Here is a 51,727-nt window from a genome sequence, read left to right as displayed (position 1 = left end):
CACAGGAATTGCATTCCAATTTAAGACCTCGCGGTGCCCGTCAGCACCTACAGGTTCAGTGTTTTCAAGCCTGAATATCGCCCTGCATTTCATCGAGCAGATCCTGAATGGCATCCAGGCGATCTTCAGGGTCATCGATATTGATCCAGAATGAAAGCACGCCCGGTAGGAGCGAACTTGTTCGCGAGACGATAGACCTGCGTACACAGATATGACGCCTCGCCAACAAGTTGGCTCCTACCACTTCTGCGTCGTTTCAACGAGCAGATCCTGAATGGCGTCCAGGCGATCTTCAGGGTCGTCGATATTGATCCAGAATGAAATCACGCCCGGTAGGAGCGAACTTGTTCGCGAGACGATAGACCTGCGTACACAGGTATGACGCCTCGCCAACAAGTTGGCTCCTACCACTTCTGCGTTGTTTCAAGGAGCAGGATCAAGCCTGAATATCGCCCTGCATTTCATCGAGCAGATCCTGAATGGCGTCCAGGCGATCTTCAGGGTCATCGATTTCCAGCAGCTCGATCTTGTCCTCTTCGGTAAACGGCAGCAGGTAGGCCAACTGGTTGGCTAACGACCACTGACCATTGGCCTTGAGCCCCATGTTCAGGGCCTCTACCATCGGGTGTTCAGCCAGGGCTGCCAGCAGCGCCACGAGATCAGCGTCTTCCTCCTGAAGTGGACGCTCCTGAGGCTCATCCAGCCATTGCACCTGAGCGATCAGCAACTGATCGCGCTGGGTTTCAGTGCTCAACACGCGAAAACGCCGTCCGCCTTCGACGCGAATCCCCAGCAGGCCGTTTTCCTGCGTCTGGAAATCACGCACCAGTGCTTCACAGCCAATCAGGGAATATCCGCTGGGAGCATCGCCAACTTCACTGCCCTGGGTGATGCACACCACACCGAACCCCTCGCCCTGCTTCATGCAGCGCCCGATCATGTCCAGGTAGCGCGCCTCGAACAATTGCAAATCGAGAATGCAGCCCGGAAACAGCACAGCGTTTAGTGGAAACAGCGGCAATGTCATACATGCACCTTTAAACAACCAGAGATACCGCCAGCGGCAGAAACAACGCCGTCGCGACCCCCATCAGACTCATCCCCAGTGCAGCGAAAGCACCGCACTCCTCGCCTTCCTGCAACGCGATTGAAGTTCCGACAGCATGCGCCGTCAGGCCCAGCGCCATGCCCCGCGCAGCAGGATTATCGACACGCGCCAGCGTCAGCAAGCCTGGCCCGAATATAGCGCCAAGCACGCCAGTGATCAGCACAAACACCGCAGCCAGCGCCGCAACGCCGCCGATCTGCTCAGCCACCAGCATGGCAATCGGTGACGTGACTGACTTCGGTGCCATGGTCATCAAAATCATGTGATCGGCGCCGAACCACACGCCCAGCAGCAGGCACAACCCGGTGGCGAATACGCCGCCCACTACCAGCGTAGTTAAGGTCGGCCACAACAACTGACGAATTCGACGCAAATTCAAATAAAGGGGCACGGCCAGAGCAACGGTCGCCGGACCCAGCAGCACGCTGAGGATTTCCGTACTCTTTCGGTACTCCGTATAACCCACGCCACAGGCGGTCAGCACGCCAATCAACACCAGCATGGAGATCAACACCGGCTGCAGAAACACCAGGCGAGTCTTCTCATAAGCGGCCAGCGCCAGCTGATAAGCGCCCAAAGTGATTGCGATACCAAACAATGGATGATGGATCACCGACATCCCGGCACCCTGCCAATCAAACGTCATGATTCCTCCCGGCACGGGCCTGTCGCTCGATCAGTTTCTGCATCAGCCATCCGGCAAAAGTCAGGGAAATCAGCAGCGACAGCACCAGCGCACCGACAATCGCCCAGAAGTCTTCGGCAATCGCCGCCGCGTAGACCATCACGCCCACTGCAGGTGGCACCAATAGAAGTGGCAGGTAACGCAGCAGACTGCTGGCAGCCAGACTGATGGGCTCACTGACTTCGCCGCGCACCATGAGGAATGCCAGCAACAGCACCAGGCCAATGATTGGCCCCGGCAATATGGACAAGAACAAATGATTCAGCGCAGTGCCGAGTAATTGAAACAGCACCAGCCAGGTCAGGCCCCTTAACAACATAGAACGCTCCAGCAGATTCGCGGGGCCATTATAAGCACCTTGTACAGCTATGGACGGGCATTCGCGACGTTAGGCTTCCTTGACCAATCCCACTCTCTCTGCTGATCTTGGTGTCGCAAGCGCAGGCAAAATCCTACGCAATAAAACGTAAAAAGCGACAACAACGTCAGTAGAAACAAGGAGAGTGGACATGCCTTTCGTACCTGTTGCAGAACTTAAGGACTACATTGGCAAGGAATTGGGACATTCCGATTGGCTGACCATCGATCAGGAACGCATTAATTTATTCGCTGAAGCCACGGGCGATTTCCAGTTTATTCACGTCGACCCGGTCAAGGCTGCGCAGACGCCATTTGGCGGGACCATCGCCCATGGCTTCCTGTCGTTATCGTTGATCCCAAAACTAATGGAGGACCTGCTGGTGCTGCCTGAAGGTTTGAAAATGGTGGTCAACTATGGGCTGGACAGCGTTCGCTTCATCCAGCCAGTCAAAGTCGATTCACGCGTTCGTCTAAAAGTCGCGCTGACAGAAGTCACCGAGAAAAAACCCGGTCAATGGCTGCTCAAAGCCACGGCCACACTGGAAATCGAAGGACAGGAAAAGCCTGCATTCATCGCCGAACCTTTGTCGTTGTGCTTCGTGTAACACAACCAAAACATGAAACAGTCGTAACAGACTGTTTCATCGCTAATACTCGCTGCGGCATACTCCCTGCGGCTGTGCACATAACGCCCCTGATCGTCACCTGCACGCCTGAAATCATCTTGCTCGGGATTGACCATGCGCGCGCTTGCTCCTTTGGCTCTGACTTTTCTTCTCGCTGCTTGCGGAGAGGGCGAACCGCTGTCCCCGCCTGATGCGCGCCTGCCCGACGGCGGCCGCTATCGCGGCGACGTAGTCAATGGCTTGCTGCAGGGCCAGGGTCGTATCGACTACCCCAACGGGAGTTGGTATGCCGGGGAGTTTCACGACGGTCTGTGGCAGGGCCATGGCGAATGGCACGCGAGCAATGGCGACACTTATAAGGGCGGCTTCGCCAACGGCCTGTTCGAGGGTCAAGGCACACTGATCACTCACAGCGGCGTTTACGTCGGCGGTTTCAAACAGGGGCGCCGCGACGGCGAAGGCACACTCAAAGAGAAGGGCCTGACTTATCGCGGCGCCTTCAAGGCCGACCAGTACGAAGGGCTGGGCCGTATCGAACTCGAAGACGGTAGCCAGTACCAAGGCATGTTTGCCCGCGGCAAGCCCAACGGCGAAGGCCTGCGCAGCGACGCCAGCGGTAACCAGTTCAGCGGCAAATTCGTCAACGGCAAGCTGGAAGGCAACGGCAGCTTTACCAGTGCCGAAGGCGATCAATACGTCGGGGGCTTTCGCAACAACCAGCTGGATGGTCGCGGCCGCTATGAAAACAGCGATGGCGACGTGTGGGTCGGTCAGTTCAGAGCAGGCGCACTCAATGGCAAAGGCGAACTGATCGGTGCCGATGGCAGCCGCTACCAAGGGGAATTCACCAACTGGCGCTTTACCGGCCAGGGCCGCTTGAGGCTGGTGGACGGCACGACTTACGTTGGGCAATTCGCCGATGACGTCTATCAGGGCCAAGGCGTGCTGACTCCGATTCAGGGCAGCGTCCAAAGCGGCACGTGGGCCAACGGCCAATTGATCCGCGACGCCAAGGGCAAGTTGCTGCCCGACGCACTGGAAGCTGGCTTGCTGGCGCAGGGCCCACTGCTGGAAAAATCATTGTCGGCAGTCCCTGCTTCCACGCCATCGGTGGAGTTGTTCAGCCTGGTGGTGGGCGGTGATGGCAAACAAAGCGTGTTCTTGCGAGAAGCCGACTACGTCAACAATTTGCTGGCCTCACGCTTTGGTGCTTTTGGGCAGATTACGCTGGTCAACCATCGCGACCACATGATTGATCGTCCCCTGGCCACCCGGGAAAGCATCAGCCGTGCGGTGAAAACCCTCGCACAACGCAGCGGTCCGGAAGATCTGGTGTTCATTTACCTGACCAGCCACGGCACTGCCGAGCATGAACTTGTGCTGGATCAGCCACGCCTGGAGCTGGCCGACCTGCCCGCCGACGAACTGGCTGAAGCGCTGGCACCGCTGAAGAATCGCGACAAAGTTATCGTTATCTCGGCATGCTATTCCGGGGGGTTCATCCCGGCGTTGAAAGACGACCGCACGCTGATCATGACCGCCTCCCGTGCTGACCGGGTTTCCTTTGGCTGCTCGGAAGAAGCGGACTTCACTTATTTTGGCGATGCACTATTTGCCAAGGCGCTGGTCGAAACCGATGACCTGCAACAAGCTTTCAGCGACGCAAAAACGTTCGTCGCAGAGCGCGAGGTTGCAGATAATTACGAAGCGTCTGAGCCGCAGATCTGGGCACCCAAGGGCGTGATTTCCCGCTGGCAATTGCTGCGCAAGAACCAGGCGGAACGCGCCCTGAACACCGCGATGATCCGCAAGGAAGCGAAGACTGCTGCAAGCCACTAAGCTGTCGGTATCAAGGGAGAATGTTATGTACTTGACGCCTCAACACATCCTGCTTGCGGGAGCTACTGGTCTCACTGGCGAACACTTGCTGGATCGCCTGCTCAATGAACCCACCATCAGCCGCGTGCTGGCACCGACACGTCGGCCAGTGCCTGAGCATTCACACCTGGAAAACCCGGTTGGCGACCTGAGCGGGCTGCTGCCCGGCTTGAGTGGCCAGGTCGATATCGCGTTTTGCTGCCTGGGTACGACGATCAAACAGGCCGGTTCGCAAGAGGCATTCAAAGCGGTTGATCTGGATCTGGTCGTGGCCTTTGCCAAACGCGCCCGGGAGCTGGGCGCAAGGCACTTGCTGGTGATCAGTGCCATCAATGCCGATCCGAAATCCAGCGTTTTCTATACCCGTATCAAAGGCGAGATGGAACAGGCACTCATTGCCCAGGACTGGCCGCAACTGACCATCGCCCGACCTTCCCTGCTGGTAGGCAACCGCAGCGAACAGCGTCTGGCGGAACAGCTTGCAGCGCCGCTGGCCAAATTGATCCCCGGCAAATACGGCGCGATTGAAGCGTGCACACTGGGCAGAGCGCTGTGGCGGCTGGCGCTTGAAGAGCAATCAGGGGTGCGGATTGTGGAGTCGGATGAATTGCGGCGGTTGGGGAAGTAAACACGAGCTAGTAAGGATTAGATTTTGTGGGAGCGGTGCTTGGTCTGGGCGGCATTCCGACGATAAGGCTGGACGCGATCTAAAGTGAACCGCGTACAGCCTTATCGCGGGCAAGCACCGCTCCCACACAGGAATCTGCGACTTAACCAATCCACTACAACCCGCCACTCGCCTGAAAACCCACGCCTGCCGCGGTCAATAGAGACAGCGGCAGCAACAGGGTATCGAGCAGCGCGCTGGCCGGCAGGTCCAGGCCTGGATAGCTCGGCGCATGCGCACCGAATCGGTCCATTGCACAGCAACCACCCTGCATCGCATACAAATCCAGCCGCGTGCCGGCATAGACCACCGGCGCACCCGGCTGTGCGGCATTGAGCGTGCGGGCGGTGGCGCAGCCCGTCAGGCTCAACGCCAGCGCAATCAGCAGCAGCTTATTCATCGCCGCCCATGTGGTGCTCGCCCCAGCGCGGCAGCATGTCTTGCGGAATATTAAGCAGGTTGAGAATCCGCGCGACAACGAAATCCACCAGATCATCAATGGTCTGTGGCTGGTGATAGAAGCCAGGCGAAGCAGGCAGGATCACCGCGCCCATGTTCGACAGCTTGAGCATGTTCTCCAGATGAATGCTGGAAAACGGCGCTTCACGCGGGACCAGAATCAACTGTCGACGCTCCTTGAGGGTTACGTCAGCTGCGCGCTCGATCAGGTTGTTGCAGGCGCCGGTCGCAATGGCTGACAACGAACCCGTGGAACACGGCACCACCACCATCGCGGCAGGCGAGCCAGAGCCCGAGGCCACCGGCGACATCCAGTCTTCCTTGCCATACACCCGAATCTGCCCTGCGGCAGCGCCGGTGTATTCGGTCAGGAACGCCTGCATCATCGCCGACTTGGGTGGCAGCGAAACGTCGGTCTCAGTCGCCATCACCAGTTGCGCGGCCTTGGAGATCAAAAAGTGCACTTCTCGATCTTCACGCACCAGACAATCCAGCAGGCGCAAGCCGTACTGCGCGCCGGACGCACCGGTCATCGCCAGGGTAATACGCTCCGGGCCACTCATTGCAGCGCCTCGGCGAGTTTGCCGTGCAGGCCGCCGAAGCCGCCGTTGCTCATGATCACCACGTGAGTGCCGGGCTGAGCCTGGCTTTTTACGCGAGCGATGATGCCTTCCAGAGAATCACAGACCACCGCCGGTACCGAACACTGCGCAGCGGTGGCGCCCAGGTCCCAACCCAGATTGGCCGGCGCATACCAGACCACCTGATCAGCCTGTTGCACGCTTTCCGGCAAGCCATCGCGGTGAGCGCCGAGCTTCATGGAGTTGGAGCGCGGCTCAATGATCGCGATCAAGGGAGCATCACCGACTTTCTTGCGCAAGCCATCCAGCGTGGTGGCAATGGCGGTCGGGTGGTGAGCGAAATCGTCGTAAATAGTGATGCCGCGCACTTCCGCGACTTTTTCCATGCGACGTTTGACGCTTTTGAACGCGCTCAAGGCTTCGACGCCCAGCGCCGGTACCACGCCAACATGGCGAGCAGCTGCAAGCGTAGCCAAGGCATTTGCAACGTTGTGCTGACCGGTCATGTCCCAGTCAACCGTCCCCTGTACTTCGCCTTCGAAGATCACTTCGAACTGCGAACCGTCTTCGCGCAACAGACGTGCCTGCCACTGACCGCCTTGACCGGTGGTCTGCACAGGCGTCCAGCAGCCCATCTGTATCACGCGGGTCAGCGCAGGTTCAGTGGTCGGATGAATGACGAGGCCTTCACTCGGGATAGTCCGCACCAAGTGATGGAACTGGCGCTCGATAGCAGGCAGATCGGGGAAGATGTCAGCGTGATCGAACTCAAGGTTATTGAGGATCGCCGTACGCGGACGGTAATGAACGAACTTGGAGCGTTTGTCGAAGAAGGCGCTGTCGTACTCGTCGGCCTCGACCACGAAGAACGGCGTGCCGCCCAAACGGGCCGACACCGCGAAGTTCTGCGGCACGCCACCGATCAGGAAACCCGGGCTCATGCCCGCGTGCTCCAGCACCCAGGCCAGCATGCTGCTGGTGGTGGTCTTGCCGTGGGTACCTGCGACCGCCAGCACCCAGCGACCTTGCAGCACATGATCGGCCAGCCATTGCGGGCCGGACACATACGGCAAACCTTTATTGAGCACATATTCAACGGCAGGGTTGCCACGCGACAGCGCGTTGCCAATGACCACTACATCCGGCGCGGGGTCCAGTTGAGCCGGGTCATAACCCTGCGTCAGCTCGATGCCCTGAGCCTGCAATTGCGTGCTCATCGGCGGATAGACATTGGCGTCGGAACCGGTCACCCGATGACCCAACTCTTTGGCGAGCACCGCCAGAGAACCCATGAACGTGCCGCAAATACCAAGGATATGAATATGCATGACCACCTCTTAAAACATCCGCGCAGGTTAGCGCAGGGAGGGTGAAATGGCACTTAGTGTTTGGATTCCTGTTGGAGCGAGGCTTGCCCGCGAAGAACGATAGCGCGGTGTACCAGTTTCACCGCGTTGACCTATTCGCGGGCAAGCCTCGCTCCAACAAAGGCGAGTTTGCACCCTTTGCTCTACGCTTGAACAACTGCACGATTCAGAGCTACTGTCATGGCAGCTCTCCCAACAACAAAAAATCAGGAGAAATCACCATGCGTTACGCACATCCCGGTACCGAAGGCGCTCTGGTCAATTTCAAGGAACGCTACGGTAACTACATAGGCGGCGAGTTCGTTGCGCCGGTCAAAGGTCAATACTTCACCAATACCTCGCCGATTACTGGCAAGCCCATCGCCGACTTCCCGCGTTCTACGGCCGAAGACATCGAAAAAGCGCTGGACGCCGCTCATGCCGCCGCCGACGCTTGGGGCACAACCTCAGTGCAGGCACGATCGCTGACCCTGCTTAAAATCGCCGACCGTATCGAACAGAATCTCGAAATCCTGGCGATCACTGAAACCTGGGACAACGGCAAGGCCATCCGCGAGACCCTGAACGCCGACATTCCGCTGGCAGTCGATCACTTCCGTTATTTCGCAGGTGTATTACGTGCCCAGGAAGGCACCGCAGCCGAGATAGACGGCAATACCGTGGCTTATCACATACATGAACCGCTGGGCGTGGTCGGGCAGATCATCCCGTGGAACTTCCCGATCCTGATGGCCGCCTGGAAACTCGCTCCGGCCCTGGCCGCCGGTAACTGCGTCGTCCTCAAACCGGCCGAACAAACCCCGCTGGGTATCAGCGTGCTGGTTGAACTGATCGGCGATTTGCTCCCGCCCGGGGTACTCAACATTGTGCAAGGTTACGGCCGTGAAGCGGGCGAAGCCCTGGCCAGCAGCAAGCGTATTGCCAAGATCGCCTTCACCGGCTCGACTCCGGTGGGTTCGCACATCATGAAGCTGGCGGCGGACAACATCATCCCGTCCACCGTCGAGTTGGGTGGCAAGTCGCCGAACATCTTCTTCGAAGACATCATGAACGCCGAACCCGAGTTCATCGAAAAAGCCGCAGAAGGTGTGGTGCTGGCGTTCTTCAATCAGGGCGAAGTCTGCACCTGCCCTTCCCGCGCGCTGGTTCAGGAGTCGATCTACCCGCAGTTCATGGAAGTGGTGATGAAGAAGGTCCTTAAGATCAAGCGCGGCGACCCGCTGGACACCGACACCATGGTCGGCGCGCAAGCGTCGCAGCAGCAGTTCGACAAGATCCTCTCTTATCTGGAAATCGCCCAGGGCGAAGGTGCCGAGTTGTTGACCGGTGGCAAGGTGGAAAAACTGGAAGGCGATCTGGCGACCGGTTACTACATCCAGCCGACGCTGCTTAAAGGCAATAACAAGATGCGTGTGTTCCAGGAGGAAATCTTCGGCCCGGTGGTCAGCGTTACGACCTTCAAGGATGAAGCCGAAGCAGTCGCCATCGCCAACGACACCGAGTTCGGTCTGGGTGCGGGCCTGTGGACGCGAGACATCAACCGCGCTTACCGCGTAGGCCGGGCGATCAAGGCCGGTCGCGTGTGGACCAATTGCTACCACCTGTATCCGGCGCATGCGGCGTTCGGCGGCTACAAAAAATCCGGCGTCGGTCGCGAAACCCACAAGGTCGCGCTTGAGCATTACCAACAGACCAAAAACCTGCTGGTGAGCTACGACACCAATCCGCTGGGTTTTTTCTAAGCCAGGTTGATTGACTGCCAATGGCCTCTTCGGAGGCCATTGGTGTTTTTGAAGGCACACACAAATATTCTGCAAACTGAGTGCTTTTGGTGGGAGCGGTGCTTGCCCGCGATAAAGCTGGACACGGTTAACTTTAGATCGCGGTGCCCTCATCGCGGGCAAGCACCGCTCCCACAGGAAAGCATTTCAAATCACAGGACCCTTAACGCCCCAAAACAGTTCACAAAACGCCGCCATCCACTGCATTCACGACACGCCGCGCCCGGCAATTGGCGCCTTGCGCCGTGATGGAGTATTAATTGCTTACTTTGCTGCATTCGCTCCGCACTTGAACCGGGGCGTCATGGAGATTTTGTATGGCAAGCTTTTCCCACTCCGTCGGCGCACAGACATATCGCTTCGATAGCCTCAAGGACGTCATGGCCAAAGCCAGTCCGGCGCGGTCGGGGGATTTTCTGGCGGGCGTAGCAGCGCTCAACGATGGTGAGCGGGTTGCTGCGCAGATGGCGCTGGCGAACATTCCGCTCAAGCACTTCCTCGAAGAAGCGTTGATCCCATATGAGCAGGACGAAGTCACCCGGCTGATCATCGACACCCACGACACGCAGGCTTTCGCACCCGTCAGCCATCTGACCGTAGGCGGTTTTCGTGACTGGCTGCTCAGCGACAAGGCCGACGAAGCCAGCCTGCGCGCCCTCGCTCCCGGCCTGACACCAGAAATGGCAGCCGCCGTGTCGAAGATCATGCGTGTGCAGGATCTGGTGCTGGTGGCGCAGAAGATTCGTGTGGTCACAAAGTTTCGCGGCACCCTGGGCCTGCGCGGTCGTTTGTCGACACGCCTGCAACCCAACCACCCTACCGATGAGCCTTCCGGTATCGCCGCGAGCATTCTTGACGGCCTGCTGTACGGCAACGGCGACGCCATGATCGGCATCAACCCGGCTACGGACAGCACCTCGTCCATCGTCGCTCTGCTGGAAATGCTCGATGCAATCATCCAGCGCTACGAAATCCCGACTCAGGCGTGTGTGCTGACCCACGTCACCACCTCGATTGAGGTGATCAATCGTGGCGTACCGGTGGACCTGGTCTTCCAGTCGATTACCGGCACCGAAGCGGCCAACTCCAGTTTCGGCATCAACCTCAATGTGCTGCAGGAAGGTTATGAAGCAGGCTTGAGCCTCAATCGCGGCACGCTGGGCCAGAACCTGATGTATTTCGAGACTGGCCAAGGCAGCGCGCTGTCGGCCAACGCTCATCACGGCCTCGATCAGCAAACCTGCGAGACCCGCGCCTACGCCGTGGCTAGGTACTTCAACCCGTTTCTGGTCAACACGGTAGTCGGCTTCATCGGCCCGGAATACCTGTACAACGGCAAGCAGATCATCCGCGCCGGGCTTGAAGATCATTTCTGCGGCAAGTTGCTGGGCGTGCCCATGGGTTGTGACATCTGCTATACCAACCACGCCGAAGCCGATCAGGACGACATGGACACCCTGCTGACGCTGCTGGGCGTGGCGGGCATCAACTTCATCATGGGCATCCCCGGCTCCGACGACATCATGCTCAACTACCAGACCACCTCGTTCCACGACGCTCTCTACGCCCGGCAGACGCTGGGGCTGCGTGCTGCGCCGGAATACGAAGCATGGCTGGAAAAAATGGGCATCTTCACTCAGGCCGATGGCCGGATACGCTTCGGTGACAGCCTGCCACCCGCCTTTCGCAACGCATTGGCGCATCTGGCATGAGTGACGAATTGATGGACGATCTTCCTGAAAGCAACCCCGACAACACGCCAAACCCGTGGCTCGAACTGCGCCGCCTGACGCCCGCGCGGATTGCCCTGGGACGCACCGGCACCAGCCTGCCCACCAGCGCACAACTGGATTTTCAGTTTGCCCATGCGCAGGCTCGGGATGCCGTGCACTTGCCGTTCGATCATGCCGCGCTGAGCGAACAACTTGCCGCCAAAAACCGCGAAACCTTGCATTTGCACAGCGCCGCGGCCGACCGGGACAGCTACCTGCAACGCCCGGACAAGGGTCGTCGCCTGGACGAAGCCTCGGCGCAAACCCTGCGCGAATATGCAGCCGCCCATCCCGGCGGGATTGATGTGGCCGTGGTGGTTGCCGATGGCTTGTCTGCTCTGGCCGTGCATCGCCACACCGTGCCGTTTCTGGCGCGCATGGAAGAATTGGCCAGCGCCGAAGGCTGGACGCTTTCACCGGTGATACTGGTGGAACAAGGCCGGGTCGCGATTGCTGACGAAATCGGCGAACTGCTCGGTGCAAAAATGTCGGTGATTCTGATCGGCGAACGTCCCGGCCTCAGCTCGCCGGACAGTCTGGGCCTGTATTTCACCTACGCGCCCAAGGTTGGCCTCAATGACGCGCATCGCAACTGCATCTCGAATGTACGACTGGAAGGGCTGAGTTACGGAATGGCCGCACATCGTCTGCTTTACTTGATGCGAGAGGCCTGCACACGGGGTTTATCCGGGGTCAATCTCAAGGACGACGCGCAATTGAACAGTCTGGAATCCGACGAGCCACTGAACACGAAGGGCAACTTTCTACTCGCAGGGCCATCGGACTGAGCGTTAGATTGCGCTTTCTAAACTCATTCGGCAGCATCGGGCGGCAAGCCTGATGGAACATTTGTCATCGAGAAGTTGAGGCCCGACCATGCGGATCGTTAAAGCCACACTGGAACACCTGGACCTGCTAGCCCCGCTATTCGTCAAATACCGCGAGTTCTATGGCGAACTGCCGTTTCCGGATTCGTCCCGCGACTTCCTCGAAAAACGCTTGAGCCGGGATGAATCGGTGATCTACCTGGCGCTGGCTGCCGATGATGACAAAAAGCTGCTGGGCTTTTGTCAGCTGTATCCGAGCTATTCGTCGCTGTCTTTGAAACGTGTATGGATCCTCAACGATATCTATGTCGCCGAAGACGCCCGTCGCCAACTGGTGGCCGACCACCTGATGCGCACCGCAAAGAAAATGGCCAAAGACACCCAGGCCGTCCGCATGCGCGTCTCCACCAGCAGCAACAACGAAGTGGCGCAAAAGGTCTACGAATCCATCGGATTTCGCGAAGACACCCAATTCAAGAACTATGTCTTGCCGATCAGTGAGGATTGAAACGGTTATAGGAATCTCCCTCGTGGGAGCAGAGCTTGCTCGCGATTCAGGCGCTGAGTTACGTCAGACAGACCGCGTAATCGTTCATCGTGGGCAAGCCTCGCTCCCACAGCGACCGCGCGACCTCGTAGGACCGGCTTTAGCCGGGAGGGCGTCGTCCCTGACGAAAGATATGCAGCGAATGTGGCGGCCCTCTCCCGGCTAAAGCCGGTCCTACGGCAAACAGGTTCCATGTTTCCCCCTCCCCACCCATTCTGCTTCTATAATCCCGCCGCAACCCCTCAGAAGTTACTTCCGCACGTGACCCGGTTTGGGTCTCCGCAATTGGTGCCATACATGGATTTCAACCCGCTCGACCTGATTCTGCATCTGGACGTTTACCTCGATTTATTGGTGACAAATTACGGCACCTGGGTCTACGCGATCCTGTTTCTGGTGATTTTTTGCGAAACCGGGCTGGTGGTCATGCCATTCCTGCCGGGTGATTCGCTGCTGTTCATCGCTGGCGCCGTAGCTGCCGGTGGCGCTATGGATCCCGTGTTGCTGGCTTGCCTGCTAATGGCGGCAGCGATCATCGGTGACAGCACCAACTACATCATCGGCCGCACTGCCGGGGAAAAACTTTTCCAGAACCCCAACTCGAAGATTTTCCGCCGCGACTATCTGGCACGCACTCACGAGTTCTACGACCGCCATGGCGGCAAGACCGTTACACTGGCACGCTTTCTACCGATCATTCGCACCTTTGCGCCGTTTGTCGCGGGCGTTGGCAAAATGCATTACCCGCGTTTCCTCGGTTTCAGCGTGCTGGGCTCGGTGCTGTGGGTCGGCAGTCTGGTCACCCTGGGCTACTTCTTTGGCAACGTACCGTTCATCAAGAAGAATCTGTCGGTATTGGTGCTGGCGATCATTTTGATTTCGCTGCTGCCAATGATCATCAGCGTGGTGCGCGGGCGCATGACTCGCTCGGCGGATGCCCGCTAAGGGATGTGGTCGTTCAGCCAATGGCGTCGGCAACGCAGGCTGTCCAAAAGCCCCGTTGCCGCCGAACTGTGGCAGCGGGTGCGTCGGGGCTTGCCGATCCTCGATGGCCTGAGCGCCGAGCAAGACGCCCTGCTGCGGGAAAACAGCGTGCTGTTCCTTCAGGATAAGCACATCACCTGTTTGCCGGGTGTCGAGCTCAACGACGAACAGCGTCTGCATCTCGCCGCGCAGGCGCAACTGCCATTGCTCAACCTTGGCGATCTGAACTGGTATCAGGGCTTTCACGAACTGGTGATCTACCCCGATGACTTCGTCAGCCCGCAGCGCCATCGCGATCCCAGCGGCATCGAGCACGAATGGGACGGCGAGCACAGCGGCGAAGCCTGGCAACAAGGCCCGGTGATCCTCGCCCTGCCCGGCGTGCTGTCCAGTGGCAACTGGGAGCCCTACAACCTGGTGATCCACGAACTGGCGCACAAACTCGACATGCTCAACGGCGACGCCAACGGCCTGCCGCCGCTGCACGGGGACATGCAGGTCAGCCAGTGGGCCAGCATCATGCAGCACGCTTACGACGACATGAACCGCCAGCTCGATGCAGATCCAGACATCGAAACCGCTATCGACCCCTACGCCGCCGAAGACCCGGCCGAGTTTTTCGCCGTGACCAGCGAATACTTCTTCTGCGCGCCGGATCTATTGGTTGATGCCTACCCGGCGGTCTATCAGCAGCTCAAAGCCTTCTATCGTCAGGACCCGCTCAGCCGCCTGCAAAACCTGCAGCGTGATGAACCTTCGTACCAGAATCAGGACTAACCCCTGCAGGCTGCCACGCGTGGCAACACCAACAGAATATGCCTATAATCCGGCCCACTTTTTGGCGTAACCAGCCAAAGTCGTCTGGTCAATCAAGGGGGGCAATGCCCAATGAGCTACAGCAAGATTCCGGCGGGTAAAGACCTGCCGAACGACATCTACGTCGCGATCGAAATTCCGGCCAACCACGCGCCGATCAAATACGAAATCGACAAAGATTCCGATTGCCTGTTCGTTGACCGTTTCATGGCGACGCCGATGTTCTACCCGGCCAACTACGGTTTCATCCCGAACACCCTGGCTGACGACGGTGATCCCCTCGACGTGCTGGTCGTGACGCCTTACCCGGTGACTCCAGGTTCGGTTATCCGCGCCCGTCCAGTCGGCATCCTGCACATGACCGACGACGGCGGCGGCGATGCCAAAGTCATCGCAGTCCCACACGACAAGCTGTCCCAGCTGTACGTCGACGTGAAGGAATACACCGACCTGCCTCCACTGCTGCTGGAGCAGATCAAGCACTTCTTCGAGAACTATAAAGATCTCGAAAAAGGCAAATGGGTGAAAATCGAAGGTTGGGGCAACGCAGACGCCGCCCGTGCCGAGATCACCAAATCGGTTGCTGCCTACAAAGGCTGATCGATTGCTGCATCGTCAACGGAGCGTCTGCCAGCAGATGCTCCGTTAACACCCCTCGCAAAACCCTCCCGCTTGCTCAAACGCTCCCGGCAAACATTCACGCCGATTAGTCTTCCTGCGAAAACAATCAGGTTTTTTCAGTAAACACGTACCAAACAAACAACTCCCCTTGTTAAACCCGATAAACAAACCTCCACGCCTGTTATTGCGCGCCGAACAAAATCCGCACTGTTTACCTGCCGCCAACTAATGACAGAAGCGCCCTACAAAACCTGTCAAACCCTGTAATCCCGGGGCTCGCAGGACAATTAGACACACCGCTCATTTGAACACCTCGTTTATTTAAACCCGTCAACGAGCGCCGTAAACTCGGGGTCATGAATACATCAGGTGATCGACTACGCGCCCTCCTGCGGGAGTGCCATCTCTCAGCCACGGACTTCGCCGCCAACCGGAAGGTCACGCCTCAGCATGTGAACAACTGGTTCAAGCGCGGCATCCCCATGGCCCGGCTGGACGAGGTGGCTGAACTGTTAACCGTCAACGCGCGGTGGTTGCGCACGGGCGAAGGCCCCAAGCACCCGTGCGACTCGGCCAATGAAAACAATGGCGGCGACAGTGGTGCGTCCCGTCACGCCAACCGCAGCTCGCTGCGCAGCGACGTGGAAGTGCCGGTCTATAAGGAAACAGAATCGGACACCGGCGACACCCTCATCGCCGAAGCCCCCGGCAAGAAAGTCCGCCTGCCGCTGCACGTGCTGCAAAGCATGAACATCAACATCGACCACGCCATCTGCGTCGCCATGGTTGGCAACAGCATGGCGGACAAGATTCAAGACGGCTCCGTGCTCGGCATCGACCGCGGCCTGACCCGCATCATCGACGGCGAAATGTACGCCCTGGAGCATGGCGGCATGCTGCGCGTGAAATACCTCTACCGCCTCCCCGGCAACGGCCTGCGCCTGCGCAGCCACAACAGCGCCGAATACCCGGACGAACTGTTCACGGCAGAACAGATCGAGCAACAAGGCATCCGTGTTTTGGGCTGGGTGTTCTGGTGGTCGACGCTGAATACGCGGCGGCATGGGATAGCGTTTCGGTGAGGGGTTGGTCCGGCGCAAATCCCCTGTTTCCTGAGCTCTTGACCTCGTAGGACCGGCTTTAGCCGGGAGAGCGGTATTTCTGACGAAGAAAATTTAGCGAATGTACCGACGCCCTCCCGGCTGAAGCCGGTCCTACGGAAGAGCGCAATCTTATGTGGGAGCCGGGCTTGCCCGCGATGAACGATAACGCGTTGAACCTGCTGAATCGTGGTGGCCCTATCGCGGGCAAGCCTCGCTCCCACGGATTTGTGTTTGCAGGCCAACATAGAATCTCCCACAGGACCTTGACCCTCCTGAGATTACCTCGCATGCCTGTCGGGATGATTGCGATTCTGTGGGCGAGGCTTGGTCTGGGCGGCATTCCGACGACAAGGCTGGACGCTGTCAACCTGAAATCCACAATGCCAAAGTCAAAGTGTTTCAAGACTGGGCAAGCACCGCGAACATCAGTATCCTCTGCGCCATCCCGGCCCGAAGCACACCCCGCTCCGACGCCGACGGTTACGCCAGGCTGAAACCTAACCTGCGTCACCATCCTAATTAGCGCCACTCGCTGAGCGCACCTGTTAAAGGCGAGCACGGTTTGCCAAAAACAAACCAAGTTCGTCCTTGAGAAGCCGGCCACAAGCCGGCTTTTTAATTGTCCTAAATAATCCCGCCCCGTCCGAGAATCTACTTGATAGCTTAACTATTCCGGGTTTCAGGCACTCCCCTGTCCGATGATGTTCAACGCCATGACGGCCGTTACCGAGGACGCACCAAAATATCTGCCTGGCAATAGCACGACACACCACGCCCGCCATATATTTCTGATCAGTCCCTATCACGACAGCCCATCTCGACATGGCTGATAACTTCATTGACATGAAGAACTCAGCGGGTTGCAATCAGGCTATAGCGTTGTTTTTCGGCTATTTATGTCACAGCAAAAAACAAGAACTTTTTCATTGGAACTCGGCTAATTCAGACGCTAGAGGGAAGGTATGCAAGATCGTACGCGGTGTAATGACCCGTTGGTCAAGGAGCTAGAAGTGCTGGTCATGGAGCATCCCTCTCTGGAAGGCGGCGAGCCGCCAGTCGGCGTGGTCATCCATGCCTGTCAACCCGATGTGCTGCGAGACATTTTGGTCCGTTTGATTCATCTGCAAGAGCGCCTGCACCTCTACATAACATGCGTGGCCGGCCGTGACGATACGGTACGTACCCAGCTAGCGGCCAGCGGACTGAGTTATTCGCTGTACCGGGTGCCCGATCACGGGAGGGATGTTTTGCCATTTCTGCAGGTGCTGCCGTTTTTACGTGCCGATAACATCCACACACTGATCAAACTGCATACCAAGCGCCCGGCGCGCTTTGGCGTGGAGAACGCCTGGGCCCATGACCTTTTCGATGAATTACTCAGCCCCGTACGCTTCCGCCGGTCGGTAGAATACCTTGCCGACCCGGCGCACCATCCGATGCTTGGCACCGAGCAATACCGGCTGCCGGTCACAAAAAACCTTGATGAAAGCGACCGCAGGCACTTGGTCACCCTGGCCGAACGTGCCGGCATTGACCCACAACGAATCAACGACGCGGATTTTTTTGCCGGCTCCATGTTCTTCGTGCGTACTGAAGCGTTGGCCCCCCTGGAAAGGATGCACCTGACGGGCAAAGATTTCGAAACTGAGCGCGGCGAGCTCAACGGCACCCTGGCAAACGCCTTTGAACGCTTTTTCGGTGTACTAGCCGATGCAGGCAAACAGCAGCGCAATATCAACCTGTATCGGCGCTGGCTGGACACCCGGCAACTGGCTGCCGCCGAGTTAGAAGGTTTGCCGGCGCGGCTTGCGAGCTGGCCGAGGCAACCGGATGTGTTGTTGGTATTGACGGATACCACCGGTGACATTGCGCTGTTGCGGTCCAGTCTGGAAAGCATTCACCGCCAGCTTTACGGGGCGGCCGCCATCGTAGTGCTATCCAATGCCGAACCGGTAGGGGTGGTGCCGACCGACAATCTGGTCTGGCTACCGCTGGCGGAGTCCTGGCCGAGCCAGCTCAATGAGCTGCTGCAGGAAATCCAGACCGACTGGTGCTACCTGCTACGGGGCGGCGACCAACTCGCCCCCCACGCGCTGCTGTTGCTCGCCGAGGGCATCGCCCTGAACCCCGGCGTCAGCGCTTGCTATAGCGATGAAGACTCGCTGACCGCAACCGGATGCCAGGACCCGGTATTCAAACCGGACCTGAACCTGGACCTGTTGCGCAGTTATCCGTATGTCGGTCGAGCCCTGGCCTTCAGCCGCGAGGCCGCGCTAGGTGCCAATGGCTTCGATCCCGCCTTCGCCGAACTGGCGCCCCATGACCTGCTCTATCGGCTAGTTGAAACTCATGGGCTGGGCACCATCGGACACCTCGCTGAAGTGCTGGTGCATCAGGTAATCAACTTCGGCCAGTGGCTCGGCGAAAGCCAAGTCATTGCGCACTCCGCGGCTGTCGTCGAGGCGCACTTGCAGCGCCTGGGCGTGGCTCATGAGCTGCACGCTGGACCGTTGCCGATGGTCAACCGGGTGGTTTACCAACACGCCGGGCAGCCGTTGGTGTCCATCGTGATTCCCACCAAGGACCAACTGCCGATACTGATGCGCTGCATCGAAAGCCTAATGGAGAAAACACGCTACACGAACTACGAACTAATCATCGTCGACAACAACAGTGAAACCGCCGAAGCCCGGGATTGGCTCGCGGGAATGGAGCGCCTGAACAACGCCAAGGTGCGTATCCTGCGCTACCCTCACCCTTTCAACTATTCGGCGATCAACAATTTTGCCGTCAGCCATGCGCATGGCGATTACCTGGTGCTGCTCAACAATGACACCGCCGTCATTGATGGGGACTGGCTTGGCGCAATGCTCCATCACGCTCAGCGGCCGGAAGTGGGGATAGTCGGCGCCAAGTTATTATTTCTCGACGGGACTATTCAGCATGGAGGTGTGGTACTCGGCTTGCGCGGCGTGGCAGACCACCCATTCGTCGGCGACCCAATGCAGTCCAACGGCTACCTTCACCGTTTGCAGGTTGACCAGAACTACAGTGCAGTAACCGCTGCCTGCCTGATGATCCGCACCGAACTGTACCGCGAGGTGGGCGGAATGGACGAGGCTAGCCTGGCGGTTTCCTATAACGACGTAGACCTGTGCCTGAAAGTCGGTCAAGCCGGACAACTGATTGTCTGGACGCCTTATGCGGTGCTCATGCACGAAGCCAACGTGAGCCAGAACAAGGTTGACACGACCAAGCTGGAAGCCAAGCGCGAACGCTTCAAACGCGAACAGTCGGTGATGTACCAGCGTTGGCTGCCGCAGCTCGCCAACGACCCGGCCTACAACCGCAACCTGACCCTGGAAGGCAGCGGCTTTGCGCACGAATCCCGTAGCGAAGGCGGCTGGCAACCGTTCGCCAGTCGTCCGTTGCCTTACGCGCTGTGCTACCCCGGCGACTCTTTCGGCAGCGGACATTATCGGGTGCGCCAGCCTTTCGCTGCCCTGAAAGCCGCGCGGCTGGTCGAGGGCACTGTGAGCGACTGGCTGCGTCAACCCGTAGAATTGGAGCGCCTGGCGCCAGACACGATCATTTTCCAGCGACAATTCACAACACCTCAACTGGAAATGATCCAGAACGCCAAGACATTCTCCAAGGCCTTCAAGGTTTACGAGCTGGATGACTACATTCTCGACGTGCCCACCGGCCACGGAACCCGCGAACTGCTTCCCAAAGACATCGCCAAGCGCCTGAAAAAAGCCGTGGGTCTGTGCGACCGGTTGGTGGTATCGACCCAGCCACTGGCCAATGCGCTGAAAGGTTTTAACGCCGACATTCGCGTGGTAGAGAACCGCCTGCCAAGCCAGTGGTGGAGCGGCCTGACCGCCCATCGCCAACGAGGGCGTAAACCGCGGGTCGGCTGGGCTGGCGGCTCGAGCCACGGCGATGACTTGCAAGTCATTGCCGAAGTGGTTCGTGAACTGGCAGGGGAAGTGGAATGGGTGTTTATGGGCATGTGTCCAGCGGCACTGCGTCCCTATGTCCACGAGTTTCATAGGGGCGTGAATATCGAGAAATACCCGGCACACCTGGCCGGCTTGAACCTGGACCTGGCGTTGGCACCTCTGGAAGACAATTTTTTCAACGCATGCAAAAGCAATTTACGGTTATTGGAATACGGCGCCTGTGGCTTCCCGGTGATCTGCTCGGACATCCTTTGTTATCGCGGTGACTTGCCGGTGACCCGGGTCAGGACCAAGCCAAAAGACTGGATTGCCGCTATTCGCGAACATCTCGCTGAACCCGACGCCAACGCCGGGGCAGGAGATGCCCTACGCAGCGTGGTACTTGATAACTGGATGCTCAGGGAAGAACACCTGTTGTCGTGGCGAAAAGCCTGGCTGGCGGATTGACAATATTTCTGCCGCCAGCCCAGCGATAACAGAAGTTCAGCCACTCCCTGCCACCGGGTAGACGAGTCAACCCGCCCTTAGAGGCCCGGCAGTTTGATCCGTCGCCATGAGCGCTGTCACCTGTGTTAGCGGTAGCGCTCTGCCAAATAGGTAGCCTTGGGCAAAATCGCACTCATGCTTGGCCAGCCAATCGGCCAACTGCTCATGCTCCACACCTTCGGCAGTAATTTGCATGCGCAGGCTCTTGCCCAAAGCGAGAATGGCTTTGACCATTTCGCTCTGATTATCCAGTGATGTGTCGAAAAAAGACCGGTCAATCTTGATCTTATCGATAGCTAACTGCGTCAGGTGATACAGCCCCGAATAACCGGTACCAAAGTCGTCGAGAGCTACACTGACTCCGATTGCACGCAGGCGCTCTAGATTCAACCGCGCACTGCCCACGTTGGCTACCAGGGCATTTTCAGTCACCTCCACCTCCAGACGACTCAGCGGGAAGTTCCCCCTGAAGGCCAGATGCTTCAGCCATTCAGGAAAGTCGATGCTCTCGATCATTGAAGAAGTAACGTTGACCGCCAGCGTCAGGGCGCCAGGCCACTCGCGCGCTTCGGTGAAGGCCTGAAGCAACAGGCTTTCAGTGAGCGGTTTGATAAGGCCTAACTGTTCGGTCAGTGGTATGAAATCCTGGGGCATCAGGATGCCGCGTTCGGGGTGTACCCATCGGGCGAGTAGCTCGAACCCTACCAATTGTTGTTCAGGAAGGCTCACGATGGGCTGATAGAACGGCTGGATATGCCGCTCTTCAATGGCCTGTCGTAGCTCCTGCTCGAAACGCATGCGTTCAAGCTGCTCTTGCTCAAAACTGGCTTCATAGAAATTAAACACGGCGCGACCGCTGTTTTTTCCCCGGTACATGGCGCTGTCAGCTCGTTGTAGCAAGGTTTCGGCAGCCGTGCCGTCCAGGGGCGACACGGCAATACCCAAGGTTGCGCTGAACGCTACCCCAGGTAAACCTGTGACCGCACCGGTAATTTGAGTCAGGATACTCTCCGCCAGTTTTGCTAACTCAAGGCGGCTGAAATCGCCGGTGACAGCAAGCGCAAACTCATCCCCACCCAATCTTGCCAATGCCGCATGCCAGCCAGCAGTCGCTCCGCGCAGGGTGTCCGCGACAGCGCAGATGGCACCGTCGCCAGCGGCGTGGCCGTGCGTGTCATTGATAGCTTTGAATTTGTCGAGGTCGATCAGGAATACCGCTGTGGTTACATCCTGCTGTTCCAGGCGCGAAACCAATTGCTCGTGAAATACCCGGCGGTTTAGCAGCCCGGATAAAGGATCGTGACGTGCCAGCGAGTCGCTATGCGCCTGGGCCACAACCAGATTGTTGTAGCTGAGATTCAGACGATTTATCAAGCGCCTCAGGAGGATGAAAGGCACAACCATCGCCAATACCGCAAAACCGGTCGACGTCAGAATAAAACGCCAGCGCTCAGATGTTTCGAAGTCGCCGTCATACGGCAAGCCCAACAGCTCCATAGCGACAGCCTCGAGCTTGAACTCCCACGCAATGGCCAGCAAAAAGATGGAAAACAGGTAGAAAACCAGCAAAGCGTAAAGATTGTCTCGCGCTAGCTGTGGGTTGCGAATGAATGTCATGTGGACGCGCTCGGAGGGCCACTTGCAGTGCGGCCATGCCGTGGTTATCGGTCGTCAGGCGCAGGTCTTAACCTGAATCTCCACTTAAATTCAATCGGCGCAAAAATGATTCTCACCCCCAATAAAAAACCCGCCGAAGCGGGTTTTTTGTCCAGTACCATTCCAACTCCCTGTCGGCAGTATCCTTTCATGGTCGATCATCCTTGATCCTGACGGGCTCCCTGCTCGTCAGTGGTTGGATCCAAGATTATGCCTGTCGGGCAGGTCTGCAAATGGCAGTTTTTCTCTATCGCGTGTAAGCGTTTGGCTATGTGTGGATTGAGACGAATAGCCCAATGACATATCCAAACCCGGTTCACCTTGGTTAAGCTACCGCAGCTTGCGCTTTAGAGAGCAGGCTTAGCGTATAGAGTGGAACGCAACCGAAGGATCGACCATGGCAGCCAGCAGTAACTTCGCATTTCTCCAGGAACACGACCCCGTCTTCCTGCAGCTTGCCAGAACAGCCGAGCAGGCATTCGCTAGCGATCCGAATACCACTCTGATAAAGCTGCGCCAACTCGGTGAAGCTCTGGCCCAAGACCTGGCCAGCCGCGCGGGTATCGAATTTGATAACCACACCACACAGTCCGACCTGCTTTACAAACTTAGCCGTGAGATTCAGCTGGATCAGAACATCCGCAGTCTGTTTCATACCCTGCGCATTGAAGGAAACAAAGCTACCCACGGTTTTCGCACCCAACACCGGGAAGCAATCGATGGGCTAAAGGTCGCTCGCGCCTTGGCCATCTGGTATCACCAGTCCTTCGGTAAAAACGCTCAGTCTTTTAAACCCGGCGCCTTCGTCACGCCTAGCGACCCGAGCATTCCGCTCCGCGATCTGCAAAGCCAGATCGAACAGCTAAAAGCACAGCTCAGCGATTCCAGTCAGCAGTTGGAGAGTAATCAGCAGCTTGCCGAGTTGCTTAAACGCGAAGCAGAAGAGTACGCCGTACTCGCCGAGCAGATGGACGCCGAGTCGCGCAGCCACAAGCAGTTGGCCTCCGAGCATGAAGCTGCTTTAAACAGAATGCGCATCGAGCATGAGAAAAGCCTCAAGGCGCTACAGCAACAACTGGCCGCGCAGCCCCAAGCCAGCAAACAGGTTGCCAAAAAAACCCAGCAAGCCAGCAGCAGCTTTGATCTCTCAGAAGACCTTACCCGTATCCTGATTGATCAGCAGTTGATTGATGCCGGCTGGGACGCTGACTCTCTCGACCTGACGTACAGCAAAGGAGCGCGCCCTGAAAAAGGTAAGAACAAGGCCATTGCTGAGTGGCCTACCAGCAGCCCCAAAGCATGCGCAGACTATGTACTGTTTGCGGGTTTGATGCCGATTGCCATCGTCGAGGCCAAACGCAAGCGTATCAACATTGCCGATCGCATCCCCCAGGCCGAGCGCTATGCCCGCGATTTCAGCCTCATCACCGAACATCTGCAACCTTGGCTGCACGCAGGTCAGTCACAGCCTTGGAGTGACGGTGATGGCGGCCATTTCCGCGTGCCTTTTGCCTTCGCCTGTAACGGCCGCCCGTTTATCAAGCAACTCGCAGAACAGTCCGGCACTTGGTTCCGCGATTTGCGCAGCCCCGCCAATACGCGTCGACCGCTGCCAGACTTTCATACGCCAGACGACCTGCTCGACCTACTGAAACGCAGCAAGGCCGACGCCGAGGCAAAACTAGCCGCCGAGGGTTTTGCCTACCTCAAATTGCGTGACTACCAAGAGAACGCAATCCAGGCGGTAGAACAGGCGCTGGCTGACAACCAGCGCGATTGCCTGCTGGCCATGGCCACGGGTACCGGTAAAACCCGTACGATCATTGGCCTGATGTATCGCTTCCTCAAGACCGAACGCTTTAAGCGCATTCTGTTTCTGGTCGACCGCAGCGCCCTTGGTCAGCAGGCTATCGACTCGTTCAACGACACCACGCTTGAGCAAAATCACACACTGGGGCAAATCTACGACATCAAGGAGCTCGGCGACATGGCCGCAGAAGCGGAGACCCGCATTCAGGTCGCCACTGTGCAAGCCATGGTCAGCCGTATTTTCCGCTCTGATACGCCACCGTCCGTGGGCGAATTCGATTGCATCATTGTCGACGAAGCTCACCGGGGTTACACGCTCGACCAGGAAATGACCGAAGGTGAACTGGCCGTGCGCGATCACAGCCAATACCTATCGCAATACCGTCGCGTGCTCGATTACTTCGATGCTTGCCGTATCGGCCTTACGGCTACCCCGGCCAAACACACCAGCGAAATTTTTGGTAAACCGGTATTCACCTATAGCTACAGGGAAGCGGTTGCCGATGACTGGCTGATAGATCACGAGCCACCGATCCGCTATGAAACCCAGCTCAGCAAACACGGCATACGGTTTGAAAAGGGCGAATCAGTCAGCGTCATCAACATCCAGACCGGCGAAGTCGACGTAGCAGAGCTGGACGACGAACTGACCTTCAACATCGAGTCGTTCAACAGGAGCGTCATCACACCCGCTTTTGACAAGGTCATCTGCGACGAACTGGCCAATGAACTGGACCCATTCGGCGAAGAAAAGACCATGATTTTCTGCGTCAGCCAGGCCCATGCAGAACGCGTGAAAACTTTGCTTGATGATGCCTTCAAGGCCGCCTATGGCGAGCAATACAACGAAGCCACTGTGCGCATCATTACCGGCCAGAGCGATAAAGTTGAGCAACTGATTCGTCGATACAAGAATGAGCCACACCCCAGCATTGCTATTACCGTCGACCTATTAACCACCGGCATCGATGTGCCGAAAATCTGCAATCTGGTGTTCATGCGCCGCGTGCGCTCGCGCATTCTCTATGAGCAGATGAAGGGCCGCGCTACTCGCCGTTGCGACGAAATCGGCAAGACCGTATTCCGCATCTACGACCCCGTAGACCTCTATGCCAGCCTCGAAGCAGTCGACACCATGAAGCCGCTGGTGAAGAACCCCGACATTTCCCTGGAGCAGCTGGTCAGCGAACTCACCGGCGATGCAAGCCACGACGCGCCCGGCAGTCAGGAAGGTAACAGTCACGCCCATGACGTTCTCGACCAGTTGAGCCAACGCGTCATGCGCATCCTGCGAAAAGCTCAACACAAAGCCGAAAACAAACCGAGCCTTAAACAAAAACTCGATGAGCTGCAGGATGCCTGGGGGGTTGAACCGGCCAAACTCCACAACTACCTGCATGAACTCGGTCCGCAACAAGCAGCCAACTTTGTGCGCCAACATACCCAACTGCTCAACCAATTGGCTGCCGTCAGCGCACTGCTGGGTTCGTACAAATACCCGGTCATCTCCAACCATGCCGACGAGTTGATGGTGCGTGAGCAAAGCTACGGCAAGTACCAGAAACCCGCAGACTATCTGGAAAGCTTCAATGAATTTATTCATAAGCAGCTCAACCAGTCCGCGGCGCTTGGCGTAGTCGTCAACCGTCCAAAAGATCTGACCCGCGAGCATTTGCGAGAAGTGCGGCTGTTGCTCGATCAGCACGGCTTCAGCGAAGCCAGCTTGAAAAGCGCATGGCGTAGTCAAACCAATCAGGAAATAGCCGCCAGCATCATCGGCTACATCCGACAAGCCGCCATCGGCGAAGCTTTGCTGCCTTTTGATCAGCGCGTCGCCAACGCCATGCAGAAGATTTATGCCTTGCAATCCTGGACACCCGTGCAACGCCGCTGGCTGGACCGCCTTGCCAAACAACTGGTGCACGAAGTCGTGATTGATCAGCAGCAAGTCAGTGACGCGTTCAGGAATGATGGAGGCCTAAAAGGTCTGGACCGTAATCTTGGCGGGAAACTGGATCAGGTGCTGGACGCCTTGAACGACAACTTGTGGTCAGCGGCTGGATGATACTTGACGGCTCAAAGAAATCCCGGCAGTCAGTGTCCTCGGTCCCAGGACAGAGGACACTTGCTCCAACGCCAGATCATACGAAAAAGCATTGGGCCGAGGCAGGTCAGCAGACATCCAAAACATCCTGCAAAACGCCGCACCCGCTTGTCACAGCAGTGCCAAATATCTTGCAAAACCGTGCATCTGTGCATAACCTCTCACGCAACACACCCGCCATGCCTATGGTCGCTTCGGCAGCTAAGCACAAATTGAGCGGGTTTTTTATGCCCGGTAGTTTTTCAGCATGAAGCTTTTCAATAAGCCCGCCATTGATATCCCTGCGCAGTTGGACCTGCTCAAACAGCGTGGGCTCACCATTCAGGACGAAGGCAAGGCGCACTGTTTCCTAGAAGCAGTCAGTTTTTTTCGCCTTACACCTTACATGCGCCCTTTCCAGCTTTCGGAAGACGTTGAGCACGGGTTCAGACCCGGCACACGTCTGAAAGAACTCACCCGGCTGTACGATTTCGACCGCCGCCTAAGGCTTCTGGTCATCGATGCACTTGAACGCATTGAAGTCGCGGCACGAGCTGCCATCAGCAACCACATGGGGCCTGAATACGGGGCTCACTGGTATCTGGAGACGCGTTTCTTCCAGCGCGATTATCGTCACCAGGTATTACTCGAAAGCATTCACGGCAAGCAGGAAAAGGCGCGCCAGGACCACACACGCGAATGCCGGAGGATCGACGCATCTCAAGCGCCTGATGCTCGAAAGGCACAACTAAAAAGCCTGCGGGCCAAAGAAAGCTATGCACGGCATTATGCGTTGACCTACAACACTCCCGAGCTCATGCCTGCCTGGGCTGCGATGGAGGAGATCACGCTTGGCGAGCTCTCGCACTTGTTCAAAGGTCTGGCGCGCGATGCCGACAAAAAAGCCATCGCTCGACGTATGGCTCTTCCCGGTCCATTGCTCCAGTCTTGGCTGCATACTCTGACGACCATTCGTAATATCTGCGCGCATCACGCACGGCTGTGGAATCGAGAGCTTGGCATTCGTCCTGAACTACCCAAAACGGTCAACTTCCTCTGGCCGCAACACCTGCAAAATCCGGGACAACATGCCCGTATGTTCACGGTATTGAGCATCCTGAACCTGCTGATGCGCCGGGTCAGCCCGCACACCAGTTGGGATAAGCGCTTGCATGAGTTGCTGGGCGAGTTCGCTGAAATCAACATGACAGCCATGGGCTTCCCTCCTGACTGGCAGAACGACCCGTTTTGGCAATCGACCGACTAGCGCGATACGCCCCTCTATTCAATCCTGCGAGCTCAGTTTGGCTCACACTCTGAACCCATTTGAGAGACACCATGACCAACTCCGACATCGTCCAGAAACTCTGGAACCTGTGCGACGTATTGCGCGACGACGGCATCAACTACAGCGACTACGTCACCGAGCTCGTCCTGCTGCTGTTCGTCAAGATGGAGTACGAGCAAGCACAGAACAGCGAAAGCTTCACCCACAAGCTACCCGACGGTGCACGCTGGCCAGACCTGGCCGGGAAATCCGGCTTGAACCTGCTCGACCATTACCGGCAGATGTTGCTGGACCTCGGCAAGAACAGCGACCCGCTGATCGCCGCCATCTATGCCGACGCCCAGACCCGTTTGAAAGAGCCTCGCCATCTGGAGCAGTTGATCAAAAGCCTGGACGGCATCGACTGGTTCAGCGCCAGCAAGGATGGCCTCGGTGATCTTTACGAAGGCTTGCTGGAAAAGAACGCCAGTGAGACCAAATCCGGCGCTGGTCAGTACTTCACCCCGCGCCCGCTGATCGACAGCATCATCAATTGCATCAAGCCTCAGCCCGGTGAAGTCATTCAGGACCCGGCCGCTGGTACGGCGGGTTTCTTGATCGCAGCCGATGCCTACATCAAGAGCAAGACCGACGACCACTACGACCTCGACGCCAAAGCCAAGGCCTTCCAGCGCAACCGCGCCTTTGTCGGTATCGAACTGGTGCCCGGCACTCGTCGTCTGGCGTTGATGAATACCTTGCTGCACGGCATGGAAGGTGACGACGAAGGCGTGGTCCATCTCGGCAATGCGCTCGGCCAGACCGGCGCAAGCCAGCCCAAAGTCGACGTGATCCTGTCCAACCCTCCATTCGGTACCGCCAAAGGCGGCGGCGGCCCGACCCGCGACGACCTCACCTACAAGACCAGCAACAAACAACTGGCCTTTCTTCAGCACATTTACCGTGGCCTCAAACCGGGCGGCCGCGCCGCCGTGGTGCTGCCGGACAACGTACTGTTCGAAGCCGGTGTTGGTACCGACGTGCGCCGCGACCTGATGGACAAGTGCAACTTGCACACCATCCTGCGTCTGCCCACTGGCATCTTCTATGCCCAGGGTGTGAAGACCAACGTACTGTTCTTCCAGAAAGGCACCGCAGAGAATCCGCGCCAGGATCAAAACTGCACGCAGCGGACTTGGATTTATGACCTGCGCAGCAATATGCCTAGCTTTGGTAAGCGCACTCCTTTTGGTGCGCAACACCTCAAGCCTTTTGAAGATGCTTATGGCGAGGATGCCAACGGGAATAGCGCACGTGCCGAGAATGTCGAAGGTATCGGTGAGTTGAGCCGCTTTCGCGTGTTTAGTCGTGAACAGATCAAAGAGCGAAGCGACTCGCTGGATATAAGTTGGTTAAAGGATGCTGACAGCTTGGATGCTGCTGATCTGCCTGCTCCTGAAGTGTTGGCTGGTGAAGCTATGGCGGAGCTGACTGAAGCGCTGCATGAGCTGGAAGAGCTGATGAAAGCGTTGGGGGCTGGCGATGAAGTTGCTGCGCAGAAGCAGTTGATGGCTGAGGTGATGGGGTTGGCTGTAGTTGAGGGGAATGGGGATGAGTGAGTTGCCAATCGGATGGTCGCTCGCTCAACTCGGTGAGCTGGCGGGTGTGAACCCCAAACAAAACTTCGATGATGAACTCGTAGCTGGCTTCGTGCCTATGTCTCACGCACCGACCAACTTTCGAGACAAGCTACGCTTTGATGAGCGCAACTGGGGGGAAATTAAAAAAGCTTATACCAACTTCAAAGATGGCGACGTGATTTTTGCCAAAGTCACACCGTGCTTTGAAAACGGTAAGGCAGCACTCGTTAGTGGACTACCGAATGGCATTGGCGCAGGAAGCAGTGAGTTCTTTGTGCTCCGACCAGGCAGCGCAGAAGTTTCAGCAAAGTACATGCTGGCTCTGATCAAGAGCCATGGGTTCATGCGTGAGGGCGCGGCAAACATGACAGGAGCTGTCGGCCTGCGCCGTGTTCCTAGGCAGTTTGTCGAAAACTATGTTGTGCCTGTGCCGCCAGCAGCCGAACAAACCCGCATCGCCCAAAAACTTGATGAACTGCTGGCACAGGTCGACACCCTCAATGCCCGCATGGACGGTATCCCGGTCCTTCTCAAGAGCTTCCGCCAATCCGTCCTCGCTGCTGCCGCAAACGGGCGGCTAACGAGGGAGTTAAATGCAGCGGAATTGACTAACTGGTCTTATCTAAAAGCGGCTGACGTCTGTGACAAAGTACAAAGCGGGGGAACTCCAAAGGAAGGTTTTTCTAATGAGGGTACCCCTTTCCTGAAGGTCTACAACATTGTCAAACAAAAGATTGATTTTGAGAATCGTCCCCAATATATCCCTATCCCAATACACAAAGGTTCTGCTGCGAAATCGATTACCAGAGCAGGCGATGTGGTAATGAACATTGTCGGCCCCCCCCTTGGTAAAATTGCAACAATCCCAGCGACGCATGAAGAGTGGAATATTAATCAGGCGATCACACTCTTCAGGCCAAGCAGCAAAATAATCTCCGGCTGGATTTCTATCGTGCTGGAAGGCGGGGATAGTCTACGAAACATCATGAATGAGACAAAGGGTTCGGCCGGGCAAGTGAACATTTCACTTTCTCAATGCCGCAATTTCGTCTTTCCAGTCCCATCGTTAGCCGAGCAACGGGAAATCGTCCGCCGCGTAGAACAACTCTTCGCCTTCGCCGACCAACTGGAAGCCAAAGTCGCCTCGGCCAAAACCCGTATCGACCACCTGACCCAAAGCATCCTGGCCAAAGCCTTCCGTGGCGAACTCGTCCCTCAAGACCCAAACGACGAACCCGCCAGCATATTGCTGGAACGCATCAAGGCCCAGCGTGCCGCCACCCCTAAAGCCAAACGTGGTCGCAAGGCATCGGCCTGAACCCGGTAATTAAAAGGAAGTTTATCGATGCCCATCCCGGATTTTCAGAGCGTCATGCGGCCAGTATTGGCCGCCGTTGCCGACGGTGCTCCGCTTGCGCTGAGCAACCTCCGCGAGCGGATTGCCGATGAGTTTCAGCTCAGCGAAGAAGAGCGCAGCGAGCGTCTGCCTTCCGGTAAGCAGACAGTCATCAATAATAGAGTCGGTTGGGCCCGCACCTATCTGAACAAGGCGGGACTGCTGAGCATTCCGGCCAAAGGGATGGTGCAGATCACCGAACGCGGGCGGGACGCGCTGAGCACTGGCCCGGCACGCATCACCATCAGGTGGCTAAAGCAGTATCCAGAGTTCGCTGAGTTTCATACGGCTAGCCCGACCGACTGTACAGCGCCAGCGTTGCAAAGCGAGCCGTTGGAGCAAGCCACCCCCGACGAACAAATGGCCGCAGCCCATCAGGCGCTGACCCAGTCACTGGCAGATGACTTGTTGACCCAAGTGCTTGCCGCCTCACCCGCCTTTTTCGAGCAACTGGTAGTCGACCTGATGATCGCCATGGGTTATGGCGGTTCAAGGAAAGAAGCAGGCCAAGCGACACAGCAAACCAATGATGACGGCATCGACGGCATCATCAAGGAAGACAAACTTGGTCTGGACGTCATCTACCTGCAAGCCAAGCGCTGGACTAACACTGTCCACCGCCCGGAGATAGACAAATTCATCGGCGCCCTCACCCGCCAACGCGCCCGCAAAGGTGTGTTTATCACCACCTCCGACTTTTCCACCGGTGCCCGCGAAGCAGCTCTGAGTCTGGATATGAAAGTTGTGCTGATTGATGGTCCTGAACTGGCACGCTTGATGGTCGAGAATAATCTGGGGTGCAGCGTGAAACAGATTTATGAAGTGCGGCAGTTGGACAGCGATTATTTCTTAGAGGACTGAACTGCTCTTCAAACCACTGCGAAGAAACGGCCTGTGCGCCCAGACAACAAAAGCGAAAAGCGCGGACGCATAAAGCAGAGCTACTACCTCCGCTGGTTAATGGCTACAAGCCATGGTACAAGCGACTCAATAGCGTCACAGTAGATCCATACCCATTAAGGAGCCTAAGTAGTGAGTGAACACATGCTGTATGCATTAGTCGCTTTGTGCGTGATCGTTTTGGCCATAGCGGTTGTGTTATTCGTAAAAAGCCGGAAAGCCCCGACGCAGCGCGCACCTACATTGGAAGCTCAGCCAGAGCCTCTGGTTCAACCACTACCGGAAGAGCCAGCGCCAACACTGGAAGCCGAATTTATCGTGGCCGACGACAGCGGTCGTCAATGGATTCAGTCCCGGATTATCACGCATATACCGGCAGAAGCCCCGGCGTTCTCAGACCCAAACTCCATCGCAGTCAAACGTGGTCGGCAGTTAGCCGCAGATCTGTTCAAAGGTGTAACAACGTTGCCCAACACCACCCTTGAACTGGTTTTTGATCCGGAAATTCAAAAGGGGCTCCGTGAAGGAATTTTAACCATCATGAATGCCAAAGGCGGAGGCCAGCGGGCAATGGCCGTCGCAAGCGATGGAAAAATAGCGGGTCATGCTCGCATCATCGAAGGCGGTAAGGCTCGGCAATTAGCATCAGGGGCGTTCCATTTGCTCAGCATCGCTGTTGCGCAGTCGCACCTGGCTGATATCAATCGAAGCCTTGCTGATATTCAAGGGGCAATCGAGCGTTTACACCGAACCATTGATGACAAGGATCACGCCCAACTTCGAGGTTCAATGAACTACCTCGAATACCTGGTCGGTTTCATGCGCGACTTAGGGAGCCCTGACGAATTTCCTCAAGAAAAGCGTAATCAGCTCGAAGCGATTAAACACCAAACAATGCAGTGGATCGAACAGCTTCAGCTCGAAGCCAATCGTTTGAAAAGCGACATCGCACAGCAAGCTGAACTTGATACTTTCGGGACGGGTGCAACTTACGATGCGCTGGCTAAGCACGCAGCCAACGTGAGTAGCCTTCTGCAAAAACGAGATGTCCTGCTTCGAATCCTGGCTCTTCTGGATATCGGCACGGCCTACCTAGACCCGATAGCCAGCGGTAGGTGGACACTCAGTCTAGAGGAGAAATTCTCTCAGTCATTCAACGAAATCGACTCTCTGTTGAGCACGCAACGAGACCGCTCTTTCGAGCTTTTGTCCAAAGCTGTGTGGAATCGTCAAAACACGCTCGAAGAACGGCGCAATACGTTGATAAAACAAAACGAATCACTGCGCACACTTACTCTAGAGCACCAGAAGTCCTATAGCGCAACTGCACATTTACTTTCACAGCAGCTCAAAAAGTACCGCACAGAGAGTCAACCTTTACGTACTGCGCTCACATTCGATCAACACGGTGAAGTGAGCAAAGTTTCGATTCTTTAAGCCGGACCTGCTGAGAGGATCATTGCAGTCGCAAATCTGCAGGCAATACATTCCGGGGGCTGTCACCTTGAGCCACCGACCGGTATGTTGAACTCAAACCTTTGCAACAAGCCGTCACTCCGCCCTCATTTTCCACCCATCAATAAAAACCCGCCGGAGCGGGTTTTTTGTTCATTACCATTCCAATTCCCTGTCGGCACTGGTAGGGCTCAGCAGCGGCCTGTGATACCTCTAAATTGGGCGGCAATCCGCGCCTATGCTGCTCCGTCGGCGAGCCCGTTTGCAGCCGATAACTTGATCACCTGAGGTAAAGTACCGGAAGACTTACAAGGAATTTCAATCTCAATGCTCCCATACGTCGCAACCTACCTACTGCTCGCCGCTGCTCTGGCGGTAACTGATCACTTCGCTAATCAACCGTTGTTCATAAGAACCCGCTCGAAACACCTACCCTGGAAGCTGAATTACAATTTCAGATGGTGGCGGACTCAGGAGTATTTGGCAGCAGCAGTAATAGGGTCCGTAGCAGCACTGCTCTTGCTCTTTTTCTGGCACACGATGGGTGGATATATAAGTCGTGAGATCGCCCAAATCATCTTCGCCATCATATGTGCCAGCTCGACAGCACTGTCGATCAGGCATTTCAACCTTATACAAAAATTCAAAGCCCACATTTGGTGGATGACCATAGCGGCGGCTTTGAGTACGTGGTTTCTAGGCTTCGTTGCGAGCGCCTATGCAGACTCATTCATCCTCAACTGGACCAGAGTAGAGGCGACACAATTTCCGCTGGCGCAAAAAGCATTATCGGCACTCATTCTGGTTTCACTCTGGGCAAACATCGCAGCCATGTTTATCAGCCTTGGAGTTGGTCTGACATCTGTTGTGATAGCGGCGAGGACCCCGACATTCATAGGAACTGTTAGACAGGACCCTTTAAAAACAAAAGACCCCAAACGCTACAAGCCTGGCTTGATGCAGCGGCGTCATTCACGAGAGTTGATGGTTTTATATACTGGCGCGGTTTTCACCGTAGCGATCACCAGCTCATCACTCACATCAGTGCTCAATCACGCAGAAGAGGCACTACAGGAAACGCTCGTGTTCGCGTCCTTTCATCTGCGACCGGCAGACTGCGGCATCATCGGGAGCGGGCCCGGTACTTGGGTGGCGCTGACCAACGACAGCCAAGCAGTCGTCGCTACGCCATCGAAAAAGGGCTACACCTTCTCGACTGAACCGTGTGCGATGCAGTCGGAACAAATGATGAAGCGTTCATTGCTTGAGCGGTCCAGGCAGGACGACTATCAGTGAGGACAGTCAGATGTTTTACTCGAAATCGAAGAGACCAAAAGACGCAGGGACCGACCTGATGGTCTCGATAAGTGACATTTAAAAACACAGAAACTTGATCAAACTTGATTTCGCACCTACCAACCACTATCTTGCACACCATGCAAAACACACTACATATCGAATCGCTCAAAGCGGCCCTTACCCAGCGTGGCTGGACTCAGAAAGACCTCGCTGAAAAGCTGGGGGTTTCGGCTCAGTCCGTCACTAATTGGCTCAAAGGCAAGGACTTCCCCCGGCCCGACAAACTACTCAAGCTGGCAACGACGCTGCAGCTTTCTTTTTCACAATTGGTAGAAGCGCCTGAGGAGCAGCCCGTAGTTGCGTTCCGCAAGCGGGCGGGCACCAGAACCACCGATGAGCACATCCAGAAAGCTATCGGCATTGGTGGGCTGCTCAAGCCGCTGGTCGACTTCTTGCCAATGCTGCCAACATTACGGACGAAGATTTCCTCGCCGTCTACGGATTATGCGCGACTGCAAAGTGATGCGTCTCAAGTGCGCAACAAGCTGGGCTTGGGCGAGCGCAGTGTGCTGGGTTATGAAGCGTTGATCGCAGAGTTCAAATCCTGTGGCGCGGTTCTAGTACCGGTGCTTTGGGGGCAGAAGCAGCAGCATAAAAATGCATTGCACATATTGCTGCCATCCCATGATGTTACCTTTGTCTTCGTAAACCTGGACGCCAAACTGGAAGACTTCAAATTCTGGATGGCCCATGAGTTGGCGCACGTCTACACGCCTGAGCTGGCGGGGCTGGAAGAAGGTGAAGACTTCGCGGATGCCTTCGCGGGTGCGCTGCTGTTTCCTGAGGCATGTGCGAAGTTGGCTTATGAAGAGGCGACTGGGGCGGGTGACGTCAACGGCGAGATAAATGCTCTTCAGCAACATGCAAAGCATCATCAGATCTCACTGAATACGGTATTTCAGCAAGCACAGGGCTATGCGCGAACAGTCAATCTTCGCCCGCTGCGTGTGATCGATAAGACAATCCATGCGGTACGCAACAGTTCACCACCGCAGTCGGTCAGCTCGATCCTTTTTGATCCAGCGCCACCCAAGTCGGCTCAATACATGGCAGCTGCGGAGAATATGTTCCAGTCAGAATTCTTTCACGCTTTGAAGCGCATCATCCGGGAGCACGGGACAGGCCCCTCTTATGTTCAGCAAGTCATGGATATTTCGCTGAGTGATGCTACTGCGCTTCACGGAGAGCTAGCGCGTTGAAGGCCGCCTCAACGCTCGTATTGCTGGATACCAACGCGTATCTCAGGCTAGCGAAGCGTGTACGACCAATGCTCGGCATTGAGTTTGGACAGAAGAAATACGTTCTAACTATCTTAAAAGACGTCGAAGATGAGGTGCATCGAAGCGGTGCACTGATGTTCAAGTTCCCATGGTTCGACGCTGACGATTTGGCTAGCGAGCGCTATGCCAAGCGGGTTCGGTTAAGTGCTGATGAAAAAGCCCAACTGGGCGCTGCTCAAAGCGTGTTACATGGTTGGGTTTTAGGGAACACAAAAGTCTACGTTACCGGCGGCCGATCCCCGCCCTCCCCGATAGATTGTCGCGTCCTCGCCTTCGGACAAATCCGGGAAGCCATAGTAGTGACTGATGATCTGGGCATGCATAGGCTTGCCGAAGATTTTGCTATTCCGATTTGGCACGGCCACGAATTGCTAAAGAAGATGCTCACGGCAAAGTTGATTACCAATGAGCAAGTCAAAGAAATCTTCGAGGCACTCGAACTCAACGGCGACCTGACTGCTACGTGGCGTTTGGCCAAGCACACTGCATTCGTAAAGCTGTTTGGGAAAAATGAGTGACACCGTTGACAGCAGCTAGCACCTGAAAGGCGGAACTTTAAATATAACTCAACCCATCGCGGAGGACGCGGATTCGCATCAGCCGTATCCTCAAGCCACCATACATACGGTTCGGCACCCGGCGGTTAGGGCAATACGATTAAGCCGGTTTATCGTATCCAGTATCGAGACCGGTCCAAGTCGAGCCCAGAGGCTCTTAGGTAACGCTTGATTCATATTACTCCTGTCTGGTGATGCACTAGTTAGCCAGCCTGCAATTCCCGCAGCGCCTCAGAATGCTGGCTCGCACACGCAGCAGTGTTTGCGCCGCACCAGTAGGTTGGCGACGCCCCTGTTGCCAGTCTTGCAGGGTGCGCAAGATAACGCCGAGGAGCTGGGCAAACGCGTTCTGAGAAACACCGACCTTGGCCCGAGCCGCAGCGGACAGCTTCACTTTAGTCACGCGAGCAGCCTTACCGGCTTTCATTTGACGTATCGAAGTCAGCATGTCCTTCTGGAATTGCTCCATCTCATTGTCCATCACTGATCTTCTCATTCAACTGATTCAGTTGGGCGGCTACGCCTCGGTTTAGACGACCAGCATACTCCCGAAAACCACTTTCCAGCCCCCAATAAAAAACCCGCCGAAGCGGGTTTTTTGTCCAATACCATTCCAACTCCCTGTCGGCAGTATCCTTTCATGGTCGATCATCCTTGATCCTGACGGGCTCCCTGCTCGTCAGTGGTTGGATCCAAGATTATGCCTGTCGGGCAGGTCTGCAAATGGCAGTTTTTCTCTATCGCGTGTAAGCGTTTGGCTATGTGTGGATTGAGACTTTTCGATAGGTTGTGAGAAAGAATCAGTCAGCGAATACAAAATCTTCCGAATCATCCAGACCAAGCCTTCTCCGCCTGGCAACCAACGCCCGCCGAAACGACAAATCCGCATATTCCATGAACATCCGGGCCAAGTGATTCAGGGCGGCCTCCTCTGCTTCGCTGCCGACGACAAAATCAAAACCCAGGGCGCCTTTGTTTTCATCCGGGAGGTCTTCCCAGCTTGTCATCAGATGGTTGTACATAGCGCTGACGACTTGGAGCTTGGTGAGTTTTTCAGAAGGTGAAGCGGATTCATCGCGTTTCATAAATGGCTCAAGTCCTTGCGTAATTACGAGCCAATTTTTCGATCATTCTGCCTTGGTGACCACACGCTATAGCGTGCTTTTGTCCGGTTTAGGGTGAACTGAGTTGATGAGCAGTTTTCCCGCTATCACGCCCCCTTAACCACCCGCCCCCGATAACAATCCTCCGGCCCAAGACGTCGCCCTTCCTCAGACCGAACCTCGAGTATCGCCACCGGTTGCTCAATAGCCTTGTCCAGCAGCACCGAATGCACTTCGCCAGTCTGAAACAGGTGCTGCTCTCCCCATTGGCGCATCGAGACGACGATGGGAAAGACCGCCCGCCCGCGTTCAGTGAGAACGTATTCCTTGTAGGCGCTGCCATCTGAGGCGGGGTGGATTTCGAGGATTTGCAGTTCGACGAGGGTTTTCAGGCGGGCGGCCAGGATGTTTTTGGCCATGCCGAGGTTTTTCTGAAACTCGCCGAACCGTCGAACGTTGTCGAAAGCGTCGCGGATAATGAGCAGCGACCAGCGATCGCCGATGGCTTCCAGGGTTCTTGCCACTGGGCATTCGTCGCCGTAGCCAGATGAATGATTCGTCATTTTGGGTACCCGGTCAGGCATCAGAGGAGGTCTCGCCAGCACCAACGCAGCGAAAAACTGGTTGCAGATTAAAACCGGACTTGGTAGAAATCAATCAAGTGGTTTTCAATTGAAACCAGAATCAATACCAAGGACGAACCAGTGGGCTTACACATTAACGCAGCAAACGAGGTTGAATCTTCTGAAATCTCCTCCAGCGAAGCCCACCCGGAGACCACTCCCCACTTATCCCCAGCATTGACGTTACTGTTATCGATCACCTGCGCACTGGCAGTTGCCAACGTCTATTTCGCCCAGCCGTTGCTCGACGCGATGGCTCAGAGCCTCGGTGTCGACCCAGGCATGATCGGTATCGTGGTCACCGCCACTCAGGTTGGCTACGGCGTGGGTTTGATTTTCATCGTGCCGCTGGGCGATCTGCTCAATCGCAAGACTTTGATCCTGACTCAAGTGCTGCTTTCGGCTGTTGCGTTGACGGTGGTCGGGGCTGCCCAGCAATGGTCGGCTTTACTAGGGGCGATGATTTTGGTTGGTGTGATGGCGGTGGTTGTTCAAGTGGTGGTGGCTTATGTCGCCGCGATGACAACGCCCTCCCGACGCGGACAGGCGGTTGGCACGGTAACGAGCGGCATTGTGTTGGGCATCCTGCTTGCGCGCTTTACCTCAGGGCTTATCGCTGATCTGGCCGGGTGGCGGGCGGTGTATTTTGTTTCGGCGGGGTTGATGCTGGTCCTGGCCGTTGTGCTGTGGAGGGCGATTCCTGGCAAAAGCTTGCCGCGTGTTGAAAGCTCGTATCTGAAGCTTCTGCTGTCGACGCTCACACTTTTCGTCACCGAGCCTCTGCTACGCGTCAGGGGTGTTTTTGCGCTGCTGATCTTTGCTGCTTTCAGTGTGTTATGGACGGCGATGGTGTTGCCTCTGAGTGCCCCGCCTTTGAGTCTTTCCCATACGCAGATTGGCTTATTCGGTCTCGCGGGGATAGCGGGCGCATTGGCGGCATCAAGGGCCGGGCGCTGGGCTGACCGAGGCTTGGGGCAGCGAACTACGGGGATTGCTTTGGCGTTGCTGGCGCTGTCCTGGGTGCCTATTGCGTTCGCGGAAACATCGTTGCTCGCGCTGATCATCGGAGTGATCGTTCTGGATTTCGCGGTGCAGGCCGTGCATGTCACGAATCAAAGTCTGATTTTTGCGGCAAGGCCCGATGCGCAAAGTCGGCTGGTCGGCGCTTACATGTGTTTTTATTCGCTTGGTAGTGCGCTGGGGGCAGTCGCGGCCACCCAGGTTTATGCATGTTGGGGCTGGGTGGCGGTGTGTTTCTTAGGGGCCTCGATTAGTCTTGTGGCTTTGGGGTTCTGGATGTGGACGCTCATCGCGGGCAAGCCTCGCTCCAACAGAGACCAAGCGGCCCAGTAGGACCGGCTTTAGCCGGGAGGGCTTCGGGACACGTGATAAATATCTTTCGCCTGAAATGCCGTCTTCCCGGCTAAAGCCGGTCCCACGTCAGACGCCCTCCATCTCCGCCGAAGCCTCAATCTCTGCCGCCTGATACTGAAGCAGCGGGATATCCACCAACGCTACTTGCGACGGCGAGAAGTGGTTTTCTTCTTCCGAGTCTCGTGTGCTCAAGCTGATACCCAACGGCATGCCCGCGTAGGCGTCCAGCACGAGGTTGTAGATGTCGGCGTTGGCGGCGCGGATGCTGGCGGTTGAGCCGCTTGCGAGATGGACGTGGGTATTGCTGATCAAGTGCATGACTTTCGCGCTGGTCAGGTCATGTTGGGCAATCATCGTATGGATCACCTGTTGGGCTACGGGTGAGTTGTTGGTGTCGAATGCCAGTTCGTCGGTGAAGTATTCGCCAAGCGCACGATAGAGCTCCGGCGTCAGGCCTTCTTCGCTGTCCCAGCCGAGCTGCCAGGCGTCGTCTTCGGGGCGGTCTGCGGCGTCGTCGAGCAGGCGGATGCGTCGGATCAACGCGGGATTGATCAGCAATTTTCGGTTGTTCAGGGTGCTGACCACCAGCCACTGGGGCTCTGCGTGCTCGATGCTCAGCGAGTCCGCCACCTGGGAATATTCCGTGAAGGTGATGGGATACCAACTGCAGCTGGTTTCACCGGGAAGCAGCAACCCCATACGCCCCCAGAAGCCGTCAAAGATGGCATCGTCGCCCGGCACCCAATGTTGAGAGGTGATTCTTCGCCCGCTGGTGGCGAAGTCCATCAGGTCATCCACGTTGGTGCCCAATAGCGTGGCGATGTCTCTCAAGGCCGGAACACCGGGCTCTGCCTCGCCGCTTTCCCACTGCCCGACAACCTGTTCAGACACGCCAAGTGCCTTGGCAAAATCGGCCATCGGCACGCCTAAGGTGGTGCGTAATTCTTGTATGCGCTGCATGGCTTACTCCAACCGTTAGTTCCAGAAGCAGATGCCGAGCCAGCAGGTGACCGGTACGTCAGCATCTATCGGAGGGAGAAATTAGCTGGAGTGAGCAGGCGCGTTCGGGGAGAGGGTTTATGGGAGGCGTAGTGGATTACGTAAAAGACTGACGGAAAATTCTTACAAGGCACCGGAGCTCATACCATCGAGGAAGCCCCTATTTTTAAGACATTGCATCAGGATTAATAAGAAACGACCAAGCCAAGGTATCGATCAAATCGACACTTCATAAAAACATGTTTAAAAAAATGAGAAAAATCGACACGTTTACGTGACATGTCGATTACATCGACATTTCAACGCGTCAGCTCATTCAGTAGGGCGTCATTAATGTAGTACTTTTCCCTGCCCGCTTTGTGCTCCCGCAGCACTCCCATTCTGGCAAGGGTCTGCAGGTAGACTGAGGCGGTCTGCCGTTTGGCTAAACCAAGATCTATTACGAACTGAATTTTTGTATAAGGCTGACGAAAAATCAGCTCAACCAAATCCTTGGTATAAATTCCCGGCGCATCGCGCTGGACTTGCTCACGCACTACTTCCATCAAGGCCAGGACACGCGTGACCTGATCAAATGTCTGTTGCGCTGTGCTCTCAACTGCCCGAAGCATGAACAGAATCCAGTTCTCCCAATCCTGCTCTTCCGTGACCAGCCGCAGACCTCGGTAGTAGTCCTGTCGATTGGCAATAATGTAGCGAGACAGAAACAAGACCGGGATGTCGAGCAAGCCTTGGTCCACGAGGTAAAGCAGGTTGAGGATGCGGCCGGTACGACCATTACCGTCAGAAAACGGGTGAATCGCTTCGAATTGGTAGTGCAGCACCGCCATTTTTACTAGCGGATCCAACTCGTCCTCGGCATGCAGGAATTGCTCAAGGTTGCCAAGCAGATTGCGAATATTGGCTGGTGACTCCGGCGGCGTGTAGATGACATCACCAAAGTCATTTTTCAACGCAGTGCCGGGAACGGCACGGATATCAAGGTCCACCTGTTTGATCAGGCGCACAATCTCGATGAAAAGATTGGTATTCAGAGGACGATCTTTCAATGATTGAAAACCCAGATAAAGCGCTTGGCGATAACGCAGCACTTCTTTGGTGTGAGGGTCGGCTTTGCCATCCGCATCCGCATCCGCACGATACAACTCATCGTTCGTCGTCACGATGTTCTCGATTTCCGAAGACAACCGCGCTTCCTGCAATACGATACTATTGATCAACAACCCTTGGTTTGGAATGCGCGCAGCCAGACCGCGCAGGTTCGCCAGTGCTCGATTAGCAGCAATTGCTTGTTTCAATACTGCCCGAGTCTCCAACTCAACACGTGGAGGCAACAATGGCAAATCGTTGTATGGGAGCAATCGATCAAATGCCATGCCTTCACCTCCCTGGCTTCAGACGAGCAGAGTTTGCCGAAGATTTGCTTCCACTGACAGATACAGCAGCAAAGTTGGCCCCCGAAAAGATAGTGATAAAGGTCATTTGCTGCTCCCATACCCTCCTACGATGCAGGGCTTCAGATTAGTCAGTCCGCAGAGAAAACACTGGAGACATAGTCGAGGGCACAGTTTGAGGCTATTCACCGCTACACAGTAAGGTAATAAATACTACCGCCATCAAATCCCCACCTTCCCCTCTTTCACCGCCTCGCCATTCATCACCACCGTCAACCACGGCAGTTGATAGATCCGCACGGGTTGGGTGCGCGACAGCACGTTGAGCATGCCGGGTACGTCGTCGAGGTTGAATACGCCGCTGACGGCGGTGTCGGGCAGGTTGCCGGCGACGACCAGTGAACCGGGCATGTAGCGTTCGATGTCGGCGAAGACTTCAGTGAGTGGGCGGCTGTTGAAGATGAGTTTGCCGCGCTGCCAGGCAGCCGCGGTATTGATGTCCAGCGGGCTGGAGGTGGACGGTGGGGAACCGTTTTCGAACTCGAGCTGCTGAGCTACTTTCAGAGGAACATCATGGCCGCCTGAAGAGACTTTGACTTCGCCTTCAGTGACGCCAACGCGGACTCGCTGGCTCTGGCGGTCGACGTCGAAGCGGGTGCCGACAGCTTGCACGCTGCCGCCAGACGCCTGGACGACGAAGGGCCGACTGGCGTCTTTGCTGACTTGAAACAGCGCCTCGCCTTTGAGCAAGCTGATGTCGCGACGGTTGGCCGAATAATGCACAGACAACGCTGTGGCGCTGTTCATCCAGACCTGGCTGCCATCTTCGAGGGTGAGCATTTTGCGCTCGCCGATCGCTGTCGTGTGGTCGGCGAAGTACACCTGAACGGGCTCTGTAAAACTGGTCAGCGCCAACGCGCCCAACCCGGCAGCCAGTGCAACCCAGCGCAAGGGTCGGCGCTGTGGCGTGGCGGGAGGCACGAAGGTTTCGGCGGTCCGGGTTTTCGGGATGGCTTGCCACATCTGTTCGGCGAGCCTGGCTGCGGCTTCGTGCGCAGGGCTTTGCTGACGCCAGCGGGCGAACGCGGCGTGCTCCGATTCGCTGGCGCTGCCTGAAGTCAGACGCACCCATTGTTCAATGGCCTGATCTTCCAGCTCAACGTTGGGCATTGCGTGGTTCATAGGCTCGGTCATGGTGATGGGCTCGAAGAAGCCGCCAGTTGAGAGTGCATCGCGCTCATTCTAAATGCACTCCGACTGGCGTAGCCAATCCCGACAATGGCGCATGGCCTGGACAATGTATTTGCCCACCGAGCTTTCCGATACCCCCAGACGCGTAGCGATCTGCGCGTGGGTCATGCCTTCGAGGCGATTGAGCAGCAACGCCAGCCGCGCATTGCTCGGCAAGAGATGCAGCGCCTTGTCGAGCTGCTCGACGGCTTCGGTCGCCAGAAACAAGCGTTCCGGCGATGCCATCGGGTCGCAGTAATCTTCATCCAGCTCATCGGCCTGCAATGCGGAGCGTCTTTGCTCCTGACGCAAACGGTCAATGGCCAGGTTGCCAGCGACCCGAAATACAAAGGCCCGCGGCTCCAGAATCTGCGCTGTGTCGGACAGCCCTGCCAGCCGCAAGTAAGTGTCCTGGGCCACATCGGCGGCCTTTTCCACATTCCCCAGACGACGTGCGAGAAAGGCCAACAGGTCGCCGTAATGCTCCTGAAAGACTGTCAGCAAGTGATTTGAGTTGGGTGAAACAGACATTCGGACTGCCCCGGCTGGTAAGGCATGCATCCTATCTCAACTGAGAACAGTTATCATCAATATCTCCCCGCCAAGCCGGTTTTGATCTATCGGCGTCACGCGAATAAAAATTATTTCAATTATCGACGGCAAGGTTGGTGGAGATGATTCGTCGTTGGGGTGGGCGCGAATAATTCTCATGTCGTGTCACCACCTATATTCAAAACGGACGATTGAAATGCAGGCACCTTCCAAGTTCTTTGCTCCGGTCAGCGGTCGCACGTTGACCCTGACGCTGATGTTGACCATGGCCGGCAGCCTGCCGATAGCGCCGCTCACTGCGCTGGCCGCTGACACATCGACCAGTATTGATCTGAAGTTGCCGGAACAATCCCTGGATCAAGCGTTGACCCAGCTTGCGGATCAGGCCAACGTCCGTCTTATTTTCAACTCCAGCGATGTAGGCACGCTGCGCACCAAGGCGTTGCAAGGCAAGTACACACTGGGCCAGGCCATGGACACGCTGCTCAAGGGCAGCGGTTTCACCTGGCGCTTGCTGGACGAACGCACCGTGGTGCTGGAGAAGCTGCCGGTTTCGGGTGATTCCGCCATGGTGCTGGGTGCCACCAATGTGAACGCTGCGGGCCAACTCGGGACGACCACCGATGGGACAGGTTCCTACACCACCGGTGGCAGCAGCACCGCCTCGAAGCTGAACCTGAGTCTGCGGGAAACGCCCCAGACCGTCAGCGTCGTGACTCGGCAGTTGATGGATGACAAGAAACTCACCAGCCTCGACAAGGTGCTGGAGCAGACGCCCGGCATTACTTTTCAATACCGCAACTTCGGCGGCCACGTTTACACCTCGCGGGGCTTCTCGCTGCTGGCTGAAAGTTTTCTGATTGATGGCGTGCCGGGTCAGGGCTACCAGATCACCGGCTGGATGAAACCTGATACCGCCATTTACGACCGCGTCGAAGTGTTGCGCGGCGCTTCCGGCCTGCTGGTAGGTGCAGGCGAACCTGGCGGTGCGGTCAACCTGGTGCGCAAGCGTCCAACGGCGGAAAACAAGCTGACGGTACAGGCCAGCGCAGGCTCCTGGGACCGCTACCGCATGGACCTCGACGCCAGCGGCAAGCTTAATGATTCCGGCACCGTGCGCGGGCGCATGGTCACCGCCTATGAAGACAGCGGCTCGTACATTGACGAGCGCGACACCCGCACGCCGTTGATGTACGGGATTGTCGAAGCCGATGTGAATGACGACACCACGCTGACCCTGAGCCTGCGTCACCAGGAAAACGTCATCAACGGCTATTCGATTTACGGCCTGCCGCGCTACAGCAATGGCAACTCGCTGGACATCTCCCGCTCGACCTCGCTGGTGCAGGACTGGAACCGCCACGAGAGCGACATGAGCGAAGTGTTTGCCGAGGTTGAACACCGTTTCAATGATCGTTGGAGCAGCACGACTTCGATGACGTATTCGGAGGGTGGGTTTGATCAGCAGATTGCTTATGCTCAGGGCGCTATCAGTCCGGTAACAAACGCGGGTTCGACTTTTCGCAGGGTGTTGTTCCGCCGGGATGAAGTGGCAAGTACAGGGCTGGACAGCCACGTGAATGGCAACTTCGATGCGTTCGGGCTGACTCATGAAGTGACCGTGGGTGCGACTTGGTCCAGGCAGGAAGCCAATACCAAGCAATCGACTGTCACCTTTAGGCCAACAATCCCCACCGATGTCTTCGATGTTGATCATCATGCATTCAACAAGCCCGCACGGCCTGCATGGATGACTGACATCGACATGACCGAAGAGCGTTCAGGTGTTTATGCCAATACGCGATTGCGCCTTACCCAAGAGCTGAGTCTGGTCCTGGGCGGGCGAGCCAGCTGGTATGACTACACCTACGACGTCGACAAAGGTGGTGCCCTCCCCTACAACTCCAAGGTCACTCGCGAAGTAACCCCCTACACGGGCTTGATCTACGACATCAACGACAATTGGTCCTGGTATGCGAGCTATGCGGAGATCTTCAACGCTCAGGGCAACTATGTCGATGCCAGCGGCGCACCACTGTCACCATCGACAGGTGATAACTATGAGACAGGCATCAAGGGTGAGCTGTTTGATAAACGCCTGAACCTGTCGATGGCCCTGTTTTATATCAAACAGGAAAACGTCGCGATCGCCGACCCTTCAAACATCGGCTGCACCGAAACAGATGTCGACGGCGTCTGCTACATCAACGGAGCCATCAAACGCAGCAAAGGTATCGACATCGAAGCCAGCGGCGAGGTACTGCCGGGCTGGCAAGTATTCGGCGGTTACACCTATAACCTGCTGCGCAATACCGCAGAGGTTGAAGTCGCTTACGAAACCCCAAAACACATGCTCCGCCTGCAAACCAGCTACAACCTGCCTGGCGCGTGGAACCGTCTGACCATCGGTGGCGGCGTTTCAGCCCAATCCTATTACAAAGCGGCCTCTGCCGAGGGGCTGGATTTCGGCAGCCAGGGCTACGCCATCTGGGATGCCCGCGCCAGCTGGCAGCTGGACGAGCACTGGAAGATTTCGTTGAACGCCGAAAACCTGTTTGACCGTCGCTACTACACCACCGCCGTGGCCACCGACCGCTCGAACCTGTTCGGCGACCCACGCAGCTACATGTTCACGTTGCGGGGCGATTTCTGATCAGGAACAGCGCGCTATCGTCTGGAACATAGCACCTGTAGGAGCGCACGAGCACCGCGAGGCCGCGATTGCGGTGTATAAGACAAACCGCTATCGCTGGCCTCGTAACCTCGGTGAGCTCCTACGGGATTGGGTTCAATCTGGAAGATTGCATTTTTTTGATGGAAGCCTTGGCCGCATTGATAAACCCCGGCGAACCCAACCGTGAAAGGTAAATTCCGCCAGTCCATGTCGTGGCTCCACACGTGGTGCGGGCTGGTGTGTGGATGGTTGCTGTGTGCGATTTTCCTGACCGGTACGTTGAGCGTTTTTCGGGAACCCATCACGCGCTGGATGGAAGCGCAGCCACTGGTTGCAGTCGACCCAAACGCGCCCACCAGTGACGTTTCGAGTGCAGCCCGCTACGCCGAGGGTTACTTGCTGGAGCACGCGTCCGGAGCCCGATTCTGGCGGGTTGAGCTCCCCCACTATCCGGGCCAGGCCCTACAGCTGGCCTGGCGTTCTGGATCAACCCTCCAACAGGTTTCGCTGTCGGCTGAAACCGGCGAAATACTCCCGAAGGGCATCGCGCGAAAAACCGAAGGCGGACGGCATTTCATGTCGTTTCACTACATGCTGCACTTGCCGGTGCTGGGTTTCTGGCTGGTGGGCTGGCTGACCGTGGGCATGCTGGTTGCGCTGGTGTCCGGGGTGGTCATCCACCGGCGAATCTTTCAGGACTTCTTCACCTTTCGGCCCAACAAGGGTTTGCGCTCCTGGCTGGACGCACACAACGCCACGGCGGTCATGACCCTGCCCTTTCTGATCATGATCGCCTACACCGGGCTGGCGATTTTCTATACCAGTTACATGCCATGGCCTCTGCAAGCGGCTTATGGTTCCAGCCCGGATGCCTACAGTCAGTTCCAGACGGCGCTGTCGGGCGAAGTCACCGCCATCGGCAAGACCGACAACGCCGCAACTGATTGGGCCTCTTTGCTGAGACAAGCACAAACCTTGACCGGTCAGGCCCCTCGCATGCTGCTGGTGCAGAACCCCGGCTCGCAGAAAACAACCGTCAGGGTGATGGGCCGCTACGATGAAGCTCACCCTTCGCAGACACTGTTCACGCCGCAAGCCAGCGTGCTGTTTGATGGCATAACGGGCGCGACCTTGCAGGTCCAGAAGCCGCTGCCGGAAACCCTGTCATTGGGCGATCAGATCTACGGCGTACTGCGCTCACTGCACTTCGCCGAGTTGGGCGGCTGGGGCATGAAGTGGTTGTATTTCGTCAGCGGGTTGCTGGGCATGGGGATGATGGCGACTGGCACGCTGCTGTTCACCATCAAGCGACGCAACAAGAGTCAACGAGAATTCGGCACTGCGACCGCCGGGGTCTACCGCTGCATTGAGGCGTTTAACGTGGCGAGCATTGCGGGCATTAGTGTGGCTTGTATTGGTTATTTCTACGCCAACCGATTCATCCCGGTGGACATGCCGGACCGTGCCAGTTGGGAGATTCGCAGCTTTCTGCTGATCTGGCTGATGACACTGGTTCATGCCTTGTGTCGACCGGTCAGCAAGGCGTGGGCCGAACAACTGACCGGCGCAGCCCTACTGTGTTTTTGTTTGCCTTTGATCAATTTTTGTACAACCGGGCAGCACATCGGCCGCTACCTCAGTACTGGGGATTGGCAGCGCGGGAGTGTTGAAGGCGTAGCACTGGTTTTTGGAGTCACGCTGGTGATGGTGCTGTTTCACCGTGGCAGCACCGCAACGAAAAACCTGTAGGAGCTGCCGAAGGCTGCGAATCGCGGTGGGTCAGCATTAATCCTATCGCAGCCTTCGGCAGCTCCTACAGTAATGAAGTCGAATGCCAACGAACCAAGACGTTGATATGAAAAAAACCACCAATACCCACCTCTACCGCTGGATGATCCTCAGCCGGGTGCTGGCCGCCACTATCGGCGGTTATGTTTTGTCTGCGCTGGTGATGTCATTGCTCGCGCTGTGGCTGCCGCGCGTCTCGGGCAGCGACCCGGCAAGCGTCGTACAGATCACAACGCTGTTGAGTTTTGTGCTGTACACCGCTGTCGTCATCTGGGTATTCAGCACCGCCAGCGCCTGGCGGGCATGGTTCGGCCTGGGGCTGGCGGCACTGCTGACGGGCGCGGCAATCGTCGGGCTGACGATCACCGCATAGGCATTAAACCTTGAAGTGCCCAACCATCATCTGTAGCTGACCGCCCAATCGCGCCAACTCAACGCTGGACGCGGCGGTCTCTTCACTGGCTTCAGCGGTCTGTTCACACACATCACGCACATTAACGATGCTGCGGCTGATTTCGTCGGCCACCGAGCTTTGCTGCTCAGCCGCTGCGGCGATTTGCTGGTTCATGGCCTGAATACTGGAAACAGTCTGAGTGATGCTTTCCAGCGAGGTGCCCGCCTTGCGCGTCAGGGCAACGCTGTTGTCGGTCAAGGCGCGGCTACCGAGCATGATTTGCGAGACCTGACGAGTGCCGTTCTGCAGCCCGGCGATCAGGCTTTCGATCTCTTCGGTGGACTGCTGAGTGCGTTGCGCCAAACCCCGTACTTCATCGGCAACCACCGCGAAACCTCGCCCTGCTTCACCGGCACGTGCCGCTTCGATGGCAGCGTTGAGCGCCAGCAGGTTGGTCTGCTCAGCCACGGCCTTGATCACGTCCATGACTTTGCCGATCTTGTCGCTTTCCTGTTCCAGCAAGGTCATGGCATCGCTTGAACGCAGCACTTCACTGGCCAGTTTTTCGATCTGCGTGATGGCCTCGCCCACCACTTTGTCGCCGTCCCGGGCTTGAGTGTCGGCGTTCGCAGCGGCTACCGAAGCCTGCTCGGCGTTGCGCGCAACTTCGTGCACGGTGGCCGACATTTCCTGCATCGCGGTGGCGACCTGATCAGTCTCGATCTTCTGATTATTGACCCCGGCACTGGTCTGTTCGGTGACGGCGGACAGCTCTTCAGCCGCGCTGGCAATCTGCGTCACGCCATCACGAATCCCGCTGATCAGATCTCGCAGCGTGACACCCATGCGCTGAATACCTTGCTGCAGCACGCCCAACTCATCGCGACGGGTAATGGTGATGGTGTGAGTCAGATCGCCCGAGGCGATACGGTTCACTACTTCCAGAGTTTGCTGCAGCGGACGGGTGATCTGACGCGTGATGATGATCGCCGCAAAAATACCCAACAGCAGGGCCAACACCGTGCCGCCGATTTGCAGGCTGCGTGCCGTGTTGGTGTCTTGCGCGGCAAGGCTCAGCTGGATTTTGGAGAGCTCTTCGCCAATGTTAACGATCTCGTACCCTTGGGCGGTCATGTCTTTGCGCGCATTTACAATCGCATCGTTGGCAGTTTTGTAGGCTTGAACCAGGGCCAGGTAATTCCGCAGCGAGGCTTCCAGCTGTGCCACTTCTGTGCCGTGGGTTGCATTGAACACAGCCTTCAGCTTATCCAGGTTTTTGATCGACGTTTCCAACTGGCTGAACGCGGCCTGTTCGGACTTTTCATTGGAGTTGCTGGTGTACCCGCGCACCTCATAACGGACCAGTTGAAAGTCCATTTTGGCGTCGGCCAACAGTTGCAGCTGGTCTGAGCGCTCGGGGTCCGACGGCTCTTGTTTGAGCACCGAGTCATTGATGGAGGCGATCAACTGGGCGCCTTTGGTGGCCTCGACGCCCATGTCGGCGCGGACCTTGGTGCTGGTCTGATAACCACTGCGCATCTGGCCCAGCGACGTCTCGTAATTTTTGATGATGTCGGTGAGCTGCGATAGGGCTTTGGCGTTAAGCGGATTGGTGAAGGTCGACAGCAGCAATTGCTGTTGCTTCTTGAAGTCGTCCAGGGCGACCTGCACTTTTTGTGCGGCAGCATCGTCACCATTGGCGAGCATGTATTGCAGGCGCGTGACGCGTAATACCGTCAGGCGATCAGAAAGCTCAGCGATGTCACCGATTCTATCGGTGCGGTAGATCAGCTTGTCCAGACTGGTCCACCCCAGAAGTGAAAGCAGTGCAGTGAATATAAGCACCGCCCCGAACCCCAAGGCTAACTTCATGGTGACGCTGATATTGGCCAAGCTGCTGTTCATAAAATCTCCGTGATGTCCCAGTGTTTCCCCCAATGCACGCTGTCGTTATTTTTGTTCGAAGCAGCTTGTGCACAAGGCGTATCGGCCCGCCAACCGCATAACTTGACTGCCTGTCAGTTTTTTTGGGTAAACACACTGCTTCAGGACCTCCCCGAAACCATTGATCCAGAGCCATTCGAACCGCCGCAATTCACCGCCAGACAAGCGAGTTCAGCAGGTTGCACTGGCTGTAACACGCGCTCGATACCCTCATGCCCGCCACCACTCAGCGCAAAAAACCGAGGGTAATGACTCATGAAGATCAGCGTTTTTGGATCAGGCTATGTCGGTCTGGTGGCCAGTGCGTGCCTAGCCGATGTCGGGCATGACGTGCTGTGCATGGACATCGACCCGCAACGGATTGAGCTACTCACATCAGGCGAAACGCCCATTCACGAGCCCGGCCTGAACATGCTCATTCGCAGCAACATGCAAGCACAACGGCTGATTTTCTCGACCGATGCGGCACAAGCCGTTGCCTTTGCCGACTTGCTGTTCATTGCGGTGGGCACGCCGTCCGATGAGGACGGCAGCGCCGATCTGCAATACGTCCTCGCGGTCGCGCAAAGCATCGGCCAGCACATGCAGGGCTATAAAATCGTGGTCGACAAGTCCACCGTTCCGGTGGGGACCGGGGAAAAAGTCGCAGAGACTATTCGTGCAGCGCTGGAAAACCGCGATCTGCAGATCCCCTTCGATGTCTGCTCCAACCCCGAGTTTCTCAAGGAGGGCGCGGCGATCGAGGACTTCACCCGTGGCGCCCGGATTATCATCGGCACTGACTCCGAGCGGGTCAGAATGCTCATGCGCGAGTGCTATGCGCCGTACAACCGCAATCACGACAAGCTGATGTTCATGAGCCTGCGCGCCGCCGAACTGACCAAGTACGCCGCCAACGCAATGCTCGCGACCAAGATCAGTTTCATGAATGAAATGGCCAACCTGGCCGAGCGCCTGGACGTAGACATCGAGCAAGTCCGCCACGGCATTGGCAGCGATCCGCGCATTGGTTATGACTTCATCTATCCCGGTTGCGGCTATGGCGGTTCCTGCTTCCCCAAGGACATTCAGGCCTTGAGCCGCACGGCCCAAGAAGTCGGGTACAACCCGCAACTACTCAGGGCTGTGGAAGAGATCAACCAGCGACAGAAAACCGCGCTGTTCAAAAAGCTCGAACGGGCTTTTGAAGGACAATTGGCAGGCAAGACCATCGCCGTCTGGGGACTGGCATTCAAGCCCAACACGGATGACATGCGCGCCGCGCCAAGCAGAGACCTGATGGAATCACTGTGGAGCGCCGGAGCCAGAGTTCAGGCGTACGATCCGGAGGCGATGCAGGAATGTCGAAGGATCTACGGGGAACGCGACGATCTGGTTCTGGCCGGTGATCGTATCCAGGCAGTCAAAGGCGCGGATGCATTGGTGATCTGCACCGAATGGAAAGCCTTTCGCAGCGTCGATTTCACATGGCTCAGGCAACAACTCAAACACGCGATCGTAATTGACGGGCGCAACCTTTATGAGCCCAAAGCTCTGGCGGATGCCGGGTTGAGTTATTCGAGTATTGGTCGGGCTTGAGTTTCGGGGACGGAGTAAACGGTACTGCGATCTCACGTA

The 51,727-nt window shown here is 56.7% G+C and carries 40 protein-coding genes and 3 pseudogenes; 26 read left to right on the top strand and 17 right to left on the bottom strand.

The window, feature by feature from the left end; genetic code table 11:
- Nucleotides 1-64: 64 nt before the first annotated feature.
- From H8S59_RS07790 to H8S59_RS07775, 4 genes and pseudogenes are all read right to left on the bottom strand, one after another.
- Nucleotides 65-145, bottom strand: a pseudogene (locus tag H8S59_RS07790) (LON peptidase substrate-binding domain-containing protein); the annotation flags it as partial.
- A 291-nt stretch (nucleotides 146-436) separates the two neighbouring features.
- On the bottom strand, nucleotides 437-1,027 hold the full coding sequence (locus H8S59_RS07785) for an LON peptidase substrate-binding domain-containing protein (RefSeq protein ID WP_187521034.1): 591 nt from the start codon (nucleotides 1,025-1,027) through the stop codon (nucleotides 437-439).
- 10 nt (nucleotides 1,028-1,037) lie between these two features.
- Nucleotides 1,038-1,754, bottom strand: a complete 717-nt coding sequence (locus H8S59_RS07780) for an LrgB family protein (protein WP_187521033.1) — start codon at nucleotides 1,752-1,754, stop codon at nucleotides 1,038-1,040.
- Nucleotides 1,744-2,112, bottom strand: coding sequence for a CidA/LrgA family protein (locus tag H8S59_RS07775; RefSeq protein WP_095100467.1), 369 nt, complete (start codon nucleotides 2,110-2,112; stop codon nucleotides 1,744-1,746). The genes H8S59_RS07780 and H8S59_RS07775 overlap by 11 nt, the downstream gene beginning before the upstream one ends.
- Before the next feature lie 190 nt (nucleotides 2,113-2,302).
- On the opposite strand from H8S59_RS07775, the gene H8S59_RS07770 reads away from it, so the two are divergent.
- From H8S59_RS07770 to H8S59_RS07760, 3 genes are all read left to right on the top strand, one after another.
- Nucleotides 2,303-2,758, top strand: coding sequence for a MaoC family dehydratase (locus tag H8S59_RS07770; protein WP_187521032.1), 456 nt, complete (start codon nucleotides 2,303-2,305; stop codon nucleotides 2,756-2,758).
- Between the two features lie 135 nt (nucleotides 2,759-2,893).
- Nucleotides 2,894-4,618 (top strand): C13 family peptidase, encoded by a 1,725-nt coding sequence (locus tag H8S59_RS07765; RefSeq protein WP_095100471.1) that lies wholly within the window; start codon nucleotides 2,894-2,896, stop codon nucleotides 4,616-4,618.
- Between the two features lie 25 nt (nucleotides 4,619-4,643).
- Nucleotides 4,644-5,285: an oxidoreductase gene (locus H8S59_RS07760; RefSeq protein WP_095100473.1), complete on the top strand. Its 642-nt coding sequence runs from the start codon at nucleotides 4,644-4,646 to the stop codon at nucleotides 5,283-5,285.
- 154 nt (nucleotides 5,286-5,439) lie between these two features.
- On the opposite strand, the gene H8S59_RS07755 is transcribed toward H8S59_RS07760, so the two are convergent.
- Genes H8S59_RS07755 through mpl form a run of 3 tightly spaced genes read right to left on the bottom strand, consistent with a single transcriptional unit; the run spans nucleotide 5,440 to nucleotide 7,692 of the window.
- Nucleotides 5,440-5,724, bottom strand: a complete 285-nt coding sequence (locus H8S59_RS07755; protein ID WP_027897915.1) for a YceK/YidQ family lipoprotein — start codon at nucleotides 5,722-5,724, stop codon at nucleotides 5,440-5,442.
- The gene (gene ubiX / locus H8S59_RS07750) at nucleotides 5,717-6,346 is read right to left on the bottom strand and encodes a flavin prenyltransferase UbiX (RefSeq protein ID WP_027897914.1); all 630 of its coding nucleotides are present in this window, start codon (nucleotides 6,344-6,346) and stop codon (nucleotides 5,717-5,719) included. The genes H8S59_RS07755 and ubiX overlap by 8 nt, the downstream gene beginning before the upstream one ends.
- Nucleotides 6,343-7,692: a UDP-N-acetylmuramate:L-alanyl-gamma-D-glutamyl-meso-diaminopimelate ligase gene (mpl, locus tag H8S59_RS07745; RefSeq protein WP_095100475.1), complete on the bottom strand. Its 1,350-nt coding sequence runs from the start codon at nucleotides 7,690-7,692 to the stop codon at nucleotides 6,343-6,345. The genes ubiX and mpl overlap by 4 nt, the downstream gene beginning before the upstream one ends.
- Nucleotides 7,693-7,952: 260 nt before the next feature.
- Between mpl and exaC the strand changes: the two genes are divergently transcribed.
- From exaC to H8S59_RS07700, 9 genes are all read left to right on the top strand, one after another.
- Entirely contained in the window at nucleotides 7,953-9,473 is a 1,521-nt protein-coding gene (gene exaC, locus H8S59_RS07740) for an acetaldehyde dehydrogenase ExaC (RefSeq protein WP_187521031.1), read from the top strand.
- Between the two features lie 356 nt (nucleotides 9,474-9,829).
- Entirely contained in the window at nucleotides 9,830-11,224 is a 1,395-nt protein-coding gene (locus H8S59_RS07735; protein WP_187521030.1) for an ethanolamine ammonia-lyase subunit EutB, read from the top strand.
- A gap of 11 nt (nucleotides 11,225-11,235) precedes the next feature.
- Nucleotides 11,236-12,072: an ethanolamine ammonia-lyase subunit EutC gene (gene eutC, locus H8S59_RS07730; RefSeq protein ID WP_187521040.1), complete on the top strand. Its 837-nt coding sequence runs from the start codon at nucleotides 11,236-11,238 to the stop codon at nucleotides 12,070-12,072.
- An 88-nt stretch (nucleotides 12,073-12,160) separates the two neighbouring features.
- Complete coding sequence (locus H8S59_RS07725) at nucleotides 12,161-12,619, top strand: GNAT family N-acetyltransferase (protein ID WP_095100483.1); 459 nt, start codon at nucleotides 12,161-12,163, stop codon at nucleotides 12,617-12,619.
- A 336-nt stretch (nucleotides 12,620-12,955) separates the two neighbouring features.
- Nucleotides 12,956-13,603 carry a DedA family protein gene (locus tag H8S59_RS07720; RefSeq protein ID WP_095100485.1) on the top strand — a complete coding sequence of 216 codons (648 nt, stop codon included), beginning with the start codon at nucleotides 12,956-12,958 and terminating at the stop codon, nucleotides 13,601-13,603.
- 3 nt (nucleotides 13,604-13,606) lie between these two features.
- The gene (locus H8S59_RS07715; protein ID WP_187521029.1) at nucleotides 13,607-14,419 is read left to right on the top strand and encodes a M90 family metallopeptidase; all 813 of its coding nucleotides are present in this window, start codon (nucleotides 13,607-13,609) and stop codon (nucleotides 14,417-14,419) included.
- 111 nt (nucleotides 14,420-14,530) lie between these two features.
- Nucleotides 14,531-15,058, top strand: a complete 528-nt coding sequence (ppa, locus tag H8S59_RS07710) for an inorganic diphosphatase (RefSeq protein ID WP_003317259.1) — start codon at nucleotides 14,531-14,533, stop codon at nucleotides 15,056-15,058.
- A 377-nt stretch (nucleotides 15,059-15,435) separates the two neighbouring features.
- Nucleotides 15,436-16,161 carry a LexA family transcriptional regulator gene (locus tag H8S59_RS07705; RefSeq protein ID WP_187521028.1) on the top strand — a complete coding sequence of 242 codons (726 nt, stop codon included), beginning with the start codon at nucleotides 15,436-15,438 and terminating at the stop codon, nucleotides 16,159-16,161.
- Nucleotides 16,162-17,144: 983 nt separating this feature from the next.
- Nucleotides 17,145-20,594 carry a glycosyltransferase gene (locus H8S59_RS07700; protein WP_187521027.1) on the top strand — a complete coding sequence of 1,150 codons (3,450 nt, stop codon included), beginning with the start codon at nucleotides 17,145-17,147 and terminating at the stop codon, nucleotides 20,592-20,594.
- 66 nt (nucleotides 20,595-20,660) lie between these two features.
- Here the strand turns inward: H8S59_RS07700 and H8S59_RS07695 are convergent, their stop codons facing one another.
- On the bottom strand, nucleotides 20,661-22,250 hold the full coding sequence (locus H8S59_RS07695; RefSeq protein WP_187521026.1) for a putative bifunctional diguanylate cyclase/phosphodiesterase: 1,590 nt from the start codon (nucleotides 22,248-22,250) through the stop codon (nucleotides 20,661-20,663).
- 436 nt (nucleotides 22,251-22,686) lie between these two features.
- Here H8S59_RS07695 and hsdR point away from each other — a divergent pair, with 436 nt between their 5' ends.
- From hsdR to H8S59_RS07650, 9 genes are all read left to right on the top strand, one after another.
- The gene (gene hsdR, locus H8S59_RS07690; RefSeq protein ID WP_187521025.1) at nucleotides 22,687-26,163 is read left to right on the top strand and encodes a type I restriction-modification system endonuclease; all 3,477 of its coding nucleotides are present in this window, start codon (nucleotides 22,687-22,689) and stop codon (nucleotides 26,161-26,163) included.
- Between the two features lie 286 nt (nucleotides 26,164-26,449).
- Nucleotides 26,450-27,448, top strand: a complete 999-nt coding sequence (locus tag H8S59_RS07685) for an Abi family protein (protein ID WP_187521024.1) — start codon at nucleotides 26,450-26,452, stop codon at nucleotides 27,446-27,448.
- A gap of 71 nt (nucleotides 27,449-27,519) precedes the next feature.
- Nucleotides 27,520-29,067 carry a class I SAM-dependent DNA methyltransferase gene (locus H8S59_RS07680; protein WP_187521023.1) on the top strand — a complete coding sequence of 516 codons (1,548 nt, stop codon included), beginning with the start codon at nucleotides 27,520-27,522 and terminating at the stop codon, nucleotides 29,065-29,067.
- Nucleotides 29,060-30,406 (top strand): restriction endonuclease subunit S, encoded by a 1,347-nt coding sequence (locus tag H8S59_RS07675; protein ID WP_187521022.1) that lies wholly within the window; start codon nucleotides 29,060-29,062, stop codon nucleotides 30,404-30,406. Before H8S59_RS07680 ends, H8S59_RS07675 begins: the two co-directional genes overlap by 8 nt.
- A 27-nt stretch (nucleotides 30,407-30,433) precedes the next feature.
- Nucleotides 30,434-31,345 (top strand): restriction endonuclease, encoded by a 912-nt coding sequence (locus H8S59_RS07670; protein ID WP_187521021.1) that lies wholly within the window; start codon nucleotides 30,434-30,436, stop codon nucleotides 31,343-31,345.
- Between the two features lie 171 nt (nucleotides 31,346-31,516).
- Nucleotides 31,517-32,821 carry a hypothetical protein gene (locus H8S59_RS07665; RefSeq protein ID WP_187521020.1) on the top strand — a complete coding sequence of 435 codons (1,305 nt, stop codon included), beginning with the start codon at nucleotides 31,517-31,519 and terminating at the stop codon, nucleotides 32,819-32,821.
- A 345-nt stretch (nucleotides 32,822-33,166) separates the two neighbouring features.
- The gene (locus H8S59_RS07660; protein ID WP_187521019.1) at nucleotides 33,167-34,135 is read left to right on the top strand and encodes a hypothetical protein; all 969 of its coding nucleotides are present in this window, start codon (nucleotides 33,167-33,169) and stop codon (nucleotides 34,133-34,135) included.
- 140 nt (nucleotides 34,136-34,275) lie between these two features.
- The gene (locus H8S59_RS07655; protein WP_187521039.1) at nucleotides 34,276-35,397 is read left to right on the top strand and encodes an XRE family transcriptional regulator; all 1,122 of its coding nucleotides are present in this window, start codon (nucleotides 34,276-34,278) and stop codon (nucleotides 35,395-35,397) included.
- Nucleotides 35,398-35,465: 68 nt separating this feature from the next.
- Nucleotides 35,466-35,996, top strand: coding sequence for a hypothetical protein (locus H8S59_RS07650; RefSeq protein WP_246475127.1), 531 nt, complete (start codon nucleotides 35,466-35,468; stop codon nucleotides 35,994-35,996).
- Nucleotides 35,997-36,238: 242 nt separating this feature from the next.
- On the opposite strand, the pseudogene H8S59_RS07645 reads toward H8S59_RS07650, so the two are convergent.
- From H8S59_RS07645 to H8S59_RS07635, 3 genes and pseudogenes are all read right to left on the bottom strand, one after another.
- A pseudogene (locus H8S59_RS07645) lies at nucleotides 36,239-36,516 on the bottom strand (helix-turn-helix domain-containing protein).
- A gap of 319 nt (nucleotides 36,517-36,835) precedes the next feature.
- The gene (locus H8S59_RS07640; RefSeq protein WP_246475125.1) at nucleotides 36,836-37,120 is read right to left on the bottom strand and encodes a hypothetical protein; all 285 of its coding nucleotides are present in this window, start codon (nucleotides 37,118-37,120) and stop codon (nucleotides 36,836-36,838) included.
- Nucleotides 37,121-37,245: 125 nt separating this feature from the next.
- Entirely contained in the window at nucleotides 37,246-37,701 is a 456-nt protein-coding gene (locus tag H8S59_RS07635) for a winged helix-turn-helix transcriptional regulator (RefSeq protein ID WP_187521017.1), read from the bottom strand.
- Between the two features lie 186 nt (nucleotides 37,702-37,887).
- On the opposite strand from H8S59_RS07635, the gene H8S59_RS07630 reads away from it, so the two are divergent.
- Complete coding sequence (locus H8S59_RS07630) at nucleotides 37,888-39,114, top strand: MFS transporter (protein ID WP_343073045.1); 1,227 nt, start codon at nucleotides 37,888-37,890, stop codon at nucleotides 39,112-39,114.
- An 87-nt stretch (nucleotides 39,115-39,201) separates the two neighbouring features.
- Here the strand turns inward: H8S59_RS07630 and H8S59_RS07625 are convergent, their stop codons facing one another.
- From H8S59_RS07625 to H8S59_RS07610, 4 genes are all read right to left on the bottom strand, one after another.
- Nucleotides 39,202-40,095 carry a helix-turn-helix domain-containing protein gene (locus tag H8S59_RS07625; protein WP_187521016.1) on the bottom strand — a complete coding sequence of 298 codons (894 nt, stop codon included), beginning with the start codon at nucleotides 40,093-40,095 and terminating at the stop codon, nucleotides 39,202-39,204.
- A gap of 338 nt (nucleotides 40,096-40,433) precedes the next feature.
- Nucleotides 40,434-41,510, bottom strand: coding sequence for a Fic family protein (locus tag H8S59_RS07620; RefSeq protein WP_187521015.1), 1,077 nt, complete (start codon nucleotides 41,508-41,510; stop codon nucleotides 40,434-40,436).
- A 240-nt stretch (nucleotides 41,511-41,750) separates the two neighbouring features.
- Complete coding sequence (locus H8S59_RS07615) at nucleotides 41,751-42,722, bottom strand: FecR family protein (protein WP_246475124.1); 972 nt, start codon at nucleotides 42,720-42,722, stop codon at nucleotides 41,751-41,753.
- Nucleotides 42,723-42,770: 48 nt separating this feature from the next.
- Nucleotides 42,771-43,289: a sigma-70 family RNA polymerase sigma factor gene (locus H8S59_RS07610; RefSeq protein WP_095100500.1), complete on the bottom strand. Its 519-nt coding sequence runs from the start codon at nucleotides 43,287-43,289 to the stop codon at nucleotides 42,771-42,773.
- A gap of 217 nt (nucleotides 43,290-43,506) precedes the next feature.
- Between H8S59_RS07610 and H8S59_RS07605 the strand changes: the two genes are divergently transcribed.
- The 3 genes from H8S59_RS07605 (at nucleotide 43,507) to H8S59_RS07595 (ending at nucleotide 48,145) form a co-directional block, all read left to right on the top strand.
- A complete protein-coding gene (locus H8S59_RS07605; protein ID WP_246475123.1) occupies nucleotides 43,507-45,963 on the top strand; it encodes a TonB-dependent siderophore receptor in 2,457 nt (818 codons plus the stop codon).
- 228 nt (nucleotides 45,964-46,191) lie between these two features.
- Nucleotides 46,192-47,733, top strand: a complete 1,542-nt coding sequence (locus H8S59_RS07600) for a PepSY-associated TM helix domain-containing protein (protein WP_187521014.1) — start codon at nucleotides 46,192-46,194, stop codon at nucleotides 47,731-47,733.
- Between the two features lie 82 nt (nucleotides 47,734-47,815).
- Nucleotides 47,816-48,145 carry a DUF3649 domain-containing protein gene (locus tag H8S59_RS07595; RefSeq protein WP_246475119.1) on the top strand — a complete coding sequence of 110 codons (330 nt, stop codon included), beginning with the start codon at nucleotides 47,816-47,818 and terminating at the stop codon, nucleotides 48,143-48,145.
- A 3-nt stretch (nucleotides 48,146-48,148) separates the two neighbouring features.
- Here the strand turns inward: H8S59_RS07595 and H8S59_RS27245 are convergent, their stop codons facing one another.
- Together H8S59_RS27245 and H8S59_RS27240 are read right to left on the bottom strand one after the other, a co-directional pair.
- Nucleotides 48,149-48,862 carry a methyl-accepting chemotaxis protein gene (locus H8S59_RS27245; protein WP_406645324.1) on the bottom strand — a complete coding sequence of 238 codons (714 nt, stop codon included), beginning with the start codon at nucleotides 48,860-48,862 and terminating at the stop codon, nucleotides 48,149-48,151.
- Between the two features lie 144 nt (nucleotides 48,863-49,006).
- Nucleotides 49,007-50,038 (bottom strand): annotated as a pseudogene (locus tag H8S59_RS27240) (methyl-accepting chemotaxis protein); the annotation flags it as partial.
- A gap of 327 nt (nucleotides 50,039-50,365) precedes the next feature.
- On the opposite strand from H8S59_RS27240, the gene H8S59_RS07585 reads away from it, so the two are divergent.
- Nucleotides 50,366-51,688 carry a UDP-glucose dehydrogenase family protein gene (locus tag H8S59_RS07585; protein ID WP_187521012.1) on the top strand — a complete coding sequence of 441 codons (1,323 nt, stop codon included), beginning with the start codon at nucleotides 50,366-50,368 and terminating at the stop codon, nucleotides 51,686-51,688.
- Nucleotides 51,689-51,727 lie beyond the last annotated feature (39 nt).

It is taken from the genome of Pseudomonas folii, assembly GCF_014357575.1.
GTDB lineage: Bacteria > Pseudomonadota > Gammaproteobacteria > Pseudomonadales > Pseudomonadaceae > Aquipseudomonas > Aquipseudomonas folii.
Note: the sequence above shows the minus strand (reverse complement) of the source record. Positions and strands in the feature narration are given on the sequence as shown.

Excerpts from the sequence above, each read along its gene's own strand:
- H8S59_RS07785 (WP_187521034.1), bottom strand. The coding sequence starts at position 1,027 with ATGACATTGCCGCTGTTTCCACTAAACGCTGTGCTGTTTCCGGGCTGC.
- H8S59_RS07780 (WP_187521033.1), bottom strand. The coding sequence starts at position 1,754 with ATGACGTTTGATTGGCAGGGTGCCGGGATGTCGGTGATCCATCATCCA.
- H8S59_RS07775 (WP_095100467.1), bottom strand. The coding sequence starts at position 2,112 with ATGTTGTTAAGGGGCCTGACCTGGCTGGTGCTGTTTCAATTACTCGGC.
- H8S59_RS07770 (WP_187521032.1), top strand. The coding sequence starts at position 2,303 with ATGCCTTTCGTACCTGTTGCAGAACTTAAGGACTACATTGGCAAGGAA.
- H8S59_RS07765 (WP_095100471.1), top strand. The coding sequence starts at position 2,894 with ATGCGCGCGCTTGCTCCTTTGGCTCTGACTTTTCTTCTCGCTGCTTGC.
- H8S59_RS07760 (WP_095100473.1), top strand. The coding sequence starts at position 4,644 with ATGTACTTGACGCCTCAACACATCCTGCTTGCGGGAGCTACTGGTCTC.
- H8S59_RS07755 (WP_027897915.1), bottom strand. The coding sequence starts at position 5,724 with ATGAATAAGCTGCTGCTGATTGCGCTGGCGTTGAGCCTGACGGGCTGC.
- ubiX (WP_027897914.1), bottom strand. The coding sequence starts at position 6,346 with ATGAGTGGCCCGGAGCGTATTACCCTGGCGATGACCGGTGCGTCCGGC.
- mpl (WP_095100475.1), bottom strand. The coding sequence starts at position 7,692 with ATGCATATTCATATCCTTGGTATTTGCGGCACGTTCATGGGTTCTCTG.
- exaC (WP_187521031.1), top strand. The coding sequence starts at position 7,953 with ATGCGTTACGCACATCCCGGTACCGAAGGCGCTCTGGTCAATTTCAAG.
- H8S59_RS07735 (WP_187521030.1), top strand. The coding sequence starts at position 9,830 with ATGGCAAGCTTTTCCCACTCCGTCGGCGCACAGACATATCGCTTCGAT.
- eutC (WP_187521040.1), top strand. The coding sequence starts at position 11,236 with ATGGACGATCTTCCTGAAAGCAACCCCGACAACACGCCAAACCCGTGG.
- H8S59_RS07725 (WP_095100483.1), top strand. The coding sequence starts at position 12,161 with ATGCGGATCGTTAAAGCCACACTGGAACACCTGGACCTGCTAGCCCCG.
- H8S59_RS07720 (WP_095100485.1), top strand. The coding sequence starts at position 12,956 with ATGGATTTCAACCCGCTCGACCTGATTCTGCATCTGGACGTTTACCTC.
- H8S59_RS07715 (WP_187521029.1), top strand. The coding sequence starts at position 13,607 with ATGTGGTCGTTCAGCCAATGGCGTCGGCAACGCAGGCTGTCCAAAAGC.
- ppa (WP_003317259.1), top strand. The coding sequence starts at position 14,531 with ATGAGCTACAGCAAGATTCCGGCGGGTAAAGACCTGCCGAACGACATC.
- H8S59_RS07705 (WP_187521028.1), top strand. The coding sequence starts at position 15,436 with ATGAATACATCAGGTGATCGACTACGCGCCCTCCTGCGGGAGTGCCAT.
- H8S59_RS07700 (WP_187521027.1), top strand. The coding sequence starts at position 17,145 with ATGCAAGATCGTACGCGGTGTAATGACCCGTTGGTCAAGGAGCTAGAA.
- H8S59_RS07695 (WP_187521026.1), bottom strand. The coding sequence starts at position 22,250 with ATGACATTCATTCGCAACCCACAGCTAGCGCGAGACAATCTTTACGCT.
- hsdR (WP_187521025.1), top strand. The coding sequence starts at position 22,687 with ATGGCAGCCAGCAGTAACTTCGCATTTCTCCAGGAACACGACCCCGTC.
- H8S59_RS07685 (WP_187521024.1), top strand. The coding sequence starts at position 26,450 with ATGAAGCTTTTCAATAAGCCCGCCATTGATATCCCTGCGCAGTTGGAC.
- H8S59_RS07680 (WP_187521023.1), top strand. The coding sequence starts at position 27,520 with ATGACCAACTCCGACATCGTCCAGAAACTCTGGAACCTGTGCGACGTA.
- H8S59_RS07675 (WP_187521022.1), top strand. The coding sequence starts at position 29,060 with ATGAGTGAGTTGCCAATCGGATGGTCGCTCGCTCAACTCGGTGAGCTG.
- H8S59_RS07670 (WP_187521021.1), top strand. The coding sequence starts at position 30,434 with ATGCCCATCCCGGATTTTCAGAGCGTCATGCGGCCAGTATTGGCCGCC.
- H8S59_RS07660 (WP_187521019.1), top strand. The coding sequence starts at position 33,167 with ATGCTCCCATACGTCGCAACCTACCTACTGCTCGCCGCTGCTCTGGCG.
- H8S59_RS07655 (WP_187521039.1), top strand. The coding sequence starts at position 34,276 with ATGCAAAACACACTACATATCGAATCGCTCAAAGCGGCCCTTACCCAG.
- H8S59_RS07650 (WP_246475127.1), top strand. The coding sequence starts at position 35,466 with ATGCTCGGCATTGAGTTTGGACAGAAGAAATACGTTCTAACTATCTTA.
- H8S59_RS07640 (WP_246475125.1), bottom strand. The coding sequence starts at position 37,120 with ATGAAACGCGATGAATCCGCTTCACCTTCTGAAAAACTCACCAAGCTC.
- H8S59_RS07635 (WP_187521017.1), bottom strand. The coding sequence starts at position 37,701 with ATGACGAATCATTCATCTGGCTACGGCGACGAATGCCCAGTGGCAAGA.
- H8S59_RS07625 (WP_187521016.1), bottom strand. The coding sequence starts at position 40,095 with ATGCAGCGCATACAAGAATTACGCACCACCTTAGGCGTGCCGATGGCC.
- H8S59_RS07620 (WP_187521015.1), bottom strand. The coding sequence starts at position 41,510 with ATGGCATTTGATCGATTGCTCCCATACAACGATTTGCCATTGTTGCCT.
- H8S59_RS07615 (WP_246475124.1), bottom strand. The coding sequence starts at position 42,722 with ATGACCGAGCCTATGAACCACGCAATGCCCAACGTTGAGCTGGAAGAT.
- H8S59_RS07610 (WP_095100500.1), bottom strand. The coding sequence starts at position 43,289 with ATGTCTGTTTCACCCAACTCAAATCACTTGCTGACAGTCTTTCAGGAG.
- H8S59_RS07605 (WP_246475123.1), top strand. The coding sequence starts at position 43,507 with ATGCAGGCACCTTCCAAGTTCTTTGCTCCGGTCAGCGGTCGCACGTTG.
- H8S59_RS07600 (WP_187521014.1), top strand. The coding sequence starts at position 46,192 with ATGTCGTGGCTCCACACGTGGTGCGGGCTGGTGTGTGGATGGTTGCTG.
- H8S59_RS07595 (WP_246475119.1), top strand. The coding sequence starts at position 47,816 with ATGCCAACGAACCAAGACGTTGATATGAAAAAAACCACCAATACCCAC.
- H8S59_RS27245 (WP_406645324.1), bottom strand. The coding sequence starts at position 48,862 with ATGCAGGAAATGTCGGCCACCGTGCACGAAGTTGCGCGCAACGCCGAG.
- H8S59_RS07585 (WP_187521012.1), top strand. The coding sequence starts at position 50,366 with ATGAAGATCAGCGTTTTTGGATCAGGCTATGTCGGTCTGGTGGCCAGT.